Here is a 51630-nt window from a genome sequence, read left to right as displayed (position 1 = left end):
GTCGGCCTGGGCGCGGTCGCCCTCCTGGTCGGCGGGGTCGGAGTGGCCAACACCATGGTCATCTCCGTCCTCGAACGCCGCCAGGAAATCGGACTACGCCGAGCCCTGGGCGCCGGACGCGGCCAGATCCGCCTCCAATTCCTCACCGAGGCGGTGACACTGTCCGGCATGGGCGGCGTCGCCGGCGTACTGCTCGGGTTGATCGTCACCAGCGGCTACGCCCACGCCCAGGGATGGCCACTGGTACTGCCGTGGCCGGCCATCCTGGGCGGCGTCGCGGCATCGGTCGCGATCGGCGCACTCGCCGGCCTGTACCCGGCCGGCCGCGCGGCACGACTGCCACCGACCGAGGCGCTGAGTTCGGGCTGAGGGCGAGCGTGAGGTGGGTCCGAGGTCGCGCACGTGCTCGACGCAGGAGGCTTCGATGTCGGAGGGCGCCGTGACGGGCGTGTACCGGCAGGCGGTGCCGGCGGTGCGCCAGTCGAGGTGGCCGTCGGTGGTGATCGACGCCGTGAACACTCGGTCGTCGACAACGGTCACCCGGGCATCGAATCGTCGTTCGCCGATCAGGGCTTGGAGGCAGTGGATCGTGCCGGCGATCGCGCTCAGGTCGTCGATGCGGCACAGGCGGGTGGTGGGGACGAATGTGGTGTGGCGCTGGGTGAGCGCCTTGACCACCACCAGGTCGTCGCGCTCCTCGATGAAGGCGCGTGCGACGGCCGGATCGCGGTCGCCTGGAACTCCCTGTCCAGGCGGCCGGGGTCCAGACGCCGGACGGTGGCGTGGCCGTCGAGGTGTGACACCACCAGGTCGGCGGTCAGGTCGGTCTCGGCGGCCACGACCACGACGGTGGGGTGGGGTCAGTCATCTGCCTTGAGCCCGGAGGGCTCCTGGGTGGAGGTGTAGTCCGCGACCAGATCCGGGTCCGCTGTGCGGACGAGCAGGGTGCCGTCGGCGACGACGTTCGCGCACAGGTCGGGGTCGTAGTGGTGGTCCGGCAGCGGAGGCGGACCGCCGGTGGGGGCCGCGAGGCGGCGGGTCAGCAGCAGAGGTATGGCCATGTCGAACCTTTCGGATGGGTCTGGACGTTGCCGCGCTCGCTCACCGCCAGGTTCGGCAGCCCGTCGATCAGGCGCTCGTTGCGCCGATTCGGTGCCGGCAACTGTTCGTGCGCCTCGACGATTGTTCGCGCGTCTCGACGATGTCCTGTGGCGAGTGCGGGTCGACCAGGCCGATCTCGATCACCGTGCGCTGTTGCTCTCTTCGGGTCGCGGGAAGTGGGAAGGCGTGGGGGGTCGAACCGGGAAGGCGTGGGAGCGAACGGCGAATGGTCCGGGTTGGCGGACTTGAACCGTCAACACCTCCTGTTTATACGCGAGTTCGCGTTACCACCGGATAACCGTTTCGGGTAACGGCCGGGTAACCCGCGGCCGCGCAGAGCCGCGTAGACCTGTCGTCGCCCCCGCCAAGGCCCCGGGGTTGCCGACGGTGGTCTGGTCTTGTCCTGGCTACGGCAACGGCAACGGCCGGCGTGATCCGGTGACAGGCACGCACTGTTCGGTCCGGATGCACTTCCCACCGGGCGTGCAGCGGGCGCCCCGGCGCAGCCTGCCCGACGGCAGTGGTGTCTCCCGTGGGCATGTCGTCGAGCCCGATGCGGATCCTGCGTCGTGGGTGGAAGTTCCGACGCCGGACGGCAAACGTGTCACGGCCGTTGCCACCGCCCCGAACGAGCAACCGGGTGACATCCACGACTGGCTCGCGGCGGGTCAACGGACTCGCACTCGGCCCTCGGTGAACCGAGCGAATGCCTGGTCGATGTCCGAGATCGGCGAACGGAGCGCCTTCTCCGGAATTCCCAGCATGCCCTTGGCGCGGAACATCCTGGCTCTGGCGCGGCGCTCGCGTGCGCCGGCGGGAAGTTCCACGACGACTCCCGGCGAGGTCGCGGTGACCCCGGCGGCGAGATCCAGCACGAGCCCCGACCGACCGAATCGACGCACAAGGCGAACACCCGCGAGCGCCGACCACGGCACCAGGAACGGCCCGAGAAGCGAGTTGGTCGTGCACCACACACCCTCGGCCGACATGCGCATCGCCACCGGAGGAAGCCCGTTCGCCTCCCACGTCGCGCGTCGACGCCGCACCTCGAGGAGCTGCGACCGCCCGGCAACGATCAGCAACGGCCCGGAGACCCAGGACAGCAGCAACGGATACACGGCCGCGAACGGGAGCCCAAGGCCGAGAACAGCCACGAGGGGCATCATGACGATGAGCGCCCCGCCGGACAGCGTGACCCAGGCGCCCGCGCGATGGGCGCGCAGGATCTTGGCCCGTGAACGCGCCAGCCAGGCGTGGTCGATCGCGACCGCGTACTCCGAGGGCTGGGGCTCGACTTCCGGTTCGGGCAACATAACCTCAGTATCGCCTGCGCGTTCGACCAACCAACTTGGCTCCGCCCGAACGCCACTGGACTCGGCGGGCGTATGCCGGTGTCGCGGCCATGGGGGACATTGGCTCAAGACGGGTCTGGGCGTAGCAATCGTCGATCCACACCCACACCCACACCCGCGCCCGCACGGAGAGTGCGGCAGCGAGGGCGTCCGGTCTCCGTGTTCGCACACCGAGACCGGACACCCTCACCTCATGCCCGCGGGGATCCCTTGGATCAATCGTCCAGGGGCCGTGCAACAACGGCTGAGCACACGGTCGGTGGTGACGTGACCGGGCGCACGGCGATCACGCCGGTTGGAGTTGCGGTTCCGGTTGCTCCGCCGGTGCGGCCTTCGGGTCCCACGCATTGGTGGTCCGCACGTAGGCGTAGATGACCGAGGTCATCGCCAGAATAAGCAGTGGTCCGAACACCCACGGATACCTGGCCATTTCCATCGGCAGATAGCGGTACGACACCAGGAGCACCGCGAAAACCGTCGCGCCGTAGATGACCAGACGGATTCCTTGCCAGTCCCAGCCACGGTCGAGCGAGCGCATCGCAGTCTCGATCGTGAGCGCGAAAACCACACCGGCCACGAGGTCCACGCCGTAGTGGTAGCCGAATCCCAGCGTGGCCGCGAGCGTGGCAATCAGCCAGAACGTTCCTGCGAATCGGATAAACCGCGAGCCCTTGCGAGAGTGAACGAAAATTATGGTAGCCCACGCTGTGTGCAGGCTGGGCATGCAGTTGCGAGGAGTGATCTCGTCGAACTGCATCGAGACTGGCGTACTGATCGACGGCCGCGTGTTCGGCCACAGGTCGGCCAGTGCCCAGGTCCCCCCGTCGGGGCCGTAGGCGAAGACCGGTCCGACCACCGGGAAGAGCATGTAGATGCTCGGCCCGAGCAGGCCGATGGCCAGGAAGGTGCGCACCAGGTGATGGCCCGGGAAGCGGCGCTCGACCACTACGTTTCGCAGTTGGTACAGCGCAACGATGGCCGCTGCCAGCGGAAGCTGACCATAGACGGTGCCGAGGACCTCGGAGCTGATCGGGTCGGTGGCCGCGACCATCCGGCCGGCCAGCCACGACGGGTCACCCAGCGCGTGATCGGCGGTCGCCACGTACTGGTCGAGCACGGCCGGGCGGGTCTCCGACGTGATGAGCAGCCAGGTGGCGCCGGTCTTGTGGCCTGCCACCAGCAGCAGTCCCAGTCCGGCGCCCTTCAGCATCAGGACGCGTTCCCGGCCGGTGCGGCGCGTGAGAGCAAAGACCGCACAGCCAAAAATCACCCACAACGCGCCGTTGCCGTAGTTCATCCTGGCGTCGACCACCCACCGCACCAGCCAGAAGGCGATGTCGATGCCGATTGCCGCACTCACCGCGATAAACCGTTGCCGCCAGGTGAGCACCACCATCATCAACGTCAAACCGGCATACAGCAGCTGCCCCGAACGGGGAGCGAATATCACCTCGCGCGCCTGGCCGGTGATCGGCCCCGGTAGGCCGTAGCCACGTGCGAACGCCTCCATGGTGACGAGAAATCCGAGGACCGCCACACCCACTGCGGCCCACCGAATCGCCTGCGGCCGGCGCTGCACGGCGACCATGGTTCTGCGACTTATTCGCGAAAATATTCGCGGTATTATGAATGTCAATTACTTGGCCAATTTGTTAGATTCTAGTAACAGATCAAAGTCCACCAGCGCGCCGAAGCCGCGCTCCATTATCACGTCCACGGCCTACCCCGGGTTCTTGGGGGTGTTCAACGCACATCAGTTGCAGATCCCAGGCTGTTCATCACGTTTTGTCCACGACCGGACGGGTCCGGTCGATCGCAATCGCGCAGCGCGGTGTTCGCGGCGTTGCCGCCGGTCGGGGAGCCGGCGTGGATCGCGTCGCCGAGCAGCGTGACCGGGCCGGACGCCCAGCGCTCACCGGGCTTGACCACCCGGATAGCGGAAATGCTGCGAGTCGGCGAAGGAATCCTGGCGATCCCGCTGCCGAGGCCCGGCCCCATCCCGGCGGGCCGAACCCGCCACCCGATCCCCGCACGATCCACCGAGCCCTACCGCGCGGCCCTACCGCGCGGCCCTACGACTGGGCCGGTTCCTTGCGGGGCGCGACCAGCACGGGCCGGTCCGGCAAGGCGAGTTCGACGCGTGATCCCACCGGGAGCGTGCTCGCCGTGTGCGAGGGGACGTCGACCTTGACCGTCGCGCCGGCGGCCGGGCGCACGCTCAGGCGGGTGACCGCGCCCAGGAAGGCAGCGCCGAGCACCTGCGCCGAGCCGTCCGCCGCGGCCGCCACCTCGATCGACTCCGGGCGCACGAGCACGTCCACGTCGCCGTGCACGCCCTCGCCGTCGATCGGCAGGGTGCGGCCGAGGACGCGGACCACCGCGCCGTCGGCGTGGGCGGGAATGCGGCTCATCACACCGACGAATTCGGCGACGAACGCGGTCGCTGGACGGGCGTACAGCTCGGCCGGCGGGGCGCACTGTTCGAGTCGGCCCGCGTTCATCACCGCGACCCGGTCGGCGAGGGAGAGCGCCTCCTCCTGATCGTGTGTCACGAACAGTGTGGTGATGCCGAGTTCCTGTTGGAGTCGCCTGATCTCGTCGCGCAGGGTCGACCGCACGCGCGCGTCCAGTGCCGACAGCGGCTCGTCGAGGAGCAGCACGCGCGGGCGCAGCGCGAGAGCCCGGGCCAGTGCGATGCGCTGCTGTTGGCCGCCGGAGAGTTGGTGCGGATACCGGTCGGCCTGGTCCGGCAGGCCGATCAGGTCCAGGAGTTCACCGGCGCGGGCGCGCCGCTCGGCGCGACCCACACCGCGCATCCGCGGACCGAACGCGATGTTGTCCAGCGCGCTCAGGTGCGGGAAGAGGCTGTACGACTGGAAGACCATGCCCGCGTCGCGTCGGTGCGCGGGGACACGGGTGATGTCCTCGCCGTCGACGAGCACCACGCCCTCGTCGGGATGTTCGAAGCCCGCGACCACGCGCAGTGCGGTGGTCTTGCCGCATCCGGACGGGCCCAGGAGGGCGAGCAGTTCGCCCCGGCCGACCGTCAGGTCCAGGCCGGCCAGGGCCCGCACGTTGCCGAAGGAGCGCTTCAGGTCCCGGAATTCGACGATGGCACCGGTCTGCCTGCCGGTCTCGGCAAGGAGCTCGGGTTGGTCGAACGTCATGGTCACGAGGTCTCCGAAGGGGTTTTCGTCCGGGCGCTGCGCGGCCGGCCGGCGGTGGCGAGTGCGAGCAGCAGTACCCAGGTGACGAGCAGGCCGATCACCGACACGGCGACCGACATCTCGGCCTGCGAGCCGCCGATGCCGACGATCCACACCGCGAAGGGGCGGTAGCCCAGGATCGCGGCCACGGTGTACTCGCCGAGCACGAGCGCCAGGGTCAGGAACGTGGTGTTGAGCAGTGCGCCGCGCAGGTTCGGCAGGACCACCCGGAGCACCGCGCGCGGCAGGTTCGCGCCGCATGCGCGCGCCGCCTCGACCAGTACTTTCAAGTCGATCGCGGCGAGCCCGCCGTCGAGCGCGCGATACGCCAGCGGCAGCGCCATCAGCGTGTAGGCGAGCACGAGTACGACGGGGAAGTCCGGATCCTGGATGGCGATGAACGTGTCGTACAACGGGGTGTCGGTCAGGTGGTCCGGGCCCCAGCGCAGCACCGTGCCGATCCCGGCGACCAGCGCGATGGCGGGTACCACCAGCGGCAGTGAGCACACCACCTCGACCACCCAGCGCAGCCGCGGCGCGGTCAACCGTACGGTGATCAGCGCGGGTACCAGCAGCAGCAACACCAACGCCACGGTGGCGGCGGCCAGTTCGAGGGTGAGCGTGAGGCTCTCCAGGAAGCCGTCGGCTCCCAGGATCCCGGTGTACGCGTCGAAGGTGATGCCCTGGCCGGGCACGTCGACGCTGAAGACCACCGAACACACCATCGGCAGCAGGAAGTACGTCCCGGCGATCACCAGGACGACGGCCCGCGACCAGCGGATCCGGCCGCGCGGTACGGCTAGTCGAGCCATCGGGCACTCCGGCGCTGAAGGGGCAGATGAACGGCGGTGACCAGGCCGGCCACCACGACCATGTCCAGGCTGAGCGCGAGCGCCACGTTGCCCTGGTCGACCAGGACGTTGCCGGACAGTGCGTCGGCGATCTGCATCGTCACCAACGGCACGGAACTGCCGACCATCGCGGCGGCCGTCGCGTAGGCGGCGAACGCCGAGCCGAAGAGCAGCACGAATCCGCCGAGCAGCGCGGGGGTCAGGATCGGCAACGCGACGTGCACCCAGTAGCGGAGCACGTTGGCCCCGTTGTTGCGTGCCGCCTCGCGCCACTGCGTGCGCAGTCCGTCGAGGGAGGGGGTGAGGATGAGCACCATGAGCGGGATCAGGAAGTAGAGGTAGACCACGGACAGTCCGGTGAAGCTGTAGAGGCTCCAGCCGTGCTCGGTCAGGTCGAATCTGCCGGTCACCACGCCGGCGTTGCCGAGCGTGGCCACGAACGCGAACGCGAGCGCGACCCCGCCGAAGTTGGCGAGCACGCCGGACGCGGTCAGTACGGCCTCGCGGACGAAGCGAAAGCGTGCGGTCACCACGGTGTACGCGATCGGCAGCGCACATCCGGTGGCGATCAGCGCGGTGACCGCGGACAGCTTCACGCTGCCGATCAGCGCGGTCAGGTAGGCGCCCCGCACGGACGCGGACATGTTGGCGCCGGTGGCCTGGACCCCTTCGGGGGCGGTGGCGGGTGTGGTGAAGGCGCCGAAGACCATCGCGGCCGTGGGTACGCCGAAGACCACGGCGGCGAACAGCAGCAGCGGCGCGACGCCGAGCCAGTGCGGGGCGTGCCGCCGCCGGGGCCGGGCCGCGCTCCGCTCGCGCGAGGCGAGTGGAGGCGCGATCCGGACCGCGGCGGGGGCGCCGGCGTCGGAGAGGTCGGTACTCATCCGGCGACTGCCTGGCCCCAGCCACCGGTGAGGACCTTCTTGGCCTTGTCGACCTGGTCCGGGGTCGGGAAGACCGGGGCGCCGGCGCCGGGCACCGCGGGCAGCTTCGCCGCGAAGCCGGCGTCCAGCGTGCCGGCCTCCTTCATGGCGCCCATCAGGGCCGGGCGGGCATAGCCCTTGAGCCACAGGTTCTGGCCCTCGGGGCCGTACAGGAATTCCTGCCACAAGCGCGCGGCGGCCGGGTGCGGTGCCCACTTCACGATCGCCTGCGAGTAGTACTGCGCGTAGACGCCGTCGGCGGGGATGTTCACCTGCCAGTCGACACCCTTGGACTTGAACTCGTCCGCGTAGCCCGCGTTGAGGTAGTCCCAGTCGATGCTGATCGGCGTCTCGCCCTTTTGCACGGTGGCCGGGGTCGACTCGACCGGGTTGAAGTTGCCGTTCTTCTTGAGCTTGGCGAAGAAGTCCAGACCGGGCTGGATGTCGTCGAACGAGCCGCCGCCCGCGAGGGCCGCCGCGTACACGCCACCGAACGCCGAGCCGGACTTGGTCGGGTTGCCGTTGAGCGCGACCTGGCCCTTGTACTGCGGCTTGAGCAGGTCGGCGAACGTCTTGGGACACTCCTTGATCCGCGCGGCGTCGCAGCCGATCGAGATGTAGCCGCCGTAGTCGTTGAACCAGCGGCCCTGGGCGTCCTTCTGCGGCTCGGGGATCCTGTCGAACGCGGCGACCTTGTACGGCGCGAGCAGATCCTGCTTCGCGGCGCTGAGCGCGAACGCGTTGCCCAGGTCCACCACGTCGGGCGAGCGGTCCTGGCCCTTGCGCTGGGTCACCGCGTTGATCTCGTCCTGGGAGGTCCCGTCGGGGTTCTCGACCTCGACCTTGATGCCGTACTTCGCCTGGAAGGCGTCGATCAGCGCGCCGTAGTTGGCCCAGTCGCGGGGCAGCGCGATCGCGTTGAGCCGGCCTTCCTTCTTCGCGGCGGCCACCAGCGCCTCCATGCCGCCGAAGTCCTGGACGGACGTGGCCGATGCCGCGTCCTTGGCTCCGGCGGATGCGCCCGGCGCGGCGGACGTGCCGGCCGCGGGCTTCTTGTCGGACGCCGAGCCGCACGCGCTCAGGGTGAGCGCGGCCACGGCAAGGCCGGCGACCAGTCCGGTCGCACGAACGCGGAGCACTGTCACGGGGTTCTCCAGGAGCTTGGGAGGGGTGCCGGAGTTGGCTGTACAACTTGGTCAAGTACGCCCGACCCCGATGTCCGCGACGTGAACGCAGCGGCACGGGCGTGCGAGGTTCCCGGGAAATGGGCGTGCGGCCCGGCGGGCTCCCGACGAACGGGTAGGGTCGCCACGGCCGGACGTCCCGGCATGGGAATTCGGGGGGTGACGATGGGGGTTCAGGGCGAGGCGCGGTATCGGCAGGTCGCGGCCGATCTGCGCGAGGCGATCACCACCGGCAGATACGGCTCGGGCGGCCGGTTGCCCGCCGAGGGCGACCTCGCGCAGCACTACGGCGTCTCCCGCGGCACGGTGCGCCACGCACTGGCGGTATTGCGCGCGGACGGGATGGTCACATCGCGACGCGGCACCCGTCGGGTGGTCCTGGGGGCCGCCCGGACGCAGAGTTTCGCCGAACTGCTCAGCTTCACCCGCTGGGCGCGCTCGATCGGCGAGGAGCCCGGCGGGCGGACCGTGGCGGTGGAGCCGGCGGCAGGCGATCCGGGCGAGTGCGCGCAGTTGGCCCTGGAACCGGGGGCACGGGTGTACCGGGTGCTGCGGCTGCGGACGCTCTCGCGGGTGCCGGTGATGATCGAGCGCACGGTCTACCCCGAGCGGATCGGGGCCTTGGTGCGGGGCTTCCCGGTCGACGCGGTCTCGCATACCGAGCCGCTGGAGGAGTTGGGCGTGTTGTTCACCGACGCCGACCACACGATCGATCAGTGGCCGGCCGACGCGGAGGACGCCCGCCTGCTGGGTTGCCCGCCGGGCACGTCGCTGCTGCGCGAGAGGCGCCGCACGACGGACCCGACGGGCGTGCCCGTGGAGTGGTCGCAGGATCGTTACCTCCCGGGCACCGTGGCCTTCACGGTGCACAACTCGGTGGCCACGACGGCGCTGTCCCGTCGGCGCGGCTGACCGAGCCGACTGCGGACGATCCGGCCGCGGGCGCATCATCGGCCCGGCCGGCGCTTGGGGGCGCGCACGCCGGGCCGACGGTTCACGGCAGCAGGATCCGGGTCAGCAGCGGCCGGAAGTGGGCGAAGTCCGGGACGCGCGCATCGGCGTCCTTGGCCGCCTCGTCCCAGCGCCGCACCCGCACCGCGTCGACCGCGTACGGCCCTGCCGCGAACGCCTGTGCCTCGGCCTCGCCCATCGGGCCGCCCTGCACACCGAGCGTGTACACGGACGCGTCCGACAGACGCGCCGCGTAGCCCGGCTCGGCGGCGCACAGGTAGCGCTTCGCCGCCACGTGCAGCCGGATCGGCTCGGTCACCTCGGGCCCGAACCGCCGCGCGAGCCGGTCCGCGCCGGTGTGGCTGTGCCGGTTGTCCTCCCCCGCCATCAGGTCGCGGCCGGTCAGCGGCCCGTGGAAGTGGCCGATATCGTGCAGCAGCGCGGCCGCGATCAGGTGCTCGGGCGCGCCCTCGGCCTCGGCGATCGCCCCGGCCTGGAGCATGTGTTCGGCCATGCTGACCGCCTCGCCGAGGTATTCGCCCGCACCCTGGTCGGCGAACAGGTCGGCGAGTTCGTCCAGGATGGCCGTGTCGATCCCCCGACGGTCCGTCATGACGCTTCTCCCGTCGTGTGGTCGAGGACAGCCAACGTGCTTGCCAGACCGTCCAGGTCGGCGTAACAGCCTTGAAGGCGACGCCTGCCCGCACCGTCGAACGCGGTGCGCGCGTGCAGGACCCGGGTGTTGTCGAACACCACGCAATCGCCCGGCTCCAGCCGCCGCGTCAGCATCAGTTCGGGCCGGGCCAATATCTCGGCGAAGGCGCGATAGGCCGCGTAGAACTCGGCGAGTTCGTCGGCCGACAGCCGCAGTGTGCCCATCGAGCGGTTGTTGAAGCGCACCTCGCGGATGCGACCGGTGTCGTTCGCGCCGATGATCGGCCGGTGCGCCCGCAGTCGGGTGTGCGCGTCCCGGAACTCGAACGGCACCGATGTGCGCACCAACGCCCGGTACGCGTCCGGCTGTTCGGCGCGCAGCAGCGCGGCGGCCCGAAACCCGTCGACGAAGCCGGAGTCGCCGCCGGCGGCCTCGTTGGCCAGGCAGTGCAGGAGTTGCAGGGTAGGCACCGGATCGCGATACGGGTTGTCGGTGTGCGGAGTGATCCGTACCGAGGTGAAGGCGAGGTTGTTGGGCCGATCCTCCACGCGGACGTCGAAGAGCCGACCGTAGTTGGTCTCGCGAACGAAACCGAACGTTGCGGCCACCGCGAGGACTTGCCCCTCCACGCACGGAACGCCGCGCAGCAGCGCGAGCCCGAGCCGTTGCACGGCGGTCAGTGCCGGCGCCGGGTCGTCCGCGTAGTCGTTCCAGGCGAACTCGAAGCGCGGCGCGTCCATTTCCGCGGCCTCCCACAAGGACTTGCCGTCCTCGCTCCTGGGATCCGGCTCGGCGGGTGCGTGGAGCCACGTGCGTGCGTAGACGGACCGGTGCCCGTCGGGTGCCCATACGATCTCCACGTCCGAGCCGTGCTCGCGGACCTCGGCGACGCTCGGGTCGAGCGGCAGGTCGGTGATCTGGAACAGCTTCTGCCCGGTTCGCGGGTCGCGGCACAGCGGGCAGGGGCAGTTGTCCCGCAACCACACGGCGGGCAGGCCGCCGATGTCCGGGGCAGTAGCCATGGGCGTCTCCTTGATCTCAACGGGTGCGCAAAGTTGTCTGTACAACTTCCCTCGGGGTCACCGTCGCAGGGCTGCGTGAGCACGTGGCGACGAGCGCGTGACGCCGGCATGAACAGCGCATCCCGCCCGGCCGGGCCGCCCCGTCGAACCGGCGGCCACGCCGCGTCCCGAGGGGGTGCGACAGCGGGGGGGCAGCCGTGGCCGTGTCGTCAACGGCGACGTCGGCCGGCACTCGCCGGACCGTCTCGGGTGATGTGCGCACGTTGCGTGAAGAGTGTTGATCGCGTTGTGTCGTGACATGACCAGGCGGCGAACTCTCGTTGTCCTGAGGGGGAACTCTCTTTGCGAGGCGGCGCGGAATTCGCCCAAAGAAGTAGCGTCCGCCGCATGACATGGATTCGTGGGGTGACCGAGAGAGGTCTTGTGCCGCTCGTCTTCGATTCGGGAGTCGGCGTGCGGTCCGGATCGGCGCACGGGTCGCCGCAGCACGTCGAACCCGTCGTCTCCTCGAAGGACGGAACCACCAGCGGGGGCTGATCGTTCAGCGTGGCCTGCTCCCCGGAGCAGGCCGGCGCCTGTGCGTCCGGCCTGCCGACCGCCCGGTGCCCGATCAGCGCATCGGGCGTCACCGGCGACCCCGGAGTATGTGGCGATGTCGAACCGGTGTGAGGCGGCGACATCGACACGTCGGACCTCCGCGCCGCCGAAGCGGAGCGGGCTGCTCCACCGATAGGCACCTCCACGCACGCCCAGCGGGCTGCCTTCCCCGGTCGGGGAAGGCAGCGCGCTGGGCACCGTCGATCGAAAGAGTCACTGTGAAATCCCTTGCGGCGGCCCGATTCCGGGCACTGCGTCCTCTACTCGTCGGCCTCCTGGCCGCGCCGACGGCGCTCCTCGCACTCGCGGGCACGGCCCAGGCACACCCCTTCGGCACCCCGCCGGTGGCCCGCGTCACGGCCGAGGGCACGACCGTCGACGTCATCTGGTCGGCCGCGTCGGACGATCTGGCCGTACTCGGCGACACGGCCCGGGCCCAGGCGGTGTCCCAGGCCCAATACCTGGGCGCGCACATCAAGGTGAGCCAGGGAGAAACGGCCTGCCGACTCGACGAGGCAAACACCGAACGCCTTGCCGACCACGGCGCCCGACTGCGCTACGGCTGCCCCCACCCGGTCGGCACGATCAGCCTGTCCATCACCGCACTGTCGGACGTCGACCCGAAATACCGCACCATCTCCGTGACCCCGACCGGCACCGGCGGCCTGCACACCGCGAACGCGCCGACGCGCACACTCGCCGTCGGCCCCTCGAACGCCGACCACTCCGTCGACACCGCAACGCCGCACGGACGTGGCACCGTCTGGACCACGGACCTGGCCGCACTGCTGGACCACCGTGCCGCGCTGCCCCTGGCGCTGCTCGTCGCCGCGCTCGTGGGGGCCTTCCACGCCTGCGCCCCCGGCCACGGGAAAATGCTCGCGGCAGGCTTCCTCCTCGGCGGTCGCGCCCGAGCGCGACACGCGCTGTGGCTGGGCGCCATCGTCGCGGCGATGCACACCGCCTCGGTGGCCGCGCTCGCCGTCGGGTGGTGGCTCGCCGCCGAGAGCGCCCCGGACGTCGCCGCCCTGACGGACTGGCTCCAACTGGCCGCCGCACTCGTCGTGGTCGGCGTCGGAGTGAACCTCCTACGACACCACCGATCCGCCCCCACCCACCGACACGACCACACGCACGGGCACGGGCACGATCACGCGCACGGACACGAGGACGGGCATGGGCACGAGGACGGGCATGGGTACGGGCACACACACGGGCACGGGCACAGTCACAGTCACAGTCACACCATCCCCACCGAGTCGCTGCTCACCAGACGCGGTCTCGTGCTGCTCGGCACATCCGGCGGCCTGCTCCCCTCCCCCTCCGCGTTCCTCGTGCTGCTCACCGGGCTGCTCACCGGCCGGTTCGGTGTCGCCCTCCTGATGGTGGCCGCCTTCGGCGTCGGCATGGCCCTGACCCTCACCGGCGTCGGACTGGCCGTACTGCGCGGACGCGACGCACTCCTGGCCCAGGCATCCAAGTCGGCAAAGCTGCGCGCATGGACCCGCCGACTGCCCATTGCCGCGGCTTCGGCCGTCGTGGCCGGTGGCGCCGTGGCCTCCGCCATGGCGGCCGGGCACGTGCTGGCCCCATGACGAACGGGCACGACGGCAACGATCCAGGCGTCGAGCGCGCCGCCGCAGTGCTTCCACCGACGGCCACGTCTCCCACGCCCAGCCCCGCACCGCGTCCTCGTAAGGCCCTCCGGGCGGCAGGTCGACGGCCCGGCGGTGTCGAAGTCGGATAGACCGCACCAGCGTTCGGCAACCACCCCAGGACGTGCACAAGGAGGCGGACACGCCCTAACCGTCCTTCCCATGTGGGGGGCTCGGGTGGGATGGGTGTGCGAACCGTACGGTGATGGCCAGGCCGCCTTCGGGGCGTGCGGTGGTGCCGAGGGTGGCGTGGTGGGCCTGGGCGACGGCGGTGACGATGGCGAGGCCGAGGCCGAGGCCGTCGCGGCGGCTGTGACGGTCGGGCGCCAGTCTCTGGAAGGGTTGGAAGAGGCGCTGGATCTGGTCACCGGGGATGACCGGCCCGCTGTTGGTGACCGTGAGGGTCGCCTGCGCGCCAAAGGTCCGAGTGGTGATCTCCACGTGCCCGCCTGGGCCGTGCCCTCCCGGATGGTTGTGACGGATGGCGTTGTCGATGAGGTTGGCGACGAGGCTTTCGATCAGTCTCGGGTCCCCGGACGTCACTGCGGGCGCCAGGTGTTCGGTGAGGTGAATGCCGTTTCGTGTTGCTTGGTCGCGACGGGAAGCGAGCACTCCTGTGGCGACGTGGGCGAGGTCGAGGGTGTCCCGGCGGGTGAGGCCGCGCTCGCTGGTGGCGAGGGCGAGCAGTGCGCGGACGAGCCGTTCTTGGTATCCGCCGAGGGCGAGGGCTTCCTGGCAGGTCGAGCGCAGGGTGTCGGCGTCGGCGTCGGGGTCGGCGAGGGCGACTTCGAGGAGGGTGCGCAGGCCGGCGAGGGGGGTGCGCAGCTCGTGGGAGGCGTTGGCGACGAAGTGTCGGTGGGCGTCGAAAGAGGCTTGGAGGCGGGCGAAGAGGTCGTCGAGGACGAAGCCCAGTTCGGTCAGCTCGTCGGCGGGTTCGCCGAGGTCGAGACGTTGGTGGAGGTTCCCGGCGGAGATGGCCTTGGCGGTGGCGGTGATGGCCCGCAAGGGCCCGAGGAAACGGCCGGCGACGAACCAACCGGCGGTCAGAGCCGTGGGGATGAGGACGGCGAGCGCGACGACGGAGCCGACGAGGAGCTGGTGTGGGCCGATCCCGCGCCCGGTGCCGGTGATCGTGCCTGGCGTCGAGCTGTCGGCGGGAGCGGTTGACTGGATGCCGACCAGGGGGAGGGTGACGATGGCGAGGACCACGATTCCGGCGACGAAGATGCCCGCGGCGTAGAAGAGCGTGAGCCGTACCTGGAGGGATCGTCTGGGCAGCGGCCGGGGTTCGGTCATGCCGGCCCGATCCGGTAGCCGCCTTCGCGGACGGTCTCGATCGCCGGCGGGTCGCCGAGTTTGGCTCGCAGCCGGTGCATGGTGTGCTTGACCGCGGATGTGAAGGGGTCGGCCGCTTCGTCCCAGACTCGTTCGAGGAGTTCCTCGGCGGGCAGCACCAGGCCTGGTGAGGCGAGCAGGCATTCGAGGAGCGCGAACTCCTTCGGGCTGAGCTCGAGACGTCGACCGGCGCGGAACGCCGTCCGGCGAGCCGGGTCCAGGGTGATGTCCCCGCAGGAGAGGGTGGGAGGGATCGGCGGAGTGGCACGGCGGGCCAGGGCCCGGACGCGGGCGACCAGTTCGGCGAAGGCGAACGGCTTGGGCAGGTAGTCGTCCGCGCCGAGGCCGAGCCCCTCGACGCGGTCTTCGATGGTGTCGGCCGCGGTCAGCATCAGGACGCGGGTGTCGGAGCGGTCGTCGGCCAGTCGTCGGCAGATCTCGTCCCCGTGGACGCCGGGCAGGTCGCGGTCGAGGATGACCACCTCGTAGCGGGTGACGGCCAGGCGGTCCAGGGCGTCGGTCCCGTCCAGGACCACGTCGACGGCCATGCCCTCGCGACGCAGCCCGGTCCCGATGGAGCGGGCGAGAACCTCGAAGTCCTCGGCGACGAGGACCCTTACCACGGGTCACCGCCGGTCGTCGCGCGGGCGGGGCGGCCACCGGGTCCAGGTGTCATGCCTTCAACGATGCCAGAGCCCGGGTCGCAGCCCGGTCGCAGCCGCCGCGACCGGGCTGCGACGGAGTGCCGCGTACAACCGTCGGCATGAATCCATTTCGAACCGTGAGGTCGCTGCGATGAGCGCCGCGGGGATCGTCGTCGTCGGACTGCGCAAGCGGTACGGGACCGTCCTGGCCCTGGACGGCATGTCCTTTGCCGTCCGTCCGGGTGTGGTGACCGGCTTCGTGGGGCCGAACGGGGCCGGGAAGTCCACCACGATGCGGGTGATCCTGGGCCTGGACGCGGTCGATGAGGGCACCGCGCTTGTCGAGGGGAAGCCGTACCGCAGCCTTCGGCACCCGCTGAACCACGTCGGTTCTCTGCTCGACGCGGCGGCGCTGCACCCGGGGCGGAGTGCTCGCAACCACCTGCTCTGGCTGGCGCATTCGCAAGGCCTGGCCGCGCGGCGGGTGGACGAGGTGATCGAGCGGGTCGGCCTGACGTCGGCGGCCCGGCGCGGGGCCGGCGGCTATTCGCTCGGTATGCGTGTGCGGCTCGGGATCGCGGCGGCGCTGCTCGGGGACCCGCCGATCGTCATGCTCGATGAGCCGTTCAACGGCATGGACCCCGACGGCATCGTCTGGATGCGCGGCCTCCTGCGGTCGCTGGCCGCCCAGGGCCGCGCCGTCCTGGTGTCGAGCCACCTGATGAGCGAGGTGCAGGACACCGCCGATCACCTCGTCGTGGCCGGGCGCGGCAGGGCCATCGCCGACGCCGGCGTGGCCGACCTGATCGCGGCCGCCTCCGGGGGCCGGGTGGCCTTGCGGACCACGGCGGGCACGCACGCGATGAGGGTGCTCGCGCGGGCCGGCGCTGCCGTGGCGGCCACCGGTCGTGACACCTTCACCGTCTCCGGCCTGCCTGCGGATCGGATCGTGGCGCTGCTCGGCGAGAGCGGGGTGCCGTTCTCCGAGGTATCGGCACACCGCGCCACCCTCGAGGAGGTCTACCGGGAACTCACCCGCGACGCGGTCGAGTTCCGCGCCGCGACGTCCGCGGAGGTATCGCGGTGACCGCCCCTGCCGTTACGCCTCACCGGGCCGGCGAACGGTCCGGCGAACGCGTCGGGAGGCACGGATTCCTCCTGTTGCTGCACGCGGAATGGACCAAGTTTCGGACGGTCCGGGGCTGGGTGACCGGCCTGGTGGCGGCGGCACTGATGATGGTGTTGTTCGCACTGCTCGTCGGGGTCGGCGGCAACCACAAGGGCACACCGCCCGTTCCGATCGGACCCGGCGGTGAGCCGGTCACCGACAGCTTCTACTTCGTGCACCGGCCGCTCGCCGGAGACGGCAGCATCACGGTCTCCGTCTCCGCGCTCGAGAGCGGCATCCCCAAGGGCCCCGGGGGTCTGCGGCCCGGCGTCGTACCGTGGGCGAAGGCCGGGCTCATCGTCAAGGAGAGCACCCGCCAGGGGTCGCCCTACGCGGCGATCATGGCCACCGGCAGCCACGGCGTGCGGATGCAGGACGGCTACGTCAACGACACGGCCGGCCCTCCCGGTCCGGTCTCCGCCGAATCCCCCCGGCGGCTGCGGCTGGACCGCTCGGGCGACACGATCACCGGCTATGCCTCCACCGACGGCACGAACTGGACCAAGGTGGGCACCGCGCGGGTGAGCGGGCTCGGATCGACCGCGCAGGTCGGGCTGTTCGTCGCCTCTCCGCCTGCCGTGCGCGGCGGGGGCACCTCCGGCAGCGTGTCCACGGCCACCTTCGGGGATCTTCGTACCCAGGGGGGCTGGGCCGATGGCAACTGGACAGGCGGTCAGGTGGGAGCCGAGTCCCCCGGTTTCGCCGGCTACCCGGAGAACGCCTCGGGTTCGTTCACGGGATCCGACGCCCGGTTCACGGTGACCGGTGCCGGCGACATCGCGCCCGCTGTCCGCGACAGCCTGCCGACCGGCGGCCACCTCCGGGACATTCTCGGCGGCACGTTCGCCGCACTGATCGCGGTGATCGTCGTGGGGACACTGTTCGTCACCGAGGAGTACCGGAACAAGATGATCCACCTCACCCTGGCCGCGAGTCCGAGGCGGAGCCGGGTGCTCGTGGCCAAGGCGATCGTGTTGTGGTCCGTCACCTTCGTCGCCGGGTCGGTGGGGGCGATCCTCGCGATTCCGCTCGGCGAGCGGCTCGCCCGGGGCAACGGCGTCTACATCTTCCCGGTGTCGTCCTCGACCGAACTGCGGGTGGCGCTCGGGACCGCGGCGCTGCTCGCGACCGCCTCGGTCCTGGCCCTCTGCGTCGGCGCCGTCTTCCGGCACGGTACGGGCGCGGTCGCCACGGCCATCGTGGCCATCGTGCTGCCCTACATCCTGATCGCCATCCCCTTCGTGCCGGCAAGCGTGTCGAAGGGGGCGGCCACGGTGACACCGGGCGCGGCCTTCGCCGTCCAGCAGACGCTTGTGCCCTACGACCAGGTCGCAAGCAACTACACGCCCTACTACGGCTACTACCCGCCGGCGCCATGGGCCGGGTTCGCGGTTCTGGCCGGCTACGCGGTGGCAAGCCTGGCCGTGGCCGCCGTCCTCCTCGAAAGGAGGGACGCATGAGATCGGCATTGCACGCGGAATGGACAAAGATGCGCACCGTCGCCGGCCCTTTATGGCTGCTGCTCGCCACCGTCGCGGCGACGGTGGCCATGAGCACTGTGGCGACCTCGGTGGTGAACTGCACGGCCGCCGGCTGCGGCGGCGACCCGACCGAACTCACCCTCGCGGGCGTCTACATCGGCCAGGTGCCGGTCGCCGTCCTGGCAGTGCAAGCCATCGGCGGGGAGTACGGCTCGGGGATGATCGGCACCACCCTGGCGGCGGTGCCGCGGCGAGCCACCGCCTTCGCCGCCAAGGCCGTGACCCTCACCGGTTTCGTGGCCGCCGGCGGAACAGTCGCCGTCCTCGGGTCGGTGCTCGCCGGGCGGCTCGTCCTGCCCGACCTCGGCGACCGTGCCCTGTCCCTGTCCAACGGGCCGACGCTGCGCGCGGTCTTCGGGACGGTCCTCTACCTGATCCTGATCGGCCTTTTGAGCCTCGGTGTCGCCACCGCCGTTCGGGACTCCGCCGCCGGCATCGGGGTCGTCCTCGGCCTGCTGTACATCGTCCCGATCATCTCCCGAACCATCGGCGACCCGAACTGGCAGCGCCTTCTCGACAAGATCGCGCCGATGAGCGCCGGGCTCGCCATCCAGGCCACCACCGATCCCGGCAGCCTGCCCATGAGCCCCTGGGCCGGCCTCGGCGTGACCGCCGGGTGGGCCGCCGCGGCGCTGCTGGCCGGCGGCCTGCTGCTCCGCGAACGCGACGCCTAGGGCGTGTCTTTGCCGTCCGGCGAATGAAGGTCTTGGCCGTGACGGTCCACGGGGACGAGAGTCACCCTGGCGACACGGGTGCGGAATTCTCGCGATCCGCTGTGGGCTCGGCGTTCGAGCGGAAGTAGGGCGCCGGCTCGTCGCACCGCGTGGATGACGGAGGCGTCCTGATCGTGTCGATCGCGTCCAACGAGGCGATCCTCTCGGTCCGGTGCCGCGCAAGGTCGAGGGAACTGCGGCAGTCGACGGCCGCGAGCAGGGGCCGCGGGCGGCGCGTCCTCGCGTGCGGCCGCCCCTTCGAGGGCTGGGGTCCGGCCGCGTAGCCTTCTCGTCCGGGAGCCGGGGGAGGCACGATGGGCACGCGAGGACGGGGCGCGGTCGAGACCGCGACGGTGGCGGCGTTTCGCCTCATGGATCGGGCGTACACGCCGGAGTTGCCGGCCCGGTTGCGTTCCGAGTGTCTGGCGGTGCTCGAACACGGCCATCGGCTGCCCGAGGCGCTGATCGACGCGGCGCTCGGATCCGGTGACTTGGACCTCCAGCGCGCGCTCGTCGCCAACCAGGCCACCGGACTCGCGACCTTGATGGCGCTCGCGCGGCTCGGGCGGCCCGAACTCGGCCTCGCGCTGTACCGACGTCACTTCGTGGAAGACACCGACGTCGACGGCGTCCGGTCGGCCGTGCTCGCGGCCGCCGACCCCGGTGATCCCCGCTGGTACGAACCCGGCGCCCTCGCACCGTGGTTGGCCAACAACGGCGCCCCGATGTTCTTGGCGCCCGCGTTGTACGCGCCGTTCGGCGACGCGCTCGCGCGGGCGCTGCTCCGACTCGGCCCCGACCTGCCGGCGGACCTGTTCCTCGACCGGTGCCGCGCACTACGCGAACTCGTGGGTCCCGAAGGGTTCGCGGCCTTCGCACGGACCGCCGCCGAACTCGACGACCTCGCGCATCCCGGCCTGCTCGCGCGCATCGACGACGAGCCGACCGGGGCGCCGCACGCCGGCGGCCCGTGGCTCGTGCGGATCAGGCACAACCACGCCGGTGGCAGGCCGGGACCGATCGACTGGGACGTCGTCCGCGCGGAACACGCGCGGCGGCCGTTCGGCGGATGGTCGCTCGCCCTGATCACGGCCCGGCCGGACTGCCCCGAGGACCTCGTCCGGTTGGCGCATCGCGTCGCCCCCGACCTGCTCGTGGCGCACCACCTCCCGCCCGACCTGCTCTTGGGCCCCGACGTCGACCGCGCGGCGGCATGGTGGTTCACGGCCGTGCGATTCGGGCTGCGCCAGGGGTGGCTATCCGCCGAACGGGTACTGGCCGTCGTCGCGCCGGCGAAGAACCTGGCACGCGCGCTGACGTACGAGGCGCCCTCCGGCGTCCGGGCGGCCGTCGCCGACGTGATCGCCCCGCTCGGCGCCGACCGTGCCGCGTGGACCGCCGTGTACGCGAGCCTCGCGCACCATCGCGGGACGCTCGCCGAACTCGTGGCCGACGTGCTCCGCGCGCGCGAAACGGGCACGCTGGAGCCATACGACCTGGAACATCCCGTGGTCGCCCCCTCGGGTCCGGCGCGGTCCGTCTTCCGTGCTCTGCTCGACTGCGCCACGCCCGATGTGTGCGATGTACTCGTGCCGATGCTGGACACCCGTGCGGTGCGCGAACTGCTCGCGTCCGAAGAGACGCGAGCCCACATCCGGGCGCGGGTGATCGCCGTACACGGCCGGACCACGGTGCTCGCGCGGAGCACCATCGAGGAGCAGACACCGGACTCGATACGCGAGTTGCTCGACCTGGACGATCTTGACGTGAACGCGGCGCTGTTTCGGCACGCGCCCCTCGTGCACGCGCAGCGGGTGCGGATCCTCGCCGGTACGGACCGCGCCGGACTGCCCGGCGCGGTGCCGCTGTCCGACGACGTGCTGCGCGCGCTCGGCGACGTGGACGTGCGGCGGGCCCGCGATCGGCTCGTGGCCGGGCTGGCCTCCGGCGACCCGAGGGTCGTGCGCGTCATCCTCGGCCGGACCCGGCTGCGCACGGCGGCCGCATATCGGATGCTCGTCGCGTTGTGGGAACGGAGCGGGCCCGAGGAGGTGCGCGCGATCCTCGACGAGACCTCCTTTCCCGGCCGGGCCGCCACCCGCCACCCGCTGTCCGACAGCGTGCGCGCGCACACCCGGCGTGCCCTGCCGGCACCGGACGGTCTGGAGCGGATCCGCGGCCTCGCCGTCCGGGCCGCCGGGTCGGCTCGGTCGATCGCCTGGATCCGGCGCGGTGGCACGGCGATCCACGAACTCGTCGCGGAAGGTGTGCCGCTGCCCTGGCCCGAACTCCTCGCGGCGGCCGCGGAGGTGCCCTTCGATCGCGACGTGTTGCGCGCGCTCGTCGAGCAGCCGGACTGCCCGCACGAACTCCTGCTCGCCGGCCTGTGGACGACACCCGGCGACTGGGGCCGACCGGCCCCGTGGCTGCACGACCGCCTGACCGCCGGAACGCTCACCACGCACGACCTGCTGACCCGCTGCCCGCCCGCCGCGCTCGCGGTGCTGCTGCTCGCGGGCTCCGTCCTGGACAAGAGCCTCGAGCCGCGGGAGTGGCGGCGGGCCGACGAAACGACCTCGAGGCACGTGCGCGAGCGGCTCGGGAACTCGCTGGACGCGTGGACGATCGCGATCCGGCTGCTGCCCGACTACCCCGGCACACTGCTCGAACTGCTCGACACGGCCGCAGCCGTCGCGCGCTGAGAGTTCCGCACTCCGATCGCGTTCGGGCCGCGGGCGGCTCATCGTAAGGACGTCTAGTGGCTCGAACCGGTCGGTGACAAGCGGTGCCGCACTCAGAAGCCCGGCGGACGGCGGAACCCGCCGATCACCTTCGAAAGGCACCGCACGAACTGCACCGCGGTGCGGTCGTGCAGGTAGGGAGCGCCGCGGAAGTCGATGTCGGCGAGAGCGTAGCGCGGGATCCAGCTTCCGCCGGGGACCGCGAATCGCAGGATCTCCTCGACCGCCGCGCGTGCGGGCGCCCGGTGTTCGGCGAGCGCGCGGTAGTGGTCCGGGTGGGCGAGGAGTGCCAGGATGCCGTGGGAGATCCGCGCGGCCACCGTCTCGTATCCGCCGAAGAAGAGGTGGCGGGCTCCTTCGAGGGCTTGTGCCCGGGTCAGTGGGCCGTCGTCGTCGTGGGCGGTGGCCAGGTCGGTCAGCGCGTCGTCGGCGGGCCGCTCGCGTTTGTGTTCGAGCAGGTCGGCGAGTCGTTGGGTGATGGCGTCGTGGGCGGCATTCGCGCGTGGGCGGTCGTTGCCGGCGCGCATGTCGTCCGACCAGGCGCGCATGCGTTCGTGGTCCCGGTGCGGGATGCCGAGCACCTCGAAGTTCAGGCGGGCGGCGAAGGGTTGGGCGAGCATGGCGTGCAGGTCACCGGGCGGCCCTGCGGCGATGACGGCGTCCAGGAGTTCCGCGCACAGTTCGCCGGCTCGACGGCGCGGGGCGTCCATGCGGGGTGCGCCGAATCGGGGGACGACCGCGCGGCGCCAACGGCGGTGGTCCTCGCGTTCGGTGGCGTGGTTGGCCTGGGGCGCGAACACGGCCGCGTTCCACTGCCGCGGCGCGCCGTCCGGGTCGGGGTGGGACCGGCCGATACGCGCGTCCGTACACAGGCTCTTGAGGTCGTCGCGGCGGGTGACGACCCAGCCGGCGTCGCCGGTGCCCGTGCGCAGCCGCACCGGCCCCGGACGCGACCGCAGCCCCGCCGGCGGCGCCGGTTCCTCCAACGGGGAGGAGGGGACGAACGGCATCACGCCGGTGTCGTCGACGGCCACGGGGACCTGGATGTGCTCTGGGCTCACGGAACGCCTTTCGGAGAGTTGAAACCGCGAGGGGGTATGGGGAGGAAAGGCCCGCGCCCATCGCGCCCCATGCCCGGCCCCGGACGCGTTCCACCGGATCCCGCGCCACACACCCGCCGACATCGCGGTGCGTCCGGAAGCCTCCCGCAACCACCGTTTCCGCCAAGGCGGAAGAGATCACGGTCACCGTGCCGGGCTCGTACCGGTTTGCATATGTCGGCAATACGCCGTGCTGCCTAGGGTGCAGGTATGCGCCTGCCGTTCGTTGAGGACGACGACCCTTACCTGACTCGGCGAACCATGGCCGTTCGTCACGGCGCCCGGCGTCGGTCACCGACTCGACATCGACACCATCCACCCCGGCGGCACTCGTGATCAGACGCCCAAGACTCAGCGCCCGACTGAAACTCACCCTCAGCTACGCCGGATTCCTTCTCGTCGCCGGTGTGCTCCTGCTGACCGTGATGTGGGTCTTCGTGCTGCGCTGGATACGAGACGACGACCCCCAATCCATCCAGGAGAAATTCAACGGTGTGGTCATATCCGGGGGGCCCAGCCGCTCCGAACTCCTGCGCGGCTTCGCCCCCGCCGCGAGCACGGCACTTGCCTTCCTCCTCCTGTTCGGCCTCGTCGGCGGATGGATTCTCGCCGGCCGGATGCTCGCGCCACTCACACGGATCACCCGGGCGGCACGGATGGCCGCGAACGGATCACTCTCGCACCGGATCCGCATGAATGACCCTCGAGACGAATTCCGCGAACTCGCCGACGCGTTCGACAACATGCTCGAACAGCTCGAATCCCATGTCGCCGAACAGCAACGGTTCGCCGCGAACGCCTCCCACGAACTGCGCACCCCGCTGGCGATCTCCCAGGCACTCCTCGACGCCGCTCGCAACGACCCCTCACCGGACCAGGGCAAGGTCATCGAACGCCTCCGCACCGTCAACGCGCGGGCGATCGACCTCACCGAAGCCCTCCTGCTGCTCAGCCACGCCGACCACGGGAACTTCACCCGCGAGCCCGTCGACCTCTCCCTCATCGCCGAGGAAGCCGCCGAAACGCTGCTTCCCCTCGCCGAAAAGCGCGGGATCACGCTCGACGTCATCGGCGAGACCGCACAGACCGTCGGCTCCGCGGCGCTTCTCCTGCGGATGGTGACGAACCTCGCCCAGAACGCCATCGTCCACAACCTGCCGACAGGCGGCACCGTAACGCTCTACACCGAATCGCGGCACGGCGCGAGCGTGCTGCGGGTCGAGAACACGGGCCATCCACTCCCGTCGGAACTGGTGTCCACCCTCACCGAACCCTTTCAACGCGGAACCGAACGCGTACGCACCGGGGAGCATGCCGGTGTCGGCCTCGGGCTGGCCATCGTGCACAGCATCGTCCGAGCACACGACGGAACCCTCGACCTCACGGCCCGTCCCACCGGCGGTCTCCTCGTGACGATTCGACTTCTCGACCCGCCGCAGGCATCGCCCCCGGGCGGGGCCCCGTCCGCATAGCGAAATCGGCTCTGGCACATCCGACGGCATGTTCGGCGGTGTCTGCGACGGCGTGCCGGCACGGACCCCGATCCCGCACCGGGAGTGGCGACACATGGCGACTGCCCCTGACAGCCCCGCGGGAGTATCAACCCGACGCGTATTGTCGGCATATCGAAAACCACATACGCGTCGGCAACACCACGCCGCCTTGACTGGACGCATGCTCCGCAGCGAACCAACACGAACAGCAGCCCGGTCTCCGGTGGCCTCGTCCTCCACGTCCTCCACGTCCTCCTCGTCCTCCACGTCAGCCCTCGACGGTCCACGCGCGCCGGGCAATTCGAGGACGCCGACGGTGAGGATGACGGACCAGTGAGCCGAACCACGCACCACCGAGAGGTCGGGGTCGCGGGCGTGAGGCCGACCGTCGGGCCGATCAGCGCCGCCGAGCACTTGGCGTTCGTGCGTGCGCAGCGGTCGGTCAGCTTTCTGCAGACCCCGGCATGGGGCGGCGTCAAGACCGAGTGGCGCAGCGAGTCCGTCGGCTGGTTCCACGGTCGGCGGTTGATCGGCGCCGGGCTGGTCCTGCACCGCCCGGTGCCGCGACTCGAACGCTTCACGCTGGCCTACCTGCCCCAGGGCCCGGCCATCGACTGGGCCGGTGACATCGACGCGTGGCTGGATCCGCTGGCGGCCCATCTCAAGGCACGCGGCGCGTTCGCGATCCGACTCGGCCCGCCGGTGCGCACGAACACCTGGAGCGCCGCCCAGGTCAAGGAGGGCATCGCGGACCCGGGCGTCAAGCGGCTCACCGAGATGAGCAGCCCGCGGGTCGACCCGGTCGGTGCCCGCCTGACCGGCCGGCTCAGGGACAGCGGCTGGCTGCCGCAGAGCCCGGAGGACGGCTTCGGGGTCGGGCAGCCGCAGTGCACCTATGAGATTCCACTGACCGGCCGGACCGAGGACGACCTGCTCGGGGGTATGAACCAGCTCTGGCGCCGCAACATCAAGAAGGCGGCCAAGGAGGGTGTCGAGGTCGTGGTCGGTGAGAATCTGAAGGCGTTCCACGACCTCTACGTCCACACCGCCGAGCGCGACCGCTTCATGCCCCGGCCGTTGCGCTACTTCGAGACCATGTTCGCGGCGATGAGCGCCGAGGGCCCCGAGCGGATCAAGCTCTATCTGGCCCGTCACCAGGGCGATTTGGTCGCGGCCACCATCCTGGTCCGGGTCGGTGCCCACGCGTGGTACTCCTACGGCGCCTCCTCCACCGCGAAGCGCGAGGTGCGCGGCTCCAACGCCTGCCAGTGGGCGATGATCCGCGACTCGCTGGCGGCCGGCTGCGACGTCTACGACCTGCGCGGCATCACCCCCACCCTGGACGCGGACGACCCGCACGTCGGGCTGATCCAGTTCAAGGTCGGCACCGGTGGTCGGGCCGTGAGGTACGTCGGCGAGTGGGACCTGCCGCTGCGGCCGGTGGTCTATCGGGCCTTCGACCTCTACATGAGGCGGCGCGGTCGATGAGCCCGTCCGGCGACCGCGCGGCGCAGTGGTGGTCCACGCCTCCCGCCCCGAGGACGTGACGCTCCGGCCCGGCCGGCCCGCGCGGGGGCCGCGCCGGGCCGCCTCACGCCGCACGCCTCACCCCGATGCGGCGCCACGCCCGGCCGGATGTGTGGCGCCACGCACGACCGGATGTGCCGCGATGCGCCCCTCCCTCGCCGGGCGATGCCGGCAGCGAGGACAACCTCGTCCGGGTTGCCGACCCCGTCGTCGACGTCCGCTCCGCCATCGGGCGGGCCTTCGGTGCCGCGCGGCCTTCCGGCACAGCCGGCCTCGAACGGCGTGGCGACCCGGACCCTCGGGCTCGGCCCGTCCAACTACGTGAGCGCGGCAGCGACTTCGTCGAGGCGCGCGCCACGGGACGCCTTGACGAGCACCACGTCACCGGCAGCGCGGGTCGAGTCGGGATTGGCGTTGTAGGAGTCGTCGAGCAGCGTCGCGCCGCCGACGAGGTCGCGCAGTTGCAAGCGCCACTTCGACAACGAGGCGGTGGCCGGTGCCGCCGCGGTCACATCGAGCGGTACGCCGGCCGCCGCCGCCCCCGCCGCTGCGGCGGGGGCGGCGTTGAACCCCTGGTGGGCACCCACGAGCGGCAGCGCGACACGAGCCGAGGCATGGGCGGCGCGCAGGGTGAAGGACGGTCGACCGAGTCGATCCGACACCGGGTCGAGCACTCGCACGTGGGCATGCTCCGCCCGGCCGAAGGCCGGCACCGGACCGTCGGTGAGCGGGCGCATCGCGACCACTCGGGGATCGTCGGCGTTGCGGACGGCGGTTCCGCCGGGCACGAGCCCTCGCAGCAACTCGCCCTTGGCGAAGGCGACGAAGAGGCCGCCGGGCTCGGCCTGTCGGCCGTCGAGCACGGCCGGCGCGGTCACCGTCACGACGCCGTCGCCCTCGACCGTCCCGCCGACGACCGCGGCGATCTCGCCGAGGCTGAGCGGGATCATGCGCGGGTGGCGCGGGCGCCGGCGAACGGGAGCGGCCGACGAGGTGGGCGTTGACAAAGGTGGGGTCGCTGGAGGTCACGCCTCCCAGCCAACGCGGCGTGCCGTGGCCGGTACGTATGCGATTTTCGATAGGCCGATGAAATGCTACCGACCGGTGACACCGAGACCGCGGGTTGTTGATCGCCGACGACGAACCCTCGACCCACACACTTCCCTACGCTCACCGACCCACGCACACACCGGGCAATCCCACCCACCCTCGACTACCAGTCGGTAACATACGGCCCGTATATCGAAAACCGCATACACACCGGCAACACCGCGCCGCCTTGACTGAGAGGCATGACTCACAGCCAACCGGCCCGCGCGGCGACCCGCCGCACCCGATCGCCGGCGCCCCCCTTCCCCTCGGCCGCCCCGGCCGCCCCGGCAACAGGAATCACCATCTACGGATGCGGGCGGGACGAGGCCTTCCTGTTCCGAGAGATGGCACCCCGTCTCGGCGTCATACCGACCATCACCGAGGCAGCGGTATCCGAGGCCAATGTCGAACTGGCATCCGGAAACCGATGCATCAGCGTCGGCCACAAGACGCGAATCACCAACCCCACCCTTCTCGCGCTCCGCCGGGCCGGCGTGGCCTACATCTCCACGAGAAGCATCGGATACAACCATATCGATGTGGAGTACGCGGGGAGCATCGGCATTTCCGTCGAGAACATCGCCTATTCGCCCGACAGCGTGGCCGACTACACACTCATGCTGATCCTGATGGCCGTGCGGAACGCAAAATCCCTTGTCCGCCGTGTGGACGTCCATGACTACACATTGAACGACGTGCGCGGGAAAGAACTACGCGATCTGACCGTCGGGGTCGTCGGAACAGGCCGCATCGGCGCGGCGGTCATGGACAGGCTGCGCGGTTTCGGCTGCCGGATCCTGGCCCATGACCATCACCCCGAGACCGCTGCCGATTACGTCACACTCGTCGAATTGCTTCGGCGGAGCGACATCGTGACGCTCCATACACCGCTCACCGCGGAAACACACCATCTCCTCGACCGTCGACGTATCGCACAGATGAGGCGCGGCGCGTTCGTCATCAATACCGGGCGCGGCGCACTTCTCGATACCGAGGCCCTCGCCGCAGCCTTGGAAAGCGGCAGATTGGGTGGTGCGGCATTGGACGTCCTCGAAGGAGAGGAGGGAATATTCTACGCCGACTGCCGAAGCAAATCCATCGAAAACAAGCCGCTGCTGCGACTGCAGAAACTGCCGAACGCACTCATCAGTCCGCACACCGCCTATTACACGGACCATGCCCTGAGCGACACCGTGGAAAACTCCATCACCAACTGCCTGAAATTCGAAAGCAGGAGTCAGCATGGATAAATTGAAGGTCGGAGTCGTCTTCGGAGGCAGCTCCGAAGAGCATTCCATCTCCATCAAATCGGCACAGATGATAGCGAAAAACATCGACACCGAAAAGTATGAACCGCTCTATATCGGGATCACGAGGAGCGGCACCTGGAACCTCTGCGACGGCCCCGACGCGGATTGGGACAACGACGGTTGCCGTCCGGCCGTGCTGTCGCCGGACCGAGGCGTCCGCGGATTGCTCGTGCTGGAGCGGGGACGATACGAGGAGATCGGCTTGGACGTCGTGTTGCCCGTCCTGCACGGCAGGCTCGGCGAGGACGGCGCGATACAAGGTTTGCTGGAGCTCTCCGGCATCCCCTACGTAGGCTGCGACGTCCAAAGCTCCGCTCTGTGCATGGACAAATCCCTCGCCTACCTCGTCGCCGCAAGCGCGGGAATCGCCACGCCCGACTTCCGGACCGTCACCGCGGACGAAAGCGTCGATGCCGACGGCCTCACCTACCCCGTCTTCGTGAAGCCGGCCCGTTCGGGGTCGTCTTTCGGCGTCGGCAAGGTATCCCGGAAGGAGGAGCTGCCGAGCGCGCTGGAAGCCGCACGACGGTACGACTCGAAGGTGTTGATCGAAGAGGCTGTCGTCGGCAGCGAGGTCGGCTGTGCCGTTTTGGGAAACGATCCGGATTTGATCACGGGCGAAGTGGATCGCATCGCCCTGTCGCACGGGTTCTTCAAGATCCACCAGGAGAAGGATCCCGAAAGCGGTTCCGACAACTCGACACCCATCGTTCCCGCCGACATCCCTGCGGAGTCGCGCACGCTCGTCCAAGAGACGGCAAAGGCCATATACCGCGCCCTCGGATGCAGAGGGTTGGCACGGGTGGACATGTTCGTCGAGGAAGGCGGCCGAATAGTCCTCAACGAGGTCAACACCCTACCCGGCATGACCTCGTACAGCCGCTATCCGAGAATGATGGCGGCCGCAGGCTTTCCGCTCGCCGACGTGATCGACCGGATGTTGTCGCTGGCCATCGACGGGAAAGACCTGTGAAAGACGACTTCGTCTTTGTGGACGAGTTCCTTCCCGGACTGCGCTGGGATGCCAAGTACGCGACCTGGGACAACTTCACCGGAAAACCGGTGGACGGCTACCTGGCAAACCGCATCGTCGGCACGAGGGCCTTGTGCGCGGCCCTGAAGAAGGCGCGAGAAGAAGCCGCGTCCCTCGGCTTCGGCCTGCTTCTTTGGGACGGCTATCGCCCGCAGCGCGCCGTGGATTGCTTTCTGCGCTGGTCGGAGCAGCCGGAGAATGGCCGGACGAAGCCGCGCCACTATCCGAACATCGAAAGAGCCGAAATGTTCGAAAAGGGATACGTGGCCGCCAAGTCGGGCCACAGTCGGGGCAGCACCGTCGACTTGACGCTCTACGACTCGGCGACCGGCGAACTGACTCCCATGGGAGGTGGTCATGACTTGATGGATGAAATCTCACATCACGGGGCAAAAGGAATCACGAATGCCGAAGCAAGAAACCGTCGATACCTCCACTCCGTCATGGAGTCCTGCGGCTTCAGCTCATATGATTGCGAGTGGTGGCATTACACACTGAAAGACGAACCTTACCCGCACACCTACTTCGACTTTCCCATCACATAGACCGGAGGCCGACGGCAGGTACCCGCCAAGACCACCGGGATCACCGCCTACACCGCCCGGCCCGCCCGGTTTCGTCCCGCCCAGCGACAGCGGCGACGGTGACCGCGGACATCCTCCGGATCCCGGCAAGCATGTGCGTCTCGATACGCCGACGATACGCGCCGGCTCATAGCATGCGGGGCATGCGTGTGCTGATCGTCGAGGACGAACCCTACTTGGCGGAAGCCATCCGCGATGGCCTTCGCCTGGAAGCGATCGCGGCGGACATCGCGGGTGACGGCGACACCGCCCTGGAACTGCTGAGCATCAACGCCTACCACATCGCCGTCCTCGACCGAGACATTCCGGGACCGTCCGGTGACGAGATCGCCGAACGCATCGTCGCCTCCGGCAGCGGCATGCCGATCCTCATGCTCACCGCCGCCGACCGTCTCGACGACAAGGCCACCGGGTTCGGCCTCGGCGCCGACGACTACCTCACGAAGCCGTTCGAACTCCGGGAACTCGTGCTCAGGCTCAGGGCACTCGACCGCAGGCGGGCGCACAACAGGCCACCGGTGCGAGAGATCGCAGGTCTGCGGCTGGATCCGTTCCGCCGGGAGGTCTACCGGGACGGCCGCTACGTCGCCCTGACCAGGAAGCAGTTCGCGGTGCTCGAAGTCCTCGTCGCCGCCGAAGGCGGCGTCGTCAGCGCCGAAGAACTCTTGGGACAGGCCTGGGACGAGAACGCGGACCCGTTCACCAACGCCGTGCGCATCACGGTCTCGGCACTGCGCAAACGGCTCGGCGAGCCCTGGGTGATAAGCACGGTACCCGGCGTCGGGTACCGCATCGACACTCAACCGGCCACCACCTCCTGGCACGACCCGACACCCTAGGATCGAACAACCGATTCCGGGATGAAACACCGAGAGGAGACGACCTTTCAGCGGCCGGTCGGCAGGACGATCCGATTCCCGCTGACCGCGGTCGCGGTGGGCCCCGGTCTCGGCGTCACGCCGATCCCGACGGTGCTGGACGAGGTCACCACGACGGCGAGCGAACTACGCCGAGGATGACCGGAAGGGAACGCCATACGCCGAGGCCGCGACTGCGGGGGCCCGTCGAGTCGCCCGAGCGGGCGCCGGTTCGGCTCGCCGACCCTTCCGGATCCGGCGCCGTGGTGGAGCGGGATCAGGTGGGCGGGGTCCTGGGCCGACGGTCCACCGGAAGCGCCACGCCGTAACGGCACGGCCCCGCTTCGCCCCGGTCGACGCCCCGGGGCGGAGCGGGGCATCCGCGTGATCAGGCGAGCGGCGCCGTCAGCGGCGCCTGGTTCTTCCGGGTGACGATGCAGGTGAGGCGGCGGTCCTTGCCCTCGGTCCACGTGGTGACGCTCGGCCCGAGCTTTTGGACCACGAAGTCCGCCGCGTTCGACTGCTTGTCGAGCTTGGGTCGGACGAGTTCCTCGCACTTGTCGTTGAGGTATTTGTTGAACGCCATGCCGGACGGTACGAGCGTGTCGGGCATCGCGGTGTCGACTCCGGCGACCTCGCCCTCATGCGGGCCGGTGCACGAAACCTTGGCGAATTTCGGCTGCGCGATCTTGTCGACGCACTGGCCCACTTCGAGCTTGGGCCAGGCGCTGTTGGCATCGGCCTTGAGGGGCTTGGCGCCGTCCGGCTGGTCGACCGGCGCGCCGGTGCCGCCCTTCGTACCCGCACCCGCGGACGAGGCCGGGTTCTTCCCGCTCGCGTCGTCCTTGGTGTTGTCGTCGTCGGACCCGCAACCCGCCAGAACCACGGCGAGCGCGACCGCACAGATTGCCGAAGCGATCGAACGAGCGTTCTGGGCAGGCGAGTTGAGGACGTGCAGCATGGCAATCGGACCCTTCGTCGAGGACATCCGGACGAGTGTGCCCGACCGCGCCGACGCCCGGCGGCAAAACAATCAACCTCACCGATCCGCACCCGAAACGGGCCTGTTCGGATCGTTTCCCTCATCGGCCATCGGGCCATGAGGCCGATGGCGAAAAGGGATCCCTCCTTCCGGTCGTTCGACTGCGGTGTCCGTGAGGGGCGACCGCGCAGTGGGTAGGAGTCACGAGGGTGTCGGGGGACGGCCTCCGGAGCTCGTGTTCGACCTGCCCACCACGACGTGAGGACGGTTGCGGTAAATGAACGCTGGTACGGCCGCCAAGGGTGCGGTCCTCGCCCCACTCCCTCCGAAACCGGGCAACTTCCCGTCGAAGAGCCTGGTGGAGGCGACAGGGGGAGGAAAGTTGGCACTGAGCACCTGTCTGCTGCGCGGTGACGGACGCCCACCCGAGGCCGTCAAGGCGCGCGGCGGCTTCGAATCGCGCGGGAGCAACCCGAGCCTGCGCAAGCACGTCCAAGGCGCGTTGTCGGGTACCGACGCATGCGTCGATTCGGGCTACATCTCCATGACCCGGGACTACATGAAGGCCAGAAAATTCGCGCGGTGTCAGTTCGGGACAATGCCCGGAGGCGACGTCGACCGCGTCACCTACATCTACATCGTCAAGACGACCGGTGTGCTCTACGACGTCACGACGTTCATGAGGGAGTGCCCCTTCGAAGGCGACGACGAACAGGAAGTGGCGGCCTTCGGGCGTGTTCCGTGGGTGCAGGTCATGGGCTGGTTCTCCCTCACCTGGCCGGCCGACAGCGAGTTCACCGCGGCTGTCTACAGCGAGATCGTGCCCAACCCGGACCGCAACCCGTCCTCGGAGCCCATGTCGTTCTCCACGGATTTCTCGAAGGATCGGTGCGGACCCGGGACTTGCGCGGCCTTGTAGCGTCGTGCCGTGCGAGCGGCCCGGTCCGGGACCGGGAGGAGGACGCGCCTGCCCCGGAGGATGGGCCCGGGGAAGTCCCGGGCCGCGGAGGGGGCTTCCTTCGGTATCGGCGTGCTCAGTTCGTGGCGAACAGTTGGGTGAGGTCCGACAGCGTGACGGATTCGTCCTCGTCCCAGGTGGCCTGGAGGGTCCACGCGTCCCGCGTCTTGGTGAGCATTCCGTCCAGGCGCATGAGCGGTTCGCCCCCCTCGCGCAGGATCGAGAGTTCCATCCGGGCGTTCAGGTGCCCGGAGGCCCAGAAAACGTGCAGAGTGTCGATGCGGACCGGGGTGCCGTCCAGGGCGTGGGCCATGCTTCCGGCGAACTCGTAGCTGGTGTCCTCGGGTTTGCCCTGGTACGTGGTGATCACCAGGAGCAGGCGGTCGAAAAGGGCCTCGTCCAGGATCCGCGGCGGATCGGGATAGCCGAGCGTCGTGTGCACATAGTCGATGAGGCCCTTGACGCTCACCGAGGTGAGTTGGCCGCCTTTCCAGGTGACATCGCCCTGGGAGGCGATGTCGAAGGAGAACGTCTTGCCGTCGATGGTGACGGAGTCGTCGGATCCAGTCGTGTCGACCATGGGTGCTCCTGGGCGTCGAGTCGGCTGCGAGCCTGTTCCGCGCGTGGCACGTGGCGCGTGGCCTCCGAGCCGGGTCGGTGAAGCGGACGCGAACCTTCCCGGTTGCCGCCATCGCCTACCACTCCCGAACCCTTCCTCGCGCTTGGGGAATGGCGGGACGACATGCTCGTGTCCGACAACCACCACCCCTGGCGCGTACCCTGCACACCCTGGCCACACCCGCTCCCAGCGGACCCAAGACCTGGGCGAGAGCGGTGACCGACGCCGAGCACATCGAGGCGCGGGGCAACGTCAAGCCCGGCGACGAAGCGACGCCGCCGGCCAGGAGGAGCGGTTCCCCGTCCGGTTCATGACCGACCGTGACCCCGCCCTGCTCCGCGACGTCGTCAACCTGCGCGTGATCAACCCGGAACGGCGCGACTGGCGCCGGGGCTACCACGCCGCCAAGCGGCGGCACGCCACCACGGGAACCAGCGGGTGCCGCTGGAGAGCATCGACTACGAACGGTGAAACCGGCACGGATGCCGGGCGCCGAGCGCGTTCCCGGTCGCCGCGGGCGGACGGTGGGGGTGGCGGCGGGCCCTGCCGCTACCCCCACGGCCCTTCGGGCGCGCGTGCGCACCCGGTGTGGTTCAGGCTCCCCCGGGCCTCATCGGTGGCGACGTCGCCGGGTGTCGGCGAGCGAACCGGCGTGTCGCCGCGTGCGCCGTGCCCGGTGTGGTCGGCTCGGGGGCGAACGTGTCGTTTCCTAGTACGACAGGTCCGTCTGGTCCGAGAACACCTTGCCGCGGATGTGCAGGTTCCCCTCGGAGTCCAGGACGGCGATGATCTTCTTCGCGGAGCCGTGGTGGGTGGTGAAGTAGATCTTGTCCGCCTCCTGGGAGGAGGAGTAGTTCGTGTTCACCGACAGTTCGATGCTCACCGGCGAGCTGATGAGCACGTCCTTCTTGTCCGTGCCCGGGTAGACCTGGTTCTCCCGCAGTTTGATCCGGGCGTGGGTGTCGCCCTCGTTCCAGTCCGATGCCTGTCCGAGATCGATATCCGTCATGAGGCTTCCTCTCATGTCCCCGGCGGACGTGTCCCCCTCTCGCGGGCCGCGATCGTTTCCATGCGAAGCCCGACGGGACGCGCCCGCCCTCCAGTGAAGAGCCTTGCCCGGCCCGGGCAACACCGTGGGGTGCCCGGGCCGAGCACGAACGTACACAGACGGGTCCCCCGGGTGGTACCGGACTGCGCATATTTGGCTCGATTGCTGAATTTCGGCAGTTTTTCGGTCACCTGGACGTGAATTGACACGTGTCGCACACATATCGCACACATGCCGCACACACATGTCACACACCAAGGCGAGGCCACTCGCGACCCGCCCCACGACGACGGCGCCGTCGCGCACACGGCGGCGGGGTCGGCAAGCCGTGGTGACCGCGGCCCGTCTCCCCGGCCCTGCCGTCGGGGCTGCACGTCGGGGCTGTCACGTCTGTCACGTCGGGGCCGCGGGTCACTCCCAGACGGTGGCTTCGAAGGTGACCGCGCTGCGGGTGGGCACCGCGGTGATCTTCAGGTAGGCGACGCGACCTTCATCGGTCTGGAGGCAGTAGCGGGCGCCCTGCGCCAGGTCTCCGCTGGTGTGGGTGCCGCGCTTGGCGATGAACCCGCTGCACTCGTCGCGTGTCGGGTCGGCACCGTCGGGCGGGGCCGCGGCGACGACGTTGCCCGAACGGGGCGGGCCGAGCGTCAACGACGGGAGGTTGAACCCCACGAACGCGTCGGCGCCTTTGCCCGTCGAGAGCTGGGGAACGGGCGACGAGCTGTCCAGGTCGATGTATTCGGCATCCGGGCTCAGCCTGATGCGCACCGGCCCGGCCAGTACCTTCGCGGGCCCGCTCGCGGCCCGCGAGGCCGCGGGGCCGGTTGCGGGCACCCGGTTCTCGCCGGCGGACGCGACGGGCGCCGGGGCGGGGGTGTTCGTCGACTGCGGCTTGTCGTCGGAATCCGACGTCGTGGCCAGTTGGATCGCAACCACGATCCCCGTCACGGGGATCACGATCCCCACGACCCACCAGGCCCATTTCGGCTGATCGCTCACAACACTCCCCCGCACGCACGTCGTTCCAGGCTCGGCGACACTACCAACGCCTGTGCGCGCCGAACCCACCCGAACGCGAATCCGCACCCATGACCGCCGACTTCGCCGCCCTTCGGCAGCGCGACCACAGCCCCAAGCAGTGAGTCAGCGCTACTCGCCACCGTGGCGGTGGCTATCCGAGAGCAAGATCGGTTCGGACATCTGCCCGCCAGGCCGATGTACGTCGTAGCCGCGAGCGTGCCGGTTGATGGTCACGCCGGCTTGCCGCCCTGCGGCGATCCTGCTCGCCATCGACGACAACACCGTTCACCAGCCGGTCGCCTACGCCCGCCAGACCGTCACCCAAACCGAGTCCGGCAGACCCTCCGTCGACACCACCATCCTGCTCGCCTCATTCAAGGTCGGCGAGGCCGAGCGGGTCATGTCCGAGGGAGCGGTGTCCATGGACGCCTGCCGTACGTTTCCCGGAACCAAACGCGGTCTGCCGGTCAACTTCACGCTCCAGGCGAGCAGCTCCGCCTCGGGCTTGGGTGACCAGTCCGCCTACATCCACGTGCTCAGCGTCGGTGCCCACGAAAACCTGGCCACCACGTACTTGGTCGTGCGGGTCGGCAATACGATCGCCCGGTTCATGTCCTCGAGCCCCGCTCAGGACGGGTTCCCTCCGTATCCCGACTCCCTGGCAAAGGCCCAGGTGCTAAAACTCATGGACGTCCGCTGACGTTCGACGTTCGCCGTTCGGGCCGTTGTCCTGTCGCACCGAACCGCGATCGAACCAGGAGCAAGCTCACAGAGCCCCGCGCACCGGCCGACCTGGGTCGACCCCCCTGTCGAACCCCTGTCGGGCCCCTCCGGCAGCTCGGGAACGACAAGGGTTTTCCCCGATTCGCGCCGAGTCCCCGATGGCTACCGTTTGGTAGCGGTACCCCTCGACTTCTCGTGCCGAACACCTCCCCCGTACCGAAGCGCTCCCGGCGTCAGGAATCGGAAGTCAAGCGCGGTTTCCCGTTCAATGCGCGGTCGGCTCCCCGCACCCTGATCCGTGATTCGCTCGTCGGACACCACCCAATGCGACCGGACGCCGCTTCCCTTCGGCCTTCGGCCGTCCCCTCCGCGCACCTACACCCCCCGCGGGTGCGCCTGCTCGCGCGCCGAGTCGGGCACTGCGGCGCAGTGCATCGATTTCGATCCATCGCATCGCGACGGATGCCGTCGGCCACCACCGACGGTCTTCGGTCGACACGCACAGGAACACATCCCTCCGGCGCCGGCGAAATCCGGCGCCCTCGTCGCGCTGCGTCGGCTCCACCGAACCACTCCTCCATCTCCCGGAGTTCGCTCCCCTCCAGGTGGCTCCGACCAGCGTTCCCCCGGTCGCAACGAGGGGTTCCATACGGTTCCACATCCCGGCTTTCACACCCCCGGTTCCGGATCCACGCGTCCCCCACGCGGGTTGAAAGGAAGAAAATGGTGAGCAGGCATTCTCTGATCAACAGGCTCCTGGTGGTCTCCGCCGCTGTGGCGGCGATCGCCGCCGGCGGCGCGGGGCAGACGATCGCGTCGTCCACCCCGCCGCCCTCGAACCCGGGCGACGTCACACCGCACATCGTCGGTGGCACCACGGCCGCACAGGGCGAATTCCCCTGGATGGTACGGCTGTCCATGGGCTGTGGCGGCACCATGTACACTGACCAGATCGTGTTGACCGCGGCGCACTGCGTCGACGGATCCGGCCCCGACTCGAGTATCACGGCCACCTACGGTGTGGTGGACCTGAACAACCCGGCGGCCGTCAAGCGCACGTCCGTCGAGGTGCTCAGGTCCCCCACCTACGACACCCCCACGGGCGGCGACTGGGCACTGATCAAGCTGGCCGGCCCGATACCCGGCGCGGCGACGATACCGATCGCCACGAACAAGACCTACGACAACGGCACCTTCACCATCGCCGGCTGGGGTGCGGCCACCGAGGGCGGCGGACAGCAGCGCTATCTGCTCAAGGCCGACGTCCCGTTCGTGACGGACGCGACCTGCAAGGCGTCGCCCGGGTATTCGGGGTTGATCCCGGCGGCCGAGATCTGCGCCGCGTATCCGCAGGGCGGCACGGACACGTGCCAGGGCGACTCGGGCGGGCCGATGTTCCGCAAGGACGGCACCAACGCCTGGATCCAGGTCGGAATCACGAGTTGGGGTGTCGGCTGCGCCCGACCGGGCCGACCGGGCGTGTACACCGAGGTGAGCACCTTTGCCACCGCCATCGCGCAGGGCGCGGCCGAATTGGGCGGGGTCGATCCCCCGGACGGTAAAACGTTCGAGAACACCAACGACGTCGCGATCCCGGACAACGGCGGCGCCGTGTTCAGCGACATCGCCGTGACCGGCGTCGCGGGCAACGCGCCGGCGACCCTCAAGGTCGGCGTCGACATCAAGCACACCTGGCGCGGCGACCTGACCGTCGACCTGGTGGCCCCCGACGGCACGGCCTACCGGCTCAAGAACTCCAGCGGCAGCGACTCCGCCGACAACATCATCACGACCTACACCGTCAACGCCTCCAGCGAAGTCGCCAACGGCACCTGGCGCCTGAAACTCCAGGACGTCGCCGCCGCCGACACCGGCAAGATCGACTCCTGGAAGGTCACCTTCTAGCCCGACGGGATCGCCTCCCGACGATCCTTCCCGATCTCCCACGACCACGTTCCGGGGATAGCCCGCCTTCCTCGGCCCCGATGCCCTCCACGCACGGCGTGGGCAGGGGCTGTACCGATCCAGGCTCGGCTCGGCCCGACGCGGATTCCCGCGCCGGGCCGGGCCGAGCCGCGCGTCGTCCCCTCGACTCGGGCCGGGCGTGAAGTACCTGTGCGCTTGGGCGTTGACACCCGCACACGCCTACCGTCGATCCCGGCTCGACGGCCACTCGGCCGTGGCCGCGTTCCTCGGGCACGTCGCCCACACACTCGGGCTCGCGCGCCTTGCGCCCACTCGGGCTCGCGCGCCTTGCGCCCACACATCGGGCCCGCACACCTTGCGCCCACAGTGCGGTATCACGAACGACCGGCAGCGCGACCGGCGGTGGCGAGCAGCTCGTCGACCGAGCCCGCGAAGTCCGGCAGCAGCCGCATCGCGATCGTCCACGCGTCGGGGTCCTCGCCGAGGTGCGCGTCAACGAGCGCACGCAACGGCCCGGCCAGCGGCCGCAGTTTCCCGCGGCTTCGCTGCTCGTCGCCGAACGCCCACAGGAGGAACGAGGCCACCGCGGTGTGCGTCAGCAGGTCGTCCGGCGTGAGCGTGCCTGAACGCAGGCACGCGGCGAGCGCCGGGAGCACGAGCGTCCACCCCGAGCCCTCGCGACGGCCCCACACCCGGGCCGCGGCCGGCAGGAGCGCCAGGGCGGTCGACCGGGGCAGCGCCGCCAGCAGCCGGGCGTAACGCTGTGGTTCGGCTTCGAACAGCGCGACGGCGACCGGCTCCGGCAGCGCGGGGTGGCGGCTGACGGTGTCGAGGACGTTCACCTCCGCGCGTCCCGAGGTCACGTCGTCGAGGACCACGTCCCATGGGATCGAGGCTCCGACCGGGGTGTAGTGCGCGACGGGGACCGGTTCCGCCGCCGTCCCGGTCGTCCGGGCGAGGAGTTCCGCGCGCTCGTACGCGGTGAGGGTGTTGCCGGTGAGCAGCGCGGCGTCCACCTCGCCCAGGCCGAGCGCGATCAGTTCGGCGCGCTTGCCGGGGTCGTGCTCGACGCCCGCCACGAAGTCGCGCAGCACCTCGGGGCGGCGCGAGGCCAACTCCCGTGCGATCGGCGGGACGAGCGCCGGTGCGACCAAGGCCCGGCGGCTGACCGCGGCCGGCTCCGGGAGGACGTCGTCGTCGAACGCCGCGAGGATCGCGGACAGCGCGTCGGCGTCCGCACAGGACAGCAGCAGCCGCAGCGGCGAAGGACCGGCCGACGGCGGGCGGGTCGGCCGCAGTTGCCAGGGGAAGTCGGTCCACGACGCAGGCGCCTTGCCCGAAGGCGTCTTCGCCGAGCCGGGCGGGTTCAGCCACGGGACGGTGGCTGCCTCGTCGAGCAACGCCAGGATACTGCCGGGGTATTCGGCGTCCCGGGTGAGCAGTGTCGCGGCCGCGCGCCAGGCGCCGGGGTCCGTGCCGAGCCGGGTCCGCACCGCCTCGCACAGGCCCTGTTCGAGGGCGGCCACCTCCTCCTCGGCGAGGGTCACCCTGATCCAGTCGTCGTTGGGCGGCGACCAGTGCAGCGCGTCGATCAGCCCGAGGAACCGTGCCGCGCCGGGCCCCCGGCGCAGGATGTCGTCCGGCGTGACCGTGCCGGTGTCCAGCGCCACCCGGGCGGGGAACGTGTACGGGTTGTCGGTCGGCCCGTACGCGAGCAGGGCCAGCGCGGTCTCGGTCGGGCATGCGGGTTCGCCGACGAGCGCCACGCACTCGTCGTCCTGCCACGGCTTTTCGAGGTGCCGCACCGCGGTCTCGGCCCAGTCGTCGGCGGTCCACTTCTCCGGGCGCAGCAGCGCGAGCGTCTCGGTGAACCACTCGTGGCCGCGCGGCGACGACGTGTCGGGGCCGACCACCAGTGCGCCGGACCCCTGGGGTGGCAGCGGCCGTCTGCCGAGGATCGTCCGGTATGTCTCGGCGGCCAGTTCCGGGTCGGGGCAGTCCATCGCCATGCCGAGATCCGGCAGCGCGTCCGTGCATATGAGCCGTTGGCGCAGCACCGGCGCGATCGGGAGGGCGGCCAGCGCCCGGCGGCGCAGCGAGCCCGGAATCCTGCGGTGGAAGAACACCGCCGCCCGGACGTCCGGATCGGGGTCGGCGGCGAGCGCGGCCATCGATCGGTGGTCGAGGAATCGGTTGCGGGCGTACGCCGCGCGGTCGGCGGCGGCACCGTCCCGCAGGCACCACGCGACGGCGCTCGGCCGCAGGGCACAGTACTCCAGGAGCTGCGCGCGCTGCTCGGCTCCGACGCGGGCGAGTGCCAGACCGGCCTGGCGTCTGTCTCCCGCGCCGGCCAACGCCGCGAGAGCGACCAGGTCCGGAAGGGGGAACGAGCGCTTCTCCACCGGCGTCACGTGCGCCTCCCGCCGACCGCACCCGGGGCGCCGCCGGCACCGGCCAACGCCCTGAGGGCAGTCGGGCGAGCCGGGCGGCGTTTGTGCTCACCCCGCGCGGCCACGCGCACCTGCGTCCGGCGACGTCCCGCGCGCCTCGCCCGGCTCGACGTCCGGCAGCCGGTAAGCAGCCCGGCGGTCGCCGCGAAGGCGCGCACACGTGCCGTGTCGAGGTCGGGGGCGGGGGCGGGCGGGACGGACGCAGAGTTCACACCCCTACCTTGACCGACAACCGCAGGTTGTCAAATACCACTCCGGATGTCGGCCGCCGTGACCCCCGACCACCGCGCTGCGGCCGGCTGCACGAGGCCTGGCCGGTGCTCGCGCGGCATCTACGGAACAGGCACCGGCACTTCCCCGGGTCACCGCAGCACAGACCCGGACGTCCTCAGGGGCAAGTAGCGCAGGTACTCCTTTATGGCGGCGGTCGCGTTGACCCGGTCCTCGTTGATCGGGTCGCAGGGTTCCCGGTCCAGCGGACCGCCGTGCGACTACGACAGCCAGAGCTTTCGCTCGATGACGGCGCTCTTGCGGGCGCCTTGTTCGGTGACGAAGGGGGTGATCTCCACGCCGGAACGGCGATGGTTGACTTGTGCCGGCGTCAGTGGCGTCTGGGGTGCCTTCCACGCGGCGGGCTTGAGGCCCAGGGCCACGACGGAGAGGGCCGGCACGGTGTCCGCGGTGCGTACTTGGGCAGAGGGGTCGCGCGTTGCCGAGGAGATCGCGGCGGAGGCGTCCGGAGGATTCCTGGCCTCCTCGAATCTGGTGATTTCGCCGAAGTGTTGCATGCCGGCCCTCGCGGCGAACTCTCCGAAATGCGCGACGTGATGGTCGACTTTGGCGTCGAAGAGCTGGGCGTCGAGGCCCGATGGTGACGCTTCTTTCGTCGCCGCGTTGCGCCCTCGTCGATGCGCCCTTCGCACCAGGCGATCGTCTCGCCGAGCCCGGCGAAGTTCGCGCTTCGCTTCTTTGACGGATTCCATACCGGGACGGGCTGTTCGAGGTACCTGCGGGTTCCGGCGGTTGGCCTTCCAAACCCGTCGGTCGTACTTCGCCTGGATACGCCTGCCGTACACCATCTCTCGGGCGATGCGTACCGCCATCGCCGTCGCGTCCGGCGTCAGACCGGCCAAGCGGGCATCGTCCGCGTCTCTACGCGCGGCCGAACTCGCCCTCATGCGCTCGAACATGCCCCTCCACCGCGACTCTGCCAACGCCGCGCAAGAGCCACCTGTGCGACGACTTCGACGACGACTTCGACCCGGATGCTCATCGTGGCCCCCATGAAGTCACATCACCACGGCTCTCGGCAACATCGATGCCGGCGCGCCCCTCGCCCGATCGTCGACCACCGCCCGCGCGTTGCCGCGGCCCGGGACGCCGGTTCCGCGCGTCCCGGGCCCGAATGCGGACGGGCGCCGCTACTTGCCGCCGCTGCCGCGGTCGGCCGTGTCATATGCCTGTCGCGGGGGGTGCTTTGGCGCCCCGATCCGCCGATCGGCGCGGCGGGCAGGCGATGTCACCGCTGCCCGGGCCGGTCGGACAATCTCGTGTCGACCCGGTCGAGGCGCCCTTCGCGTGTTGCTCGCGGACGGGGTCAGCACCGTCGGACGGAACTCACCTCGTTCTTCTGCGGCGACGGCAGGTTGGTGGTCTGGCCGTCGAGGATGTTGAGGATCTTGTTCTTGTATCCGGCGTCGCGGAACAGGCACCAGTCGTCCTTGGTGTTGTTCCGGGCCGACCACACGTGGTCGTTGAGCTTGCCCGACAGGACGCTCAGATCGGAGGCGCCGTCCTCGAACTCGTAGTGCGCCCCGGTGCCGTTCGCACCGAAATAGATGCAGAACTTCTTCGAGTCGCACGGCCACGTCGACGCTTCCGTGCGTGCCGTCGCAGATGGGGCCGAAATCACGACGGCTCCGACCAGCGATGCGGCGACTACTGCGGCGCTGCGCGTCCTGAAGGCCATGATGCCACTTCCTTTCACATCCCGAAGGCGCCGACGAAACGCTTTTCGGCCCTGTCGCCCCCTCGCGGCGTCGGCGGTCCGAGACGGGTCGACGTGAGGGTTCTACGCATCCGTATCCACCTCCAAGCGGACCCGAGCCCACGATCACCCGAAAGGATGGACCGACCCGACTGTCGGGCCTGCCCAGCGCAAACACGACGCCGGACGATGGCGCGGGCACCCCGATTGTCCGCGCCACCGTCACCGGGCTCACCCCTCGTGGGCGAGCCACAGGTCCGGGCCGAACACCTCGTAGTGGATGTCGCCGGCCGCGACCCCCCGCTCGATGAGTTGTCCCCGCACCGCGCGCATGAAGGGCAGTGGACCGCACAGGTACGCGTGTGCGGCGGGCGGTAGGGAAACGTCCGTCAGGTCCATGCGGCCGGTGCGGTCGGCCGGCCACTCGGCGTCCGACGACTCGTACCAGAAGTGTGCCGTGCCGGCCTTGAGCTTGGCGGTGAGCGCCAAGTGGTCGGCGCGCAGCGCGTGGTCGGCCGGAGTGCGGTCGGCGTGCAGGACCGTAACCGGGCCGGCGTGGCCGAGCCCCGTCAGGTGGTCGAGCATCGACACCATGGGCGTGCAGCCGATGCCCGCCGAGACCAGCACGAGTGGTGCGTCGGTGTCGGTGAGCGCGATGTCGCCATAGGGCGCGGAGAGGGTGAGCCGGTGGCCCTCGTGGACGTGCGCGTGCAGGTGGTTGGACACCTCACCTTCCGGCGCTCCCGCCGCGCGCACGCGCTTGACCGTTATCGTGCGGGTGGCGGAACCGGGTGCGCAGGAGAGGCTGTACTGACGGATCTGCCGTGCCCCGTCGGCGAGTTCGACCCGCACGGAGACGTACTGGCCCGGCTGGAAGCCCGGCGCGTCGCCGCCGTCGACCGGGCGGAGTCGGAACGTGGCGACGTCCGCGGTCTCGCGGGTCCGGGCGACCACCTCCCATTCGCGCCAGGTGTCCCCGTCCACCGCGCCTGCCTCGGCGTACAGACGCTCCTCGATCGCGATGAGGGCGTTGGCCATCAGCCAGTACACCTCGCCCCACGCCTGGGCCACCGCTTCGGTGACGGCGTCGCCGAGGATCTCGACGATGGCGCGGAACAGATGGGTGTGCACGATCTCGTACTGATCGCGGGTGATACCGAGCGACGCGTGCTTGTGCGCGATCCGGGCGAGCATCGCGTCCGGGCGGACCCCGGGGTGCTCGACCAGCGCGGTCGCGAACGCTGCGATCGAGCCGGCGAGCGCCTGCTTCTGCGCGCCGGACGCCTGGTTGCCTCGGTTGAACAGGTCACGCAGCAGTTCCGGGTGCGCCGCGAACAGGTTCCGATAGAAGAGGTCGGTGATCTCCGTGACGGCGCCGCCTACGGCGGGCAGCGTGGCTCGAACGGTCTCGACGGACTTCTCGGACAACATCTGGAACTCCAAATTGGTATAGGAGATTCGTATTTAAGAACGCGCGAACAGGCCCGTGGATGACGGGGAAGCGGGGGCGGGCGCGTCGGGCCTGTCCACAGCCGGCCGACCCGGGCCGGCGCTTCGGTCGGTCGTGCGTTCAGACCACCCGCGCCGGGGCACGCCCGACCATGCCGAGCAGCAACGGTCCGGTCGGCGACTCGACCAGATCGGCGAGGCGTACGGGGTCGAGCGACGCGTGGAACGCTTCCTGCGCCCGGCTCAGCGCGCCCCGCAACCGACAGGCACCCGCCAACGGGCACGGCTCCTCCCCCTCGCACTCGACGACGTCCCCGGTGCCCTCCAGTTCGCGCACGAGGCCACCGATCGACGCGACGCGCCCCGCCGAGGTGAGCGCCAACCCCCCGCCGCGTCCGCGTCGCGCCTCGACCAGGCCGAGGTGTTGCAGCCGCGCCACGGCCTTGGCCACGTGTGTGTACGGCACGTCCACCACCTCGGCGACCTGCCGAGTGGTGAGCAGTTCCTCTTTGGCCATCGCGAGACACATCAGGGTCCGCAGCGCCACGTCGGTGAACTTCGCAAGCCGCATGACCACACACTATTTAATACGCATCTCGCATGCAAATTAACCTGCGCATCGGCATGTCGTGCTGAATCCGCCGACACGGACGCGGAGGCTTCAAGGGACCGAAGGTGACGGGCCGGCCGGCACAGGCACCACGGCCACGCGTTCGCCACTCGTTCGCCACTCGTTCGCCACTCGTTCGCCACTCGGGCGCCTCGGGGGCCGAGGAGCCCGGCGGGGCCAATCGGCCCCGGCATCCGGCGGCCGACCGATGTCGACCCGGCGCGATCAGCGCTTGCGGGCGACGCCGCCGAACTCGATCCATTCCGCGCTCTCCTGGGCCGGCCCGGGCGTTCCGTCCGGGCGCCAGGTGGATACCTCGACGAGGCCGGGGTCGAGCAGTTCCAGGCCGGTGAAGTAGGTCTCCACATCCGACGCCTCGCGGACGCGGCCCCAATTGCCCTGGGTGGCGGTGAGCATGAACTCGCTCAGGCGCTCGCGTACTTCGGAGTTTGCCGAGACCAGGTGCGAGATGACGACGAAACTGCCCGGGGCGAGCCGGTCCATGACACGTTCGACCAGAGCCGCCGGTTCGTCGCTGTCCGGCAGACAGTGCAGGACCGAGACGAACAGCGCCGCGGTCGGCTTGGTGACGTCGATCAACTTGGCCACCTCCGCGTTGTCCATGATCGCATCGGTGTCCCGAAAGTCCGCGGTGATCACGGTCGTTCGGTCGTTGTCCGCGAGAATCGCGCGCCCGTGCGCCCACACGATCGGGTCGTGGTCGATGTAGGCGACGCGCGACGCCGGATCGACGCGCTGCGCTATCTGGTGCACGTTGTCCTGGGTGGGCAGACCCGATCCGTGGTCGAGGAACTGCCGCACGCCGTACTCGCTCGCCAGCACCCGGACCGCGCGTTGGAGGAAGCGCCGATTGTTGATCGCCAGCGCACGCGTGCCCGGCGCCGCCTTGGACAACTCCTCGGATGCCTCGCGGTCGACCCGGTAGTTGTCCTTGCCGCCCAGATAGTAGTCGTACATTCGCGCCACGCTGGGAACCGTGAGATCGAACCCGCCGGGCGGGTTGACCTGCGCCCGCTCCCGGGCATCGTCCTGCGCGTCGATCGAGCGCTCTGCCATGCGAATCCCCCACGGATGCCCGGCAATTGACGGTGTGTCACACGATATGAACACGCCGGACGCAGCCTAGCCGATGCTTGACCGAGTCCAAATCCTCGACGCGTATTCGGCCCGGCCGTTGTGCGTCAGTCGATGAGGTAGTCGTCGAGGACGGGTCCCTTGGTCCAGTTCCAGTAGTCCACGAGGCGCCAGGGACTGGCGGTGTAGACCTCGCCGTCGGCGTTCTTGAAGTAGGAGTGCCTGATGGTCGGGTGCGACCACACCAATTGCCGTACTGCGGCGCGGTGTCGGGCAACGTAGTCCTCGTGGGCCGTGCGGGTGGGTTCGAGGGCGCGGGCGCCGCGCTCGATGACGGCGTCGATACAGGCGGAGATGTACTGCATCTGGCATTCGGACTGGAAGATCAGGCTGCCGCCGTGTGCGAGGGCGGTGCCGGGGCCGTACATGCAGAAGAGGTTGGGGAAGTTCGGCACGGTGATGCCGAGGTACGCGGTGGGTGTCTCGCCCCACTGTTCGGCGAGAACCGCGCCGTCCCGGCCGACGACGCGCATGGGGTAGAGGTAGCGGTTGGCCTGGAAACCGGTGGCGTAGACGATGATGTCGGCCTCGTGGCGCACGCCGTCCGCGGTGACGACGGCGTCCTTGTCGATGCGTGCGATGGGGTCGCGGACGAGGGTGACGTCGTCGCGTTTGAGGGTGCGCAGCCAACTGCCGTTGTCCTGCAGGGTGCGCTTGCCGGTGGCCGGGTAGTCCGGGAGGACCTTGGCGAACAACTCCGGGTCGTCGCCGACCTGGCTTCGGATCCATTCGGTGAAGATCTCGCGCGTGCGGTCGTTGCGCTCGCTGATGGAGCGGTCCTGGTGCGGCCAGTCGGGGTCGATGCGGGCGCCTTCGAGAGCGCCGTCGCTGCCGGGCCAGAAGATCATGAAGCGGTACCAGCGTCCGTAGAAGGGCAGGTGCCGCATGGCCCACCGCACGCCCGGACCGACCTTGCCGTGGTAGTTCGGGTTGGGGAACATCCACTGCGCGGAGCGCTGGAAGACGGTCAGGTGCGCGACGTCCTCGGCGATCGCGGGTGCGATCTGGAAGCCGGACGCGCCGGCTCCGATCATCGCGACGCGCTTTCCGCGGTGGTCGACGCCGTGGTCCCAGTGGGAGGAGTGGAACGCGGGGCCGGCGAAGTCCTCCGCGCCGTCGAAGTGCGGGATGTGGGGTCGGTTGAGCAGGCCGACCGCGGAGATCACGGCCCGGGCGGTGACCGTGTCCTCCCGGGCGCCGGGACCGCGGGTGGTGACCCGCCAGGTACCCGTGGGCTCGTCCCACACGGCCTGGGAAACCTCGGTGTCCCAGCGCACGTGGTCGGCGATGCCGTGGCGGTCCATCACATCGCGGAAGTAGCCCTGGAGTTCGGGCCCACGGGCGTAGAACTCGCTCCAGTGGTCCGAGGGTTCGAAGCTGTAGCAGTAGAAGTGGTTGCCGACGTCGACGCGGCAGCCGGGGTAGGTGTTCTCGTACCACGTGCCGCCGACATCCGGGTTCTTCTCGATGATCGTGAAGGGGATGCCGGCCTCCTTCAGGCGGATGCCCGCGAGCAGGCCGGACTGGCCGCAGCCGATGACCAGCACCGGGAACGCCTCGCGGGCCTCGGCGACCCCCGAGGTGGGGACGAACTCGGCGGGCGGCTCCCCCAGTTGCATGTCCTCCAGCATCATGGGCACGTACTCGGCCGGGATCTCCGCGCAGGCGACCCAGTTCATCATCGCGTGGAGCAGTTCGGGGTCGGGCTGCGCGGGCAGGGTGCAGCCGTTGTCGCGGTAGGCACGGATGGCGTCCAGGGCCTGGGCGCGGACCCGGGCCTTCTCTTCCTCGGTGAGGAAGCCCTGTACTTCGTTCAGGACGAGGCCGCGTGGGCGTATCGGCCCGCTGATCCACGACGGGTCACCGGTCAGGTGGACGAGCGACAGCATCAGGGCGGGGATGCTGACGTCTTCGAGCGCGGCGGCGATGGTGGCGTCGTCGTCGGTGAAGGGAAGCCCGACGTGCGGGTGGCGTTCGGACATGCTCGTGTGCTCCTGCGCGTGGGGGTCGGGACAAGGTACTCGGGGACGGACGAGGCGGCGGCCGGGTCGCCGGGAGCCGGTGCGCCGGGAGGGGGTGCGGCGGTGCCCCGTCGCGCATCGGCAAGGTGCCACCCGGGCCGCTCCGCGCTGCCGCCTCGTGTGTCGCGCGGGGCAACGGCCGCGGTGGCCGTTGCCGCTGCTGTTCCCGACATCGTGAGGTAGCCGCGCTGGTCGGCGCCCCATACGCGGGCTGCTCCGTTCGTTTGGGACCCGGCGACGGCGCTCATGACGGCCCGCGCTGCGCCCATATCGAGACGGAGTTCAATATGCAACCATGTCCCGCAGTGAAGCCTAGGGGCCTAAAAATCACAAGAGACGCGCGACCGCGGTTCGCGTCGCCGGACCCGCGACGACCCGGATGGGAGCGAGGAGGCCGAAGCGCTGCCTCCTCGCCGGCGGGTGGCCGCTTTCGTCTCCTCGATCCGGCTGGACGCCGCGAGCACGGGAGCAGCGAGCGACTCTACGAATCCTCGCCGCGGAAGACGAACACGTCGTTGCGGCACTCCGACAGCGGCCGCACGTTCACGCCGCCCCCAAAGTGCCGTTGCCGCGGCACGACGTCAGAGGGAGGCGATGACCTCGGCCGACGTCAAGGGCAACGAGAACATGGGGTAGTCGTAGGTGATCGCGTTCTCGTGCTCCTCCTGGGAAGTGGCGGCAACGCAGTCCGCCAGGGTGATGACGCGGAAGCCGTTCTCGTACCCGGTGCGCATCGTCGACTCCACACAGCAGTTGGTGAGGAAACCGCCGAGGATGATCGTCTCGATCCCCTTGTTCCGCAGGATGAAGTCGAGGTTCGTGCTCGCGAAGGTATCGAGGCCGCGCTTGCCTTCGATCACGATGTCGCCCTCCGCCGGCGCCAAGTCGTCCACGATCGCGGCACCCCAGGTGTTCTTGACGAAGGCCGAGCCGTCCACGACTCCCTTGAGGATGCCGTACGGGTGGCGAGACAGTTCGCCGTAGCCGGGGGCGAACGTGATGGGTGCGTGCATGATCGTGACGCCTGCGGCACGAGCGGCTGCGACCAGGGCCACGGTGTTCGCGAGCATTCCGGTCTTGGCCATGACATCGGCAACGGCGCTGTTGAGCACCCCGCCCTCGCTGGTGAAGTCGTTCTGGTACTCGATCAGGACAAGTGCGGTCTTCGCCGGGTCGAGGCGGAAGGTCTCGGACATGGCGGCTCCTTGGTGAGCTGGAACGTCAACGGTCTCGGCCAGTTTGCCCGAGATGGCCTCGTACAGCGCCCGGTTCGGAATCACGGGCGGGTTCCCTTCCGAGGGGACCGGCGGTCCGCCGTGCGGCGAGACTTCCGGATGCGGGGCCGGTCGCTCACGGCGTCGCGCGCGTCGGTCGCACGCGCGATCGTGTGACCCGCCCGGGGACGACAGCGGGGCCGGATCCGGGATCAGGGTCGGCAGGCGGACGATTCGCTCCCGGTGTTCCCCGGCTCCGAAGTCCCACCCGCCACTGGCGAACTCCGGCGGACTCCGCTTGGCGGTCGTGGTCACCGAGCCGGCGGACCCGGACCCGTCGAGATCCACGGACGCCGGGATCCGTACGGGTGGAATTCGGAGCACCTCTGGCGAGCCCGACGGGGGCGACTGCGGCAAGCGGCAGAGACTCACCGGAAGTCCTCACCACCCGTGAAGAACGAACCGAGTACACCGAGCAGAGGAAGAGCTCCGTGAAGATCAAAGACATCACCCCCACCTCCGGCAAAGTCGACCGCGCCACCGAGGTAGTGCTCACCCTGGATGCGGAAATGCCACCCTTCGCCAAGGTCATTTGGGACGATATGGCAGTACTGCCCAAGCACATCAACGGGCCCAAGCTGACGCTCGACACACCCTTTTACGACCCCAAGAATCTCCCTGACGTGCCATGCGAAGCCGACGTATGCGTGGCGGACGAAGACGGAAACAACAGAAGCAACGTCGTGAAGTTCACCTACACGAAGTAATCGCACACAGCCGCCAGTCCGTCGAAGCCTGCCCGGCGCCGCCCCCGGCGGCCCCGGGCGCCCCGGGCGTTCACCGGTCCCGGTTGACCCGGGCCGTGTAGGCGGCCGTGGCCGGGTGGGACTTCGCCTTGTCGGGGGCGGTGACCTTGATCGCGACCGTTCCCCCGGCCGGCCCCGCGAAGAGCTGCGGCGCCTCCGCGACCCCCTCGTCGTCACTGACCACATTCGCCTCGGCCCGGCGCCCGTTCGACGTCTCGAACCGTGACCCGGTGCCGCCGGTGACGGTGAAACGCACACGTGCCCCCGCCACCAGAACCCCGTCGTTGCGCGCTTCCACTTTCAGTGGCTGCGCGAACGGCTCGCCCGGCTTGGCCTGTTGCTTGTCGAGGTGGCCGAAGCCGGAGAGCGTTTCCACCTTCGGCCGGGCCGGTGGAGGGGCGGTGACCGCGGTCACCATGCGCACGCGGTTGACCCAATGGTCGGCGAGCACGAGGTTGCCGCGGCCGTCGACGGTCATTCCCGTGACGTCACCGAGTCGAGCGGAGACGGCCGGCCCGCCGTCGCCGCTGGGCTCGCTGTCGGATCCCTTGCTGCCGTTGCCCGCGATGGTGGTGATCGTCTGGTCCGGTGCGACCTTGCGCACCCGGTAGTTCTCGGTATCGGAGATGTACAGGTTTCCGAGCGGGTCGAATGCCAGGGCTGCCGGCTTGTTGAAACGAGCAGCGGTGGCCTTGCCGCCGTCGCCCTGAAAGCCCGCGGTCCCGGTCCCGGCGACCGTCGTGACGATACCGTTGTGGATCTTGCGTACCCGATGCTCGCGACTCTCGCTCACATACAGGTCCCCCGCCTTGTCGCACGCCAGGCCCGAGATGCCGTTGAAGCCGGTTTCGGTGGCCCGGCATCCATCCGGTGCCGGCTTGTCGCTGCCGTCGCCCGCCACGGTGGTGATGACGCCCTGAGTGTCGACCTTGCGAATCCTGGAGCGTGCGGGCGTGGCGCCGAGGACACGCTCGACGATGTACAGGTTTCCCTGGCCGTCCATCGCCAGGTGGGTCGGAGTCAGGATGCGGGCCGCGGTGGCCTTTCCGCCGTCTCCGTCGGAGCCCGGTTTGCCTGTGCCGACCACGGTCGTGATCAGCCCGTCCGGCCCCACCCTGCGCACCCGATGGTTCCAGGCATCACCGATGTACACGTTTCCGGTACGGTCCACGGCCAGGCTCCAGGGGCCGTGGAACTCGGCGTCGGTGGCCTTCCCACCGTCACCCCTGGGGCCACACACACCGCTTCCGGCCGCCGTGGTGATGACGCCCCTCGCGTCGACTTTGCGTACACGCTCGTTGAAGCCGTCGGCGATGAAGACATTGCCCGCCCCATCGACCGCCACGTCCTCCAGTTCGTCGAACAGGGCGTCGGTGGCCTTCCCGCCGTCACCCCCGAAGCCGCTCTTCCCGGTGCCGGCCAGCCTGAGCATCGTCCCGGGCTCGACGGGCTCCGCACCGGGATGCCCTGCAGATTCGACTGTTTGCTCGTTCCGCGCCGATCCGTCCATGACCGTCATGATCACGCGATCCATCCGAAAGCAACGCCCCGCACGCTCGACCGAACAACACATTCACCCCATTCGCCGAGCCGGAGGTCGAGCCTGATGAGCCTGGCCGGCGTTCTGCGGCAACTTTTCGGTTCATGCCGCGCGGGACAGCCGGAAACACCATCCGACACGGAGTCCATCCACCGGGGATCCCGCCGCCGCGTCGCGCCTTGTCGGCGACCGTCGCACAGCCCGCCCCACCTCGATCGCCGCCGCCAGGTCCGTGGCACGCGGCACGAGCGGATGAACGCAAGCCGGTTACCCGTTCAGGGCACGCCGCACAGCCGAGTCAGGGCGTTGCGACGGTGTGCCGGTAGAGGGCCGCGGCATTTCGGTGGGTCATGCGCTCGACCTCCTCGTCCGGCACGCCGGCGAACTGCCGAGCGAGCACTTCCTGACTGTCCGGCCATGTGGAGTCGGGGTGCGGGTAGTCGGTTTCGACCATGATGTGATCGACACCGATGAGGTGCCGCAGCCG

The 51630-nt window shown here is 69.8% G+C and carries 46 protein-coding genes and 1 pseudogene (1 of these 47 only partly in view); 19 read left to right on the top strand and 28 right to left on the bottom strand.

Going from position 1 to position 51630, the window contains the following annotated elements; all coding sequences use genetic code 11:
• The coding region (locus ACWCPW_RS18090; RefSeq protein ID WP_449762546.1) for an ABC transporter permease at window positions 1-369 on the top strand (369 nt) is incomplete at its 5' end.
• A 491-nt stretch (window positions 370-860) separates the two neighbouring features.
• Here ACWCPW_RS18090 and ACWCPW_RS18085 read toward each other — a convergent pair.
• The 8 genes from ACWCPW_RS18085 to ACWCPW_RS18050 form a co-directional block, all read right to left on the bottom strand.
• Window positions 861-1061 carry a hypothetical protein gene (locus ACWCPW_RS18085; RefSeq protein ID WP_449762545.1) on the bottom strand — a complete coding sequence of 67 codons (201 nt, stop codon included), beginning with the start codon at window positions 1059-1061 and terminating at the stop codon, window positions 861-863.
• A gap of 708 nt (window positions 1062-1769) precedes the next feature.
• The gene (locus ACWCPW_RS18080) at window positions 1770-2444 is read right to left on the bottom strand and encodes a hypothetical protein (RefSeq protein WP_449762544.1); all 675 of its coding nucleotides are present in this window, start codon (window positions 2442-2444) and stop codon (window positions 1770-1772) included.
• 295 nt (window positions 2445-2739) lie between these two features.
• Window positions 2740-4041: a phosphatase PAP2 family protein gene (locus ACWCPW_RS18075; protein WP_449762543.1), complete on the bottom strand. Its 1302-nt coding sequence runs from the start codon at window positions 4039-4041 to the stop codon at window positions 2740-2742.
• A 155-nt stretch (window positions 4042-4196) separates the two neighbouring features.
• Window positions 4197-4382, bottom strand: a complete 186-nt coding sequence (locus tag ACWCPW_RS18070; protein ID WP_449762542.1) for an FAD-dependent monooxygenase — start codon at window positions 4380-4382, stop codon at window positions 4197-4199.
• A 143-nt stretch (window positions 4383-4525) separates the two neighbouring features.
• Complete coding sequence (locus ACWCPW_RS18065; protein ID WP_449762553.1) at window positions 4526-5620, bottom strand: ABC transporter ATP-binding protein; 1095 nt, start codon at window positions 5618-5620, stop codon at window positions 4526-4528.
• Window positions 5621-5622: 2 nt separating this feature from the next.
• Entirely contained in the window at window positions 5623-6471 is an 849-nt protein-coding gene (locus ACWCPW_RS18060; RefSeq protein ID WP_449762541.1) for an ABC transporter permease, read from the bottom strand.
• Window positions 6459-7394, bottom strand: coding sequence for an ABC transporter permease (locus ACWCPW_RS18055; RefSeq protein WP_449762540.1), 936 nt, complete (start codon window positions 7392-7394; stop codon window positions 6459-6461). The genes ACWCPW_RS18060 and ACWCPW_RS18055 overlap by 13 nt, the downstream gene beginning before the upstream one ends.
• Window positions 7391-8572 (bottom strand): ABC transporter substrate-binding protein, encoded by a 1182-nt coding sequence (locus ACWCPW_RS18050; RefSeq protein ID WP_449762552.1) that lies wholly within the window; start codon window positions 8570-8572, stop codon window positions 7391-7393. Before ACWCPW_RS18050 ends, ACWCPW_RS18055 begins: the two co-directional genes overlap by 4 nt.
• A gap of 210 nt (window positions 8573-8782) precedes the next feature.
• Here ACWCPW_RS18050 and ACWCPW_RS18045 point away from each other — a divergent pair, with 210 nt between their 5' ends.
• A complete protein-coding gene (locus ACWCPW_RS18045; protein WP_449762551.1) occupies window positions 8783-9529 on the top strand; it encodes a GntR family transcriptional regulator in 747 nt (248 codons plus the stop codon).
• Between the two features lie 82 nt (window positions 9530-9611).
• Here the strand turns inward: ACWCPW_RS18045 and ACWCPW_RS18040 are convergent, their stop codons facing one another.
• On the bottom strand, window positions 9612-10181 hold the full coding sequence (locus ACWCPW_RS18040; protein ID WP_449762539.1) for a phosphonate degradation HD-domain oxygenase: 570 nt from the start codon (window positions 10179-10181) through the stop codon (window positions 9612-9614).
• A complete protein-coding gene (gene tmpA / locus ACWCPW_RS18035; RefSeq protein WP_449762538.1) occupies window positions 10178-11245 on the bottom strand; it encodes a 2-trimethylaminoethylphosphonate dioxygenase in 1068 nt (355 codons plus the stop codon). Before tmpA ends, ACWCPW_RS18040 begins: the two co-directional genes overlap by 4 nt.
• Before the next feature lie 815 nt (window positions 11246-12060).
• Between tmpA and ACWCPW_RS18030 the strand changes: the two genes are divergently transcribed.
• Window positions 12061-13437 (top strand): hypothetical protein, encoded by a 1377-nt coding sequence (locus ACWCPW_RS18030; protein ID WP_449762537.1) that lies wholly within the window; start codon window positions 12061-12063, stop codon window positions 13435-13437.
• A 207-nt stretch (window positions 13438-13644) separates the two neighbouring features.
• On the opposite strand, the gene ACWCPW_RS18025 is transcribed toward ACWCPW_RS18030, so the two are convergent.
• Both ACWCPW_RS18025 and ACWCPW_RS18020 read right to left on the bottom strand, forming a co-directional pair.
• Entirely contained in the window at window positions 13645-14793 is a 1149-nt protein-coding gene (locus tag ACWCPW_RS18025; RefSeq protein WP_449762536.1) for a sensor histidine kinase, read from the bottom strand.
• Window positions 14790-15455 (bottom strand): response regulator transcription factor, encoded by a 666-nt coding sequence (locus tag ACWCPW_RS18020; RefSeq protein ID WP_449762535.1) that lies wholly within the window; start codon window positions 15453-15455, stop codon window positions 14790-14792. The genes ACWCPW_RS18025 and ACWCPW_RS18020 overlap by 4 nt, the downstream gene beginning before the upstream one ends.
• A gap of 172 nt (window positions 15456-15627) precedes the next feature.
• Between ACWCPW_RS18020 and ACWCPW_RS18015 the strand changes: the two genes are divergently transcribed.
• The 4 genes from ACWCPW_RS18015 (at window position 15628) to ACWCPW_RS18000 (ending at window position 21600) form a co-directional block, all read left to right on the top strand.
• The gene (locus ACWCPW_RS18015; protein ID WP_449762534.1) at window positions 15628-16563 is read left to right on the top strand and encodes an ATP-binding cassette domain-containing protein; all 936 of its coding nucleotides are present in this window, start codon (window positions 15628-15630) and stop codon (window positions 16561-16563) included.
• 74 nt (window positions 16564-16637) lie between these two features.
• Window positions 16638-18104: an ABC transporter permease subunit gene (locus tag ACWCPW_RS18010; protein ID WP_449762533.1), complete on the top strand. Its 1467-nt coding sequence runs from the start codon at window positions 16638-16640 to the stop codon at window positions 18102-18104.
• The gene (locus ACWCPW_RS18005; protein ID WP_449762532.1) at window positions 18101-18859 is read left to right on the top strand and encodes an ABC transporter permease; all 759 of its coding nucleotides are present in this window, start codon (window positions 18101-18103) and stop codon (window positions 18857-18859) included. The genes ACWCPW_RS18010 and ACWCPW_RS18005 overlap by 4 nt, the downstream gene beginning before the upstream one ends.
• Window positions 18860-19212: 353 nt before the next feature.
• Complete coding sequence (locus ACWCPW_RS18000; RefSeq protein ID WP_449762531.1) at window positions 19213-21600, top strand: hypothetical protein; 2388 nt, start codon at window positions 19213-19215, stop codon at window positions 21598-21600.
• 92 nt (window positions 21601-21692) lie between these two features.
• On the opposite strand, the gene ACWCPW_RS17995 is transcribed toward ACWCPW_RS18000, so the two are convergent.
• Window positions 21693-22700, bottom strand: a complete 1008-nt coding sequence (locus ACWCPW_RS17995) for a cytochrome P450 (protein ID WP_449762530.1) — start codon at window positions 22698-22700, stop codon at window positions 21693-21695.
• A 371-nt stretch (window positions 22701-23071) separates the two neighbouring features.
• Between ACWCPW_RS17995 and ACWCPW_RS17990 the strand changes: the two genes are divergently transcribed.
• Together ACWCPW_RS17990 and ACWCPW_RS17985 are read left to right on the top strand one after the other, a co-directional pair.
• A complete protein-coding gene (locus ACWCPW_RS17990) occupies window positions 23072-24211 on the top strand; it encodes a sensor histidine kinase (RefSeq protein ID WP_449762529.1) in 1140 nt (379 codons plus the stop codon).
• A 354-nt stretch (window positions 24212-24565) separates the two neighbouring features.
• Window positions 24566-25720, top strand: a complete 1155-nt coding sequence (locus ACWCPW_RS17985) for a lipid II:glycine glycyltransferase FemX (RefSeq protein WP_449762528.1) — start codon at window positions 24566-24568, stop codon at window positions 25718-25720.
• Between the two features lie 356 nt (window positions 25721-26076).
• Here the strand turns inward: ACWCPW_RS17985 and ACWCPW_RS17980 are convergent, their stop codons facing one another.
• Window positions 26077-26709 (bottom strand): Mur ligase family protein, encoded by a 633-nt coding sequence (locus ACWCPW_RS17980; RefSeq protein ID WP_449762527.1) that lies wholly within the window; start codon window positions 26707-26709, stop codon window positions 26077-26079.
• Between the two features lie 342 nt (window positions 26710-27051).
• On the opposite strand from ACWCPW_RS17980, the gene vanH reads away from it, so the two are divergent.
• From vanH to ACWCPW_RS17955, 5 genes are all read left to right on the top strand, one after another.
• On the top strand, window positions 27052-28101 hold the full coding sequence (vanH, locus tag ACWCPW_RS17975; protein WP_449762526.1) for a D-lactate dehydrogenase VanH: 1050 nt from the start codon (window positions 27052-27054) through the stop codon (window positions 28099-28101).
• The gene (gene vanA, locus ACWCPW_RS17970; RefSeq protein ID WP_449762525.1) at window positions 28094-29134 is read left to right on the top strand and encodes a D-alanine--(R)-lactate ligase; all 1041 of its coding nucleotides are present in this window, start codon (window positions 28094-28096) and stop codon (window positions 29132-29134) included. Before vanH ends, vanA begins: the two co-directional genes overlap by 8 nt.
• Window positions 29131-29739 carry a D-Ala-D-Ala dipeptidase VanX gene (gene vanX / locus ACWCPW_RS17965; RefSeq protein ID WP_449762524.1) on the top strand — a complete coding sequence of 203 codons (609 nt, stop codon included), beginning with the start codon at window positions 29131-29133 and terminating at the stop codon, window positions 29737-29739. Before vanA ends, vanX begins: the two co-directional genes overlap by 4 nt.
• Window positions 29740-29921: 182 nt before the next feature.
• Window positions 29922-30617: a response regulator transcription factor gene (locus ACWCPW_RS17960; protein ID WP_449762523.1), complete on the top strand. Its 696-nt coding sequence runs from the start codon at window positions 29922-29924 to the stop codon at window positions 30615-30617.
• A gap of 21 nt (window positions 30618-30638) precedes the next feature.
• Window positions 30639-30797 (top strand): hypothetical protein, encoded by a 159-nt coding sequence (locus tag ACWCPW_RS17955; protein ID WP_449762522.1) that lies wholly within the window; start codon window positions 30639-30641, stop codon window positions 30795-30797.
• Between the two features lie 226 nt (window positions 30798-31023).
• Here ACWCPW_RS17955 and ACWCPW_RS17950 read toward each other — a convergent pair whose 3' ends face one another.
• Window positions 31024-31623 (bottom strand): septum formation family protein, encoded by a 600-nt coding sequence (locus ACWCPW_RS17950; RefSeq protein ID WP_449762521.1) that lies wholly within the window; start codon window positions 31621-31623, stop codon window positions 31024-31026.
• 271 nt (window positions 31624-31894) lie between these two features.
• On the opposite strand from ACWCPW_RS17950, the gene ACWCPW_RS17945 reads away from it, so the two are divergent.
• Window positions 31895-32536: an enterotoxin A family protein gene (locus ACWCPW_RS17945; RefSeq protein ID WP_449762520.1), complete on the top strand. Its 642-nt coding sequence runs from the start codon at window positions 31895-31897 to the stop codon at window positions 32534-32536.
• Between the two features lie 115 nt (window positions 32537-32651).
• On the opposite strand, the gene ACWCPW_RS17940 is transcribed toward ACWCPW_RS17945, so the two are convergent.
• From ACWCPW_RS17940 to ACWCPW_RS17930, 3 genes are all read right to left on the bottom strand, one after another.
• Window positions 32652-33155: a hypothetical protein gene (locus ACWCPW_RS17940; protein WP_449762519.1), complete on the bottom strand. Its 504-nt coding sequence runs from the start codon at window positions 33153-33155 to the stop codon at window positions 32652-32654.
• A 748-nt stretch (window positions 33156-33903) separates the two neighbouring features.
• Entirely contained in the window at window positions 33904-34203 is a 300-nt protein-coding gene (locus ACWCPW_RS17935; protein ID WP_449762518.1) for a DUF6342 family protein, read from the bottom strand.
• A 450-nt stretch (window positions 34204-34653) separates the two neighbouring features.
• Window positions 34654-35241 carry a hypothetical protein gene (locus ACWCPW_RS17930; RefSeq protein WP_449762517.1) on the bottom strand — a complete coding sequence of 196 codons (588 nt, stop codon included), beginning with the start codon at window positions 35239-35241 and terminating at the stop codon, window positions 34654-34656.
• 247 nt (window positions 35242-35488) lie between these two features.
• Here ACWCPW_RS17930 and ACWCPW_RS17925 point away from each other — a divergent pair, with 247 nt between their 5' ends.
• The 3 genes and pseudogenes from ACWCPW_RS17925 (at window position 35489) to ACWCPW_RS17915 (ending at window position 37890) form a co-directional block, all read left to right on the top strand.
• Window positions 35489-35962: a hypothetical protein gene (locus ACWCPW_RS17925; RefSeq protein ID WP_449762516.1), complete on the top strand. Its 474-nt coding sequence runs from the start codon at window positions 35489-35491 to the stop codon at window positions 35960-35962.
• Window positions 35963-36708: 746 nt separating this feature from the next.
• Window positions 36709-37521: pseudogene (locus tag ACWCPW_RS17920) on the top strand (S1 family peptidase); the annotation flags it as partial.
• Between the two features lie 75 nt (window positions 37522-37596).
• Window positions 37597-37890 (top strand): proprotein convertase P-domain-containing protein, encoded by a 294-nt coding sequence (locus ACWCPW_RS17915; RefSeq protein WP_449762550.1) that lies wholly within the window; start codon window positions 37597-37599, stop codon window positions 37888-37890.
• Between the two features lie 395 nt (window positions 37891-38285).
• On the opposite strand, the gene ACWCPW_RS17910 is transcribed toward ACWCPW_RS17915, so the two are convergent.
• The 8 genes from ACWCPW_RS17910 to ACWCPW_RS17875 all read right to left on the bottom strand — a co-directional run bounded on the left by ACWCPW_RS17910 (window position 38286) and on the right by ACWCPW_RS17875 (window position 48779).
• Window positions 38286-40322 carry a hypothetical protein gene (locus tag ACWCPW_RS17910; RefSeq protein ID WP_449762515.1) on the bottom strand — a complete coding sequence of 679 codons (2037 nt, stop codon included), beginning with the start codon at window positions 40320-40322 and terminating at the stop codon, window positions 38286-38288.
• Between the two features lie 530 nt (window positions 40323-40852).
• Window positions 40853-41494 (bottom strand): hypothetical protein, encoded by a 642-nt coding sequence (locus tag ACWCPW_RS17905; protein WP_449762514.1) that lies wholly within the window; start codon window positions 41492-41494, stop codon window positions 40853-40855.
• A gap of 464 nt (window positions 41495-41958) precedes the next feature.
• A complete protein-coding gene (locus ACWCPW_RS17900; protein WP_449762513.1) occupies window positions 41959-42330 on the bottom strand; it encodes a peptidase inhibitor family I36 protein in 372 nt (123 codons plus the stop codon).
• Window positions 42331-42579: 249 nt separating this feature from the next.
• The gene (locus ACWCPW_RS17895; protein WP_449762512.1) at window positions 42580-43779 is read right to left on the bottom strand and encodes an FAD-binding oxidoreductase; all 1200 of its coding nucleotides are present in this window, start codon (window positions 43777-43779) and stop codon (window positions 42580-42582) included.
• Between the two features lie 139 nt (window positions 43780-43918).
• Complete coding sequence (locus ACWCPW_RS17890; protein ID WP_449762511.1) at window positions 43919-44368, bottom strand: RrF2 family transcriptional regulator; 450 nt, start codon at window positions 44366-44368, stop codon at window positions 43919-43921.
• 264 nt (window positions 44369-44632) lie between these two features.
• Complete coding sequence (locus tag ACWCPW_RS17885; protein WP_449762510.1) at window positions 44633-45484, bottom strand: SAM-dependent methyltransferase; 852 nt, start codon at window positions 45482-45484, stop codon at window positions 44633-44635.
• 125 nt (window positions 45485-45609) lie between these two features.
• Complete coding sequence (locus ACWCPW_RS17880) at window positions 45610-47544, bottom strand: flavin-containing monooxygenase (RefSeq protein WP_449762509.1); 1935 nt, start codon at window positions 47542-47544, stop codon at window positions 45610-45612.
• Between the two features lie 620 nt (window positions 47545-48164).
• A complete protein-coding gene (locus ACWCPW_RS17875; RefSeq protein WP_449762508.1) occupies window positions 48165-48779 on the bottom strand; it encodes a cysteine hydrolase family protein in 615 nt (204 codons plus the stop codon).
• Between the two features lie 509 nt (window positions 48780-49288).
• Here ACWCPW_RS17875 and ACWCPW_RS17870 point away from each other — a divergent pair.
• Window positions 49289-49564 (top strand): hypothetical protein, encoded by a 276-nt coding sequence (locus ACWCPW_RS17870; RefSeq protein ID WP_449762507.1) that lies wholly within the window; start codon window positions 49289-49291, stop codon window positions 49562-49564.
• A 70-nt stretch (window positions 49565-49634) separates the two neighbouring features.
• On the opposite strand, the gene ACWCPW_RS17865 is transcribed toward ACWCPW_RS17870, so the two are convergent.
• Together ACWCPW_RS17865 and ACWCPW_RS17860 are read right to left on the bottom strand one after the other, a co-directional pair.
• Window positions 49635-51035 carry an NHL domain-containing protein gene (locus ACWCPW_RS17865; protein ID WP_449762506.1) on the bottom strand — a complete coding sequence of 467 codons (1401 nt, stop codon included), beginning with the start codon at window positions 51033-51035 and terminating at the stop codon, window positions 49635-49637.
• A gap of 406 nt (window positions 51036-51441) precedes the next feature.
• On the bottom strand, window positions 51442-51630 hold the final stretch of the coding sequence (locus ACWCPW_RS17860) for an amidohydrolase family protein (RefSeq protein WP_449762505.1). Its footprint extends 1023 nt past the window's final position; only the last 189 of its 1212 coding nucleotides appear in the window; its start codon lies beyond the right edge, outside the window; the stop codon is at window positions 51442-51444.

The organism is Embleya sp. NPDC001921, from assembly GCF_053594475.1.
Note: the sequence above shows the minus strand (reverse complement) of the source record. Positions and strands in the feature narration are given on the sequence as shown.

Coding starts and splice junctions, on each gene's coding strand:
- ACWCPW_RS18085 (WP_449762545.1), bottom strand. CDS start 1,061: ATGGCCATACCTCTGCTGCTGACCCGCCGCCTCGCGGCCCCCACCGGC.
- ACWCPW_RS18075 (WP_449762543.1), bottom strand. CDS start 4,041: ATGGTCGCCGTGCAGCGCCGGCCGCAGGCGATTCGGTGGGCCGCAGTG.
- ACWCPW_RS18065 (WP_449762553.1), bottom strand. CDS start 5,620: ATGACGTTCGACCAACCCGAGCTCCTTGCCGAGACCGGCAGGCAGACC.
- ACWCPW_RS18060 (WP_449762541.1), bottom strand. CDS start 6,471: ATGGCTCGACTAGCCGTACCGCGCGGCCGGATCCGCTGGTCGCGGGCC.
- ACWCPW_RS18055 (WP_449762540.1), bottom strand. CDS start 7,394: ATGAGTACCGACCTCTCCGACGCCGGCGCCCCCGCCGCGGTCCGGATC.
- ACWCPW_RS18045 (WP_449762551.1), top strand. CDS start 8,783: ATGGGGGTTCAGGGCGAGGCGCGGTATCGGCAGGTCGCGGCCGATCTG.
- ACWCPW_RS18040 (WP_449762539.1), bottom strand. CDS start 10,181: ATGACGGACCGTCGGGGGATCGACACGGCCATCCTGGACGAACTCGCC.
- tmpA (WP_449762538.1), bottom strand. CDS start 11,245: ATGGCTACTGCCCCGGACATCGGCGGCCTGCCCGCCGTGTGGTTGCGG.
- ACWCPW_RS18025 (WP_449762536.1), bottom strand. CDS start 14,793: ATGACCGAACCCCGGCCGCTGCCCAGACGATCCCTCCAGGTACGGCTC.
- ACWCPW_RS18015 (WP_449762534.1), top strand. CDS start 15,628: ATGAGCGCCGCGGGGATCGTCGTCGTCGGACTGCGCAAGCGGTACGGG.
- ACWCPW_RS18005 (WP_449762532.1), top strand. CDS start 18,101: ATGAGATCGGCATTGCACGCGGAATGGACAAAGATGCGCACCGTCGCC.
- ACWCPW_RS18000 (WP_449762531.1), top strand. CDS start 19,213: ATGGGCACGCGAGGACGGGGCGCGGTCGAGACCGCGACGGTGGCGGCG.
- ACWCPW_RS17980 (WP_449762527.1), bottom strand. CDS start 26,709: ATGATCCCGCTCAGCCTCGGCGAGATCGCCGCGGTCGTCGGCGGGACG.
- vanH (WP_449762526.1), top strand. CDS start 27,052: ATGACTCACAGCCAACCGGCCCGCGCGGCGACCCGCCGCACCCGATCG.
- vanA (WP_449762525.1), top strand. CDS start 28,094: ATGGATAAATTGAAGGTCGGAGTCGTCTTCGGAGGCAGCTCCGAAGAG.
- ACWCPW_RS17960 (WP_449762523.1), top strand. CDS start 29,922: ATGCGTGTGCTGATCGTCGAGGACGAACCCTACTTGGCGGAAGCCATC.
- ACWCPW_RS17955 (WP_449762522.1), top strand. CDS start 30,639: ATGAAACACCGAGAGGAGACGACCTTTCAGCGGCCGGTCGGCAGGACG.
- ACWCPW_RS17950 (WP_449762521.1), bottom strand. CDS start 31,623: ATGTCCTCGACGAAGGGTCCGATTGCCATGCTGCACGTCCTCAACTCG.
- ACWCPW_RS17945 (WP_449762520.1), top strand. CDS start 31,895: ATGAACGCTGGTACGGCCGCCAAGGGTGCGGTCCTCGCCCCACTCCCT.
- ACWCPW_RS17940 (WP_449762519.1), bottom strand. CDS start 33,155: ATGGTCGACACGACTGGATCCGACGACTCCGTCACCATCGACGGCAAG.
- ACWCPW_RS17935 (WP_449762518.1), bottom strand. CDS start 34,203: ATGACGGATATCGATCTCGGACAGGCATCGGACTGGAACGAGGGCGAC.
- ACWCPW_RS17925 (WP_449762516.1), top strand. CDS start 35,489: ATGGTCACGCCGGCTTGCCGCCCTGCGGCGATCCTGCTCGCCATCGAC.
- ACWCPW_RS17900 (WP_449762513.1), bottom strand. CDS start 42,330: ATGGCCTTCAGGACGCGCAGCGCCGCAGTAGTCGCCGCATCGCTGGTC.
- ACWCPW_RS17895 (WP_449762512.1), bottom strand. CDS start 43,779: ATGTTGTCCGAGAAGTCCGTCGAGACCGTTCGAGCCACGCTGCCCGCC.
- ACWCPW_RS17890 (WP_449762511.1), bottom strand. CDS start 44,368: ATGCGGCTTGCGAAGTTCACCGACGTGGCGCTGCGGACCCTGATGTGT.
- ACWCPW_RS17885 (WP_449762510.1), bottom strand. CDS start 45,484: ATGGCAGAGCGCTCGATCGACGCGCAGGACGATGCCCGGGAGCGGGCG.
- ACWCPW_RS17880 (WP_449762509.1), bottom strand. CDS start 47,544: ATGTCCGAACGCCACCCGCACGTCGGGCTTCCCTTCACCGACGACGAC.
- ACWCPW_RS17875 (WP_449762508.1), bottom strand. CDS start 48,779: ATGTCCGAGACCTTCCGCCTCGACCCGGCGAAGACCGCACTTGTCCTG.
- ACWCPW_RS17865 (WP_449762506.1), bottom strand. CDS start 51,035: ATGCTCAGGCTGGCCGGCACCGGGAAGAGCGGCTTCGGGGGTGACGGC.